Annotated in this window: 40 protein-coding genes and 1 pseudogene (1 of these 41 cut by a window edge); 32 read left to right on the plus strand and 9 right to left on the minus strand. The window is 71.3% G+C overall.

From position 1 onward, the window contains the following. The 4 genes from ABT170_RS27445 to ABT170_RS27460 form a co-directional block, all read right to left on the minus strand. Positions 1–468 carry the beginning of an NAD-dependent epimerase/dehydratase family protein gene (locus ABT170_RS27445; RefSeq protein WP_351871730.1) on the minus strand. It extends 480 nt beyond the left edge of the window, so 468 of the gene's 948 nt are visible here — the first part of the coding sequence; it begins with the start codon at positions 466–468; the stop codon falls past the left edge of the window. After that, positions 465–1583, minus strand: a complete 1119-nt coding sequence (locus ABT170_RS27450) for a PLP-dependent aminotransferase family protein (RefSeq protein ID WP_329947145.1) — start codon at positions 1581–1583, stop codon at positions 465–467. Before ABT170_RS27450 ends, ABT170_RS27445 begins: the two co-directional genes overlap by 4 nt. Before the next feature lie 102 nt (positions 1584–1685). Then, positions 1686–2837 (minus strand): hypothetical protein, encoded by a 1152-nt coding sequence (locus ABT170_RS27455; RefSeq protein WP_351871733.1) that lies wholly within the window; start codon positions 2835–2837, stop codon positions 1686–1688. A gap of 674 nt (positions 2838–3511) precedes the next feature. Beyond that, complete coding sequence (locus ABT170_RS27460) at positions 3512–4396, minus strand: aminoglycoside phosphotransferase family protein (RefSeq protein WP_351871736.1); 885 nt, start codon at positions 4394–4396, stop codon at positions 3512–3514. Positions 4397–4929: 533 nt separating this feature from the next. On the opposite strand from ABT170_RS27460, the gene ABT170_RS27465 reads away from it, so the two are divergent. The 23 genes from ABT170_RS27465 to ABT170_RS27575 all read left to right on the plus strand — a co-directional run bounded on the left by ABT170_RS27465 (position 4930) and on the right by ABT170_RS27575 (position 30319). Further along, entirely contained in the window at positions 4930–5193 is a 264-nt protein-coding gene (locus ABT170_RS27465; protein WP_329947142.1) for a nucleoside triphosphate pyrophosphohydrolase family protein, read from the plus strand. A gap of 46 nt (positions 5194–5239) precedes the next feature. Beyond that, on the plus strand, positions 5240–6028 hold the full coding sequence (locus tag ABT170_RS27470) for a class I SAM-dependent methyltransferase (RefSeq protein ID WP_329947141.1): 789 nt from the start codon (positions 5240–5242) through the stop codon (positions 6026–6028). Further along, on the plus strand, positions 6025–8346 hold the full coding sequence (locus ABT170_RS27475; RefSeq protein WP_351871740.1) for a xanthine dehydrogenase family protein molybdopterin-binding subunit: 2322 nt from the start codon (positions 6025–6027) through the stop codon (positions 8344–8346). The genes ABT170_RS27470 and ABT170_RS27475 overlap by 4 nt, the downstream gene beginning before the upstream one ends. 98 nt (positions 8347–8444) lie before the next feature. After that, positions 8445–8948, plus strand: a complete 504-nt coding sequence (locus ABT170_RS27480) for a (2Fe-2S)-binding protein (protein WP_329947139.1) — start codon at positions 8445–8447, stop codon at positions 8946–8948. Between the two features lie 94 nt (positions 8949–9042). Then, positions 9043–9918, plus strand: coding sequence for an FAD binding domain-containing protein (locus tag ABT170_RS27485; protein WP_351871743.1), 876 nt, complete (start codon positions 9043–9045; stop codon positions 9916–9918). Between the two features lie 69 nt (positions 9919–9987). Continuing rightward, positions 9988–10911, plus strand: a complete 924-nt coding sequence (locus ABT170_RS27490; RefSeq protein ID WP_329947137.1) for an ABC transporter permease — start codon at positions 9988–9990, stop codon at positions 10909–10911. A 104-nt stretch (positions 10912–11015) separates the two neighbouring features. Next, entirely contained in the window at positions 11016–11786 is a 771-nt protein-coding gene (locus tag ABT170_RS27495) for an ABC transporter permease (protein WP_329947136.1), read from the plus strand. Positions 11787–11908: 122 nt separating this feature from the next. Further along, positions 11909–13279, plus strand: a complete 1371-nt coding sequence (locus ABT170_RS27500) for a condensation domain-containing protein (RefSeq protein ID WP_351871747.1) — start codon at positions 11909–11911, stop codon at positions 13277–13279. A gap of 152 nt (positions 13280–13431) precedes the next feature. Beyond that, complete coding sequence (locus ABT170_RS27505; RefSeq protein ID WP_329947134.1) at positions 13432–14148, plus strand: FkbM family methyltransferase; 717 nt, start codon at positions 13432–13434, stop codon at positions 14146–14148. 126 nt (positions 14149–14274) lie between these two features. Continuing rightward, positions 14275–14940, plus strand: a complete 666-nt coding sequence (locus ABT170_RS27510) for a class I SAM-dependent methyltransferase (protein ID WP_351871750.1) — start codon at positions 14275–14277, stop codon at positions 14938–14940. Positions 14941–15858: 918 nt separating this feature from the next. Further along, positions 15859–16689, plus strand: a complete 831-nt coding sequence (locus ABT170_RS27515; protein WP_351871753.1) for a TauD/TfdA family dioxygenase — start codon at positions 15859–15861, stop codon at positions 16687–16689. A gap of 174 nt (positions 16690–16863) precedes the next feature. Continuing rightward, positions 16864–18102, plus strand: coding sequence for a PLP-dependent aminotransferase family protein (locus ABT170_RS27520; protein ID WP_351871756.1), 1239 nt, complete (start codon positions 16864–16866; stop codon positions 18100–18102). Between the two features lie 96 nt (positions 18103–18198). Continuing rightward, the gene (gene cs1 / locus ABT170_RS27525) at positions 18199–19191 is read left to right on the plus strand and encodes a clavaminate synthase Cs1 (RefSeq protein ID WP_329947130.1); all 993 of its coding nucleotides are present in this window, start codon (positions 18199–18201) and stop codon (positions 19189–19191) included. A 195-nt stretch (positions 19192–19386) separates the two neighbouring features. Then, on the plus strand, positions 19387–20580 hold the full coding sequence (locus tag ABT170_RS27530) for a serine hydrolase domain-containing protein (RefSeq protein ID WP_351871759.1): 1194 nt from the start codon (positions 19387–19389) through the stop codon (positions 20578–20580). Positions 20581–20711: 131 nt separating this feature from the next. Beyond that, positions 20712–21605 carry a glucose-1-phosphate thymidylyltransferase RfbA gene (gene rfbA, locus ABT170_RS27535; protein ID WP_329947128.1) on the plus strand — a complete coding sequence of 298 codons (894 nt, stop codon included), beginning with the start codon at positions 20712–20714 and terminating at the stop codon, positions 21603–21605. A gap of 159 nt (positions 21606–21764) precedes the next feature. Continuing rightward, a complete protein-coding gene (locus tag ABT170_RS27540) occupies positions 21765–23021 on the plus strand; it encodes an MFS transporter (protein WP_329947127.1) in 1257 nt (418 codons plus the stop codon). Positions 23022–23028: 7 nt separating this feature from the next. Then, positions 23029–24204 carry a radical SAM protein gene (locus ABT170_RS27545; protein ID WP_329947126.1) on the plus strand — a complete coding sequence of 392 codons (1176 nt, stop codon included), beginning with the start codon at positions 23029–23031 and terminating at the stop codon, positions 24202–24204. Positions 24205–24207: 3 nt separating this feature from the next. Next, positions 24208–24504 carry an acyl carrier protein gene (locus ABT170_RS27550; RefSeq protein WP_329947125.1) on the plus strand — a complete coding sequence of 99 codons (297 nt, stop codon included), beginning with the start codon at positions 24208–24210 and terminating at the stop codon, positions 24502–24504. Continuing rightward, on the plus strand, positions 24501–25823 hold the full coding sequence (locus ABT170_RS27555; RefSeq protein ID WP_329947124.1) for an ATP-grasp domain-containing protein: 1323 nt from the start codon (positions 24501–24503) through the stop codon (positions 25821–25823). The genes ABT170_RS27550 and ABT170_RS27555 overlap by 4 nt, the downstream gene beginning before the upstream one ends. Further along, a complete protein-coding gene (locus ABT170_RS27560; RefSeq protein WP_351871766.1) occupies positions 25820–26830 on the plus strand; it encodes a Gfo/Idh/MocA family protein in 1011 nt (336 codons plus the stop codon). Before ABT170_RS27555 ends, ABT170_RS27560 begins: the two co-directional genes overlap by 4 nt. Next, positions 26827–27849, plus strand: a complete 1023-nt coding sequence (locus ABT170_RS27565) for a phosphotransferase family protein (RefSeq protein WP_502970575.1) — start codon at positions 26827–26829, stop codon at positions 27847–27849. The genes ABT170_RS27560 and ABT170_RS27565 overlap by 4 nt, the downstream gene beginning before the upstream one ends. After that, entirely contained in the window at positions 27846–28934 is a 1089-nt protein-coding gene (locus ABT170_RS27570; RefSeq protein WP_351871769.1) for a glycosyltransferase family protein, read from the plus strand. Before ABT170_RS27565 ends, ABT170_RS27570 begins: the two co-directional genes overlap by 4 nt. Then, complete coding sequence (locus ABT170_RS27575) at positions 28931–30319, plus strand: condensation domain-containing protein (protein WP_351871772.1); 1389 nt, start codon at positions 28931–28933, stop codon at positions 30317–30319. Before ABT170_RS27570 ends, ABT170_RS27575 begins: the two co-directional genes overlap by 4 nt. A 167-nt stretch (positions 30320–30486) precedes the next feature. Here ABT170_RS27575 and ABT170_RS27580 read toward each other — a convergent pair whose 3' ends face one another. Continuing rightward, positions 30487–31467: a helix-turn-helix transcriptional regulator gene (locus ABT170_RS27580; protein ID WP_329947120.1), complete on the minus strand. Its 981-nt coding sequence runs from the start codon at positions 31465–31467 to the stop codon at positions 30487–30489. A 279-nt stretch (positions 31468–31746) separates the two neighbouring features. Between ABT170_RS27580 and ABT170_RS27585 the strand changes: the two genes are divergently transcribed. From ABT170_RS27585 to ABT170_RS27610, 6 genes are all read left to right on the plus strand, one after another. Next, the gene (locus ABT170_RS27585; protein ID WP_351871776.1) at positions 31747–34755 is read left to right on the plus strand and encodes a S8 family serine peptidase; all 3009 of its coding nucleotides are present in this window, start codon (positions 31747–31749) and stop codon (positions 34753–34755) included. Positions 34756–35258: 503 nt separating this feature from the next. After that, positions 35259–36119, plus strand: a complete 861-nt coding sequence (locus ABT170_RS27590) for a DUF4132 domain-containing protein (RefSeq protein WP_329947118.1) — start codon at positions 35259–35261, stop codon at positions 36117–36119. Continuing rightward, on the plus strand, positions 36116–41299 hold the full coding sequence (locus ABT170_RS27595; RefSeq protein WP_351871780.1) for a hypothetical protein: 5184 nt from the start codon (positions 36116–36118) through the stop codon (positions 41297–41299). The genes ABT170_RS27590 and ABT170_RS27595 overlap by 4 nt, the downstream gene beginning before the upstream one ends. Next, on the plus strand, positions 41296–42519 hold the full coding sequence (locus tag ABT170_RS27600) for an ATP-binding protein (RefSeq protein ID WP_329947116.1): 1224 nt from the start codon (positions 41296–41298) through the stop codon (positions 42517–42519). The genes ABT170_RS27595 and ABT170_RS27600 overlap by 4 nt, the downstream gene beginning before the upstream one ends. A gap of 3 nt (positions 42520–42522) precedes the next feature. After that, positions 42523–46260 carry a vWA domain-containing protein gene (locus ABT170_RS27605; protein WP_351871783.1) on the plus strand — a complete coding sequence of 1246 codons (3738 nt, stop codon included), beginning with the start codon at positions 42523–42525 and terminating at the stop codon, positions 46258–46260. Then, positions 46257–48098, plus strand: a complete 1842-nt coding sequence (locus tag ABT170_RS27610; protein ID WP_351871785.1) for a hypothetical protein — start codon at positions 46257–46259, stop codon at positions 48096–48098. The genes ABT170_RS27605 and ABT170_RS27610 overlap by 4 nt, the downstream gene beginning before the upstream one ends. Positions 48099–48478: 380 nt before the next feature. Here the strand turns inward: ABT170_RS27610 and ABT170_RS27615 are convergent, their stop codons facing one another. The 3 genes from ABT170_RS27615 to ABT170_RS27625 are packed head-to-tail and all read right to left on the minus strand — an operon-like array spanning position 48479 to position 51587. Continuing rightward, complete coding sequence (locus tag ABT170_RS27615; protein ID WP_329947113.1) at positions 48479–49540, minus strand: FecCD family ABC transporter permease; 1062 nt, start codon at positions 49538–49540, stop codon at positions 48479–48481. Next, positions 49537–50559 (minus strand): FecCD family ABC transporter permease, encoded by a 1023-nt coding sequence (locus ABT170_RS27620; RefSeq protein WP_329947112.1) that lies wholly within the window; start codon positions 50557–50559, stop codon positions 49537–49539. Before ABT170_RS27620 ends, ABT170_RS27615 begins: the two co-directional genes overlap by 4 nt. Further along, positions 50556–51587, minus strand: a complete 1032-nt coding sequence (locus ABT170_RS27625; RefSeq protein ID WP_351871788.1) for an ABC transporter substrate-binding protein — start codon at positions 51585–51587, stop codon at positions 50556–50558. The genes ABT170_RS27620 and ABT170_RS27625 overlap by 4 nt, the downstream gene beginning before the upstream one ends. Positions 51588–51770: 183 nt before the next feature. On the opposite strand from ABT170_RS27625, the gene ABT170_RS27630 reads away from it, so the two are divergent. The 3 genes from ABT170_RS27630 to ABT170_RS27640 all read left to right on the plus strand — a co-directional run bounded on the left by ABT170_RS27630 (position 51771) and on the right by ABT170_RS27640 (position 56862). Beyond that, positions 51771–53390 (plus strand): ATP-binding cassette domain-containing protein, encoded by a 1620-nt coding sequence (locus ABT170_RS27630; protein ID WP_351871791.1) that lies wholly within the window; start codon positions 51771–51773, stop codon positions 53388–53390. Then, positions 53387–54964, plus strand: a complete 1578-nt coding sequence (locus ABT170_RS27635; protein WP_351871793.1) for an ATP-binding cassette domain-containing protein — start codon at positions 53387–53389, stop codon at positions 54962–54964. Before ABT170_RS27630 ends, ABT170_RS27635 begins: the two co-directional genes overlap by 4 nt. A 626-nt stretch (positions 54965–55590) precedes the next feature. Further along, positions 55591–56862 carry an MFS transporter gene (locus ABT170_RS27640; protein WP_329947107.1) on the plus strand — a complete coding sequence of 424 codons (1272 nt, stop codon included), beginning with the start codon at positions 55591–55593 and terminating at the stop codon, positions 56860–56862. A gap of 139 nt (positions 56863–57001) precedes the next feature. On the opposite strand, the pseudogene ABT170_RS27645 reads toward ABT170_RS27640, so the two are convergent. After that, a pseudogene (locus ABT170_RS27645) lies at positions 57002–57133 on the minus strand (winged helix-turn-helix domain-containing protein); the annotation flags it as partial. Positions 57134–57671 lie beyond the last annotated feature (538 nt).

The raw sequence follows: 57671 nt of genomic DNA on the forward strand, positions 1-57671 counted from the left end.
CTGCTCGGCGGTCAGCCGTGACATCCCGTACGGCGACGTGGGCTCGGCGGTCTCCGACTCCCGCTTGCGTTCCGTCCCCACGGCGTAGACGCCGCCGGCGGACGAGAGGAGCACCACCGCCGTCCCGGGGCTCTCGGCGCGGACCAGCTCGCAGACGGGGATGACGAGCGAAAGGGTTCCGATCACATCCTCGGCCGGCTCGCTGCCGGAGGGCACCGGGAAACGACCGCCGGCGGCGATGACGACCACATCCACGCCGGAGCGGAGCACCTCCGGGAGTCGCTCCGCCCCGTAACCGGGCACGAACACGGCACCGGAGGGGGAAGCGCTGTCCCCGAGCCCATAGGGATCGGAGCGGCCGATCACCGTGACCGCGAGATCACGACGAGGCGCCCCGCGCGCCAGGGCGCTGCCCAGGAATCCGGCGCCGATGACCGCGATACGCGGCGCCGCCGCACCCGCGTTCATCCGGCGTCGCCCGTCAGCAGACCGGTCAGGCGGGCCACCACCGTCTCCTCGCCGTCCTCGTCGAGTGCGCGCGGATCCACTTCGAGCCGGCCCTGGTGCATCTTGAAGTCACGGAGATGGACGGCGGGGGTGCCCTGCGCCGCTTCCCCTGCGAGGGTCCGGGCATCCCGTCCGGCCCCGGCCGGGTCGACGGTCAGCAGCACCCGGTGGATGGCCCGCCCCGATTCGTCCGCGATGACCGTCGCGGAGAGGCCCGGAAGCCCGTCCAGCCGGGCGGCGACCCTGCTCATCCTGGCGTACTGCGCCGCGGCCCGCTCCTGCGGCGTCGTCGCCGTGAACTCCTTCACCGCCTGGAGCAACCCCATGAGGTTCTCCTTCCCCACCTTCATCGGCCGGGCGATGCCCGCGTACTGCGCCCGGCAGGCCTCGATCAGATCGGCCCGCCCGCACACGAACCCGGAGGTCGGAGCGCCCAGCGCCTTGGGACCGCTGTAGATCACCAGGTCGGCGCCGCTGGCCGGCCAGCGGCTGATGTCCTCCTCACCCGCGGCGTCCACGATCACCGGCACGCCGTGCTCCCGGCCGATCGCGACCAGGTCGGCGAGCGGCACCTGCCGGCGATGGACGGCGTGCGTGTGCGAAGTCACGTACACCAGAGCCGCGGTCCGCGGGCCCACGGCTCCGGCGACGTGGGCGGGAAGGGTCTCGTTGACGGACCCCACCTCGACCGTCCGGCCGCCGCCGAGCGCGATCATCTGGCTGATCGGAGCCCCGCCGTAGCTGATGGAATGGCCCTTCTGCAGCACGACGTCGGCCGGCTGCCCGCCGGCGTCCGGCAGCCGCTGGATACGTGGCAGGTCGGTGCCGGCCACGCAGGCTGCCACACACACCGCCATACCGGCGGCGGCCCCGAGAACCGGCCAGGCGTCCTCGCTGCCGGTGGCCTTCGCCAGGTACTCACCGGCGGCCCGCGCCAGTCTGTCCATGTCGACGTGATGCCTGGCCGCGTCGCTCATCGCCGCGATCACACCGGGGCTGAGGGTGCATCCGCCCAGCGGTGTCGAGTTCGCCTGGGCGCTCACTATGGGAGAGACGCCGAGATCCCCGTACTCCATGCTCTGGCTCCTAGTCGCAGTGATTCATCAGGTCGGGCGGGCGAGGTGCCCCGGGATCCGGATCCCGCGCCGCGTGCCGCCGCGCCGCGGATCCGCCGTCCGTCATCCCGAGGCCAGTTCGGCGTCGAGCCAGGACACGAAGCCGCTCAGTGTGGTGTCGTACAGACGCTCCAGCCGCCGGCCCGGAGCGGGGACTTCGCCGCAGGCCACCTGTTGCAGCGCGTCGGCCAGGGACACGGCGTCCGGCCGGTGCAGCGCGATGCCGAGCCCTTCGCGGGCGACCACCTCGCCCGATGTGCCGAAGGCGTCCACGATGCTCGGAATGCCGTGCAGCCAGGTGTCACGCAGGCGAAGGCGCGTGGCGGTCTCGTTCTCCGCACCGGGCTTGGTGATGCAGACGTAGGCCTTCGCCGCCTTGACGTACTGGTCCCGCTCGGAGAGGGCCGGCGGCTCCGCGTTCAACAGCACACTGCCGCTGAGACCCAGTTCGTCGATGGCGTTCCGGACGCGCTCGATGGTGGTTCGAGTGTCCTCGATCGGCCTGGCGTACAGGAACGCCGCGGTCGCGTCCACGCCTCGCTCGCGCAGCAGACGCATGGCCCGCACAAGCGTCAGCGGATCGTAGAACGCCCACATCCCGCCCGTCCAGAGGAAGTCCGCCATGGGGCGCGCCCCGGCCGCGTCGGCCAGCCGCATGCTGCCGCTGCTGAATCCGACCGGCACGGTGCTGACCAGATGGTCCAGCCTCCGCGAGCGGATGATGTCGGCCGGCCTGAGCCTTCCGAAGGCACACAGCACCGTGAGCAGCGCGGTGCGCTCGGACGGAGATCTGCAGAGGAAGTGGTGGCTGACCTGTATCTGCCGCTGGTACGTGGCCAGATAGCGCTGGTACTCGCCGGTCGGGTCGCTGTGCGCGAGGAGTGAGGGGAAGTCCATCTGCTCGATCGGCGCACGGCACTCGCCGACGATCAGTTTGCGCCGGGCGACGGCCAGTTCGAGCCGGTCCCGGTCGGCCGTGTCGAAGAACAGGACGGCCTTCGCCGCCGCGACGGCCCGGTCCGCGTCCGGGCCGGTCCCGACGAGCTCGGCCTCACCCAGATCCACGGGATCCGCCGCGGGCGGAGCGATGACGAACACGCGGAAGTGCCGGCTGAGGACCTGGGTGATCTCGGCCAGGCGCTGTCCCGCGCCGGCGATGGACCTGTCCGACAGAGAGTACGAACCGGCGTCCACGACGATGGTGTGCTCGGGCACGGGGCCTCCAGATTCCTCGGGGGTCGCAGGCGACCCGCATGGCGGGACAGGTCATCGGTGAAACAGCGGCGGACGGGACCGCTCCCTGCGGGTCCGCCGGCCCCGGCGTCCGGCGCGCCTGGGCGCCGCGCCGGTGAACTCCTGGGCGAGCGAACCGGCTTCCTCCCGTGCCGCCGTGGGAGCGGGCCGGCCGGCCCGGCTCCGTGCCGAGCCGCGGCGTGGGCCGGCACCCGGCCCGGCCGGGCCCGGAGGTTCAGCCGGATGCCCTCGGCCGTGGGGCGCACGGGCCCGGTCCGCACCCTTGGAGTGCCCCCTGGCCCCTGACGACGGGGGATCCCGCGGTGGCCGGGGATCCGCACGCGTGCTCCGCGCCGACGAGCCGGGCCCGTACGCCTCCAAGAAGCGGGCGGACTCCGCGGCCCTGGTGCCCCGGGCGCGATTCCCGGCGACAGGCGACTCATCTCGGCGGCGCCGCGGGTGCGGGCCTGCGGGAGCATCCGGCCATCGTGTGCGGAGGCGGGTGCGGCCGGCCGTCTCCGCGCGAACGCCGGAGGCCGCCGCCCGCTCGTCGTGCGCCACGACGCACCGCTCACGGGTGGTGCGGTGTACGGCGTGCGCCGGGAATCCGGTCGGCCCCGGACCGTTCCCGGTGCGCAGCCGCCGTCAGCCCGCCGTCAGTCCGCCGCCAGGACCCGTTCGAGCGTCGCGTAGCCCGCCGGCTCCCAGGTCGGCTTGCCCCCCGGCAGACCGAGCCTGCCGTTGCGTCCGATCGCGATCAGGTTGAGGGCGCGCAGGACGGCCCAGCCCCGGGCACGGGCGACCGTGGCTTCGTCGGCGCTCTCGTAGGCGTCGAAGAACCGGCCCGCCGCACCGGCGGGCAACAGGATCCAGGCGGCCGACAGATCGGTCGCCGGATCGCCCGCGCACAGCTCGCCGAAGTCGATCACTCCGGCGAGTGTTCCGTCCTGGACGACCACGTTCGCCGGATGCAGGTCACCGTGCAGCCAGAGCGGCGCACCCTGCCAGGCGGGTGCCGCCACGGCCTTCTCCCATACCGCCCGCGCGGCGTCGGCGTCCTCGTGGCCCGAGATGACCTCGAACACGTCGTCGATGGGAGGCAGTCCGGCCAGGGGGATGCCGCGTGACGGGTTGGCCGGCGCGTCGGCCGGAGCCTGCTGATGCAGCGTCCGCAGGAAACCCGCGAGGACCTCCGCGGCCTCGATGCGGGTGATCGGCGTGTAGTCGGCCGGCTCGCCGTGGACCCAGCGCGCGACGGTCCAGGTGTGCTCGAAGAGGGGAGAGGGTTCGCCGACGCGCACCGGGACGGGCGTCGGCAGCGGAAGGCGCTCGGCCAGCGCCGGAAGCCATGTCTGTTCCATGCGCAGCAGAGCCGGTGCCCGCTCGGTGCGCGGCATGCGCACCGCCAGATCCTCCCCGAGACGGAACTGCTGATTGTCCCAGCCCCCGTTGACGTCACGCAGTTCAAGGTCCGCGATATCCGGGTGCTGATCCCGCAGCAGCGCGCGCACCAGATCCTGCTCGAATTTCAACTCTTCCATCGAGGAGCTTCCCATCATTTCATCGGCATGCATCGAAAAGCCGGCAGCGGTCGGAGAGCGAGAGTCGGCGAGGGCGGTCGGCGCTATTCGCCGCGTTCCCCGGAGGTGCGCGGCGCCGGAGCCCGGACAAGGGCCGCCGCCCGCCGGCCGGCCATGGTCCGCGCCTCCGGCTGCCGTGCACAGGCCCCGACGCCGTCCGCCGCACGGACGCGGCACCCGGGTCCCCGGTGCCCCGTCGAGCGGCGGGATTCCTTCCCTCCCATCGGCCACTTCCTCTGCGACCAGGGGGGTTCCGCCCCGAAGTCACCGTATCAACAAGCTCGTTGGCATCTCGCACACGAGTACTGACCGGCACCGCGCCCGCATCGAATGCGGGACGGGGCCGGTGATCAGACACTACCCATTCACCGTCGTCGGGGTGACGTGGCCGATGCTCCATGGTCGATGGGCCACTAGACACGGTGACTGCTCGGCAGGAGTATCGCTTCGTATTCCAACCAGCACGAGCAGGTCCGCTCTCCGGGAGAAATACCTTGGACATCAATTCTCTGCAGCGAATCGCATGGGACAACAAGGTGCTGAAGGGTTACAACACCACCGACCTGCCCCTGGAGTTCTGCATGCTCCAGGAAAAGGTGGCAGCGGCCTTCACCTCATGGCGGAAGGGGACGGATCTTTTCGGGGAGGAACTCGCCGACGTCGTCCTCTACGCGACGAGCATCGCCGAGATGGCCGGCCTCGATCTGCAGGAGGCCGTCCGGACGAAGGTCGGCAAGAACGCGGCACGTCCGGATTGAGAGACGCGGTACGTCCGGATCGAGAGACAGGGGAGCTGAGAACGTCATGGGCAATGCCGACAGCGGAACGCGAGCACTGTCCTTCGGTGAGATCGTCGATCGTTACGACCGGTACCGGCCCAGCGTGCCGCCGGAGGCCCTGGACTGGCTCCTTCCGGACGGATGCGCGACGGTGGTCGATCTCGCCGCCGGCACCGGCGCGCTGACCCGGCGGCTGGTGGGCCGCGTACAGGACGTCGTCGCCGTCGAGCCCGACCCGCGGATGCGCGAGACCCTCGCCGGCAACTGTCCGCAGGTGCGGATCCTGCCGGGGACCGCCGAGCGGATGCCGCTGCCCGACGGCCGGGCGGACGCGTTGCTGATAGCCATGGCCTGGCACTGGATGGACCCGCAGCGCGCCGTGCCGGAGATCGCGCGTGTGCTCCGCGGCGGCGGTACGTTCGGCGTCCTGTGGAACCACCGCGACGTCTCCGTCCCCTGGGTCGCCGAACTCGACCGGTTCACCCGCGCGCTGCGGGCCCGTGAGAGCGGTGGGGATGCCGCGGCGCAGGCGCCGGGACGCAACGTCCCGGACCCGCCGACCGGGACACTGTTCAGCCCTCTCGTGGAGATGCGCATGACCTGGTCGATGCCCGTCACCGCCGAGGAGATCGTCGGGCTCCTGGGCACCGACGCCGGCGCGATCGCGTTGTCGGCGCAAGCCCGGCAGGCCGTGGACGAACAGGTGGCCCGGTACGCGCGCGACGAACTGGGTCTGTCGGGGGACCGGAAGATCGAACTGCCGGTGGCGTGCCGTGCTCTGCGCACCACCAGGAACCCCGTCACCGCACCATGAGCGCCTTCGGCACCCGCGTGAACCGGGTGGAGGACCGGCGTCTGCTCACCTCGGGCGGCGTCTACGTGGACGATCTGCGGGTACCCGCGCTCCGCGGAGCGGCGTACGTGACCTTCGTACGCTCCCCGGTCGCGCATGCGGTGATCACCCGTATCGACACCTCCCGGGCGCGGGCCCGTCCCGGGGTGGTGGCCGTCTACACGGCCGCGGACCTGACCGGCCTGCCCGCACCCCAGCCGTTCGGGCGTCCGGCGCACAGCGGCGGGTTCTTCGCCGAGCCCCTGCTCGCCGGGGAGAAGGTCCGGTTCGTGGGGGAGCCCGTCGCGGTCGTGCTCACCGACGCGCGGTACGACGGCCAGGACGCCGCGGAGCTCGTCGACGTGGAGTACCGGCGGCTCCCGGCGGTCGTGGGCCCTGCCCAGGCGCTCCGCGACGGCACCCTCCTGTTCGAGGAGGCCGGATCCAACCTCGCCGACCAACGGGACCGCGACACCTATGACGACACCGTCTTCGACGGAGCGGACGTGGTCGTCGAGCGGGAGATCGTCAACCACCGCGTGGCCTGCGTCCCCATGGAGGGCCGTGCCACCGCGGCCGTCTTCGACGGCACGAGGCTCACCGTGTGGCACAGCAGCCAGAACGCCCAGCGCTGCCGGAGCACCCTGGCCGAGTCCCTGGGCATCCCGGCCGAAGCGATCCGGGTGATCGTCCCCGATGTCGGCGGCGGGTTCGGCGCGAAGATCGGCATCGACCGGGACGCGATCGTCGTCGCCTGGGCCGCGTGGAGGTCGGGCACCGCCGTTCGGTGGGCGGAGAGCCGCGCCGAGAACCTCGTCGCCATGACCCAGGGCCGCGCCCAGCTCAACCGGGTCAGGATCGGCGGCCGACGCGACGGCACGATCACGGCGTACCGCCTCGACGTAGTCCAGGACGCCGGCGCCTACCCGCGCACCAGCACGCTCGCACCCGTGACCTGCACGATGGCCCCCGGTGTGTACGACATCCCGCAGGTGCAGAGCGGCTATCGGGTCGTCGTCACGAACGGGACCCCCGTCAACAAGTACCGCGGCGCGGGCCGCCCGGAGGCGACGGCCGCCATCGAGCGGGCGGTGGACCTGTTCGCCGCCGAGATCGGCATGGATCCGGCCGAGGTCCGCCGCCGCAATGTCATCGCCGCGGACGCGTTCCCCTTCCGGACCGGAACCGGGGCCCTGTACGACTCCGGTGAGTACGGGGCGGCCCTCGACAGGCTCCTCGGCGCCGCGGCGTACCCCCGGCTCAGGGCCGAGCAGGCCGCGCGCAGGGACAAGGGGTGCGTGAACGCGCTCGGCATCGGCATCTCCGTCTACGTGGAGATGACCGGCGGCGGTGGTGAGACCGCCAGGGTGACCGTGGACGGCCGGGGACACGCGAGGGTCCTGACCGGCAGCTCGACGCAGGGCCAGGGACACCGCACCGCCTGGTCGATGCTGGTCGAGGCCGAGCTCGGGATTCCGGTGGACCGCATCACCGTCGTGCACGGGGACACCGACCTGATCCCGAAGGCCGTCGGCACCTACTCCAGCCGGTCCCTGCAACTCGGCGGCTCCGCGGTCCACCAGGCCGCCGCCGACGTCCGGAACCAGGCCCGGCGGCATGCCGCCGGCCTGCTCGCGGTCCGCGAGAGCGACGTCACCCTCGACGTGGCTTCCGGCACGTGGCACGTGGCAGGAGACCCCGGCCGGTCCCTGACCTGGGAGCAGGTCGTCGGGCACACCGGAGCGGGAAGCATCCGCGCCGATGCCGAGTTCGCCTCGGACCGGCCGACGTTCCCGTTCGGCGCGCATCTCTCGGTCGTCGAGGTCGACACCGAGACGGGGATGGTCACGGTGCTCCGGCACATGACCGTGGACGACGCCGGGCCGGTCCTCAACCCGGTGCTCGCGGAGGGCCAGCGCCACGGAGGCATCGCGCAGGGGATCGCCCAGGTGCTGTTCGAGGAGGTGCGCTACGACGCGGACGGCAATCCACTCCACGCGACGCTCGCCGACTACGGGGCCGTCGCCGCCGCCGATCTGCCCGACTTCGAGCTGGAAGCCGGCGAGACCCCCACCGACGTCAATCCCCTCGGTGTCAAAGGGATCGGCGAAGCGGGCACGATCGGTTCCATTCCCGCGGTGCAGAACGCCGTCATCGACGCGGTCGCCCATCTCGGTGTCCGGCACATCGACATGCCGATGACACCGGACCGTGTCTGGGCGGCGATCGGGGAAGCGGGCGCCGAGCGCCGGTCCCGACGTCGAACGGCGAACGGATCCCCGGCCGACGGGTCCGTGTGACCGCGGAACCGGTCCTCACCATCCCCGTCGGCCCCACACGACGACCGGTGCCCGTCACGCGCCCACCGGCGACGCCCGCCCGTTCTCAAAAGGAAGACATGAATCGCATCTCGGTGAACGTGGACGGCACGACGTACGAGGACGAGGTGGAACCCAGGCTCCTCCTCGTCCACTACCTGCGGGACCGGCTGTCCCTGACCACCGCCCAGAGCGGCTGTGACACGGGGAACTGCGGGGCGTGCACCGTCGACCTGGACGGGGCGAGCGTCAAGAGCTGCTCCGTCCTGGCGGTCCAGGCGGACGGCGCTGAGGTGACGACCCTCCAGGGGCTCGCCCGGGACGGCGAGTGGCATCCGCTCCAGCGGTCGTTCCACGAGCGGCACGCCCTGCAGTGCGGCTACTGCACCCCGGGGATGATCATGGCGGCCCGCGATCTGCTCCGGCAGAACCCCGACCCGAGTCCCCAGGAGGTCCGGAACTCGCTGAGGGGCAACCTCTGCCGATGCACCGGCTACCAGAACATCGTCGGGGCGGTGCTCGCCGCGGCCGCCGCCCGGGAGTCCGAGCCGGCACCGGCGGCGGGCGGTGAGCGGACGTGGTGATGAGCACGGCGGAGTCCGCCGCCGGGGCCGGCCCGGGGCGCGGTCCCGCCGTCCCGGACAGCACGCGGGACTCGCGGTCTCCAGGAGGTGCGGCGTGATTCCCGCGGCGTTCGACTACGCGTGCCCGACGAGCGTCGACGAGGCCGTCCGTCTGCTGGCCGAGTGCGGCGAGGAGGCGAAGGTGCTGGCAGGCGGCCAGAGCCTGCTGCCGATGCTGAGACGGCGAGCCGCCTCACCGCGGTGGGTCATCGACGTCAACCGGGTGCCGCGGCTTCGCGGTGTACGACAGGAGGCGGACTCGCTCGTCATCGGCGCCATGACCACCCACCACGACGTCATCCACGACGAGCTGGTCCGCCGCCACGCCCCGCTGCTGGCCATGGCCACGGAGACGGTCGGCGACCCGGCCGTCCGGCACCGGGGAACCATCGGCGGGTCCGCAGCCCATGCCGATCCGGCCGGGGATCTGCCCCCGGTGATGCTGGCGCTGAACGCCGTGATGGTTTCGCGGGGCCCGCGAGGACGGCGCACCGTCCCGGCCGCCGACTTCTTCGTCGACCGCCTGGTCAACGCGCTGGAGGCCGACGAACTGCTCGTCGGGATACGGGTGCCCGCGCTGGGGGAGGGCTGGGGCTTCCACTACGAGAAGTTCCAGTTCTCGGCGCAGGCCACCACATGGGTCGGCGTGGCCGCGGCGGTGCGACGCGAGAGCGGGAGCATCGTCGAGGCGCGTATCGGGCTGGCCAATATGGGCGCCACCCCGCTGCGGGCGTCCGCGGCCGAGGCGGCACTTGCCGGTGCGGATGCCACGGAGGATGCCGTGGCGCGGGCCGTCGGGACCGCGGCGCGGGGCGCCTCGCCGATGTCCCGCCCGAGCGCTCCGTCCGAGTACCGGGCCCACCTGGCACGGGTGCTGACGCGTCGCGCCGTCCTCGCGGCAGCGGGGATCACCGGAAGAAACGCTGTCTGAGGTCCACACATCGATCTGAGGGTGCCCGTGGACGGCGCAGTCCTCCCCCTCGAATCAGGAACGGGTCGCATGAACAACCCACGCGTCGATTTTCCTTCCCCGGTACCGCGACCGGGCAACCGGTCCGCTCGCGAGCAGGACAGCGTGAACGGCCAGGCCCCGCCTCCCCTGACCCGGCGTCAGGAAGGCATCGCCTACGCCGGGATAATAAAGGTTCAGATCCGCACACAGCTGATCTACCGTGCGGACTTCCTGTTCGGTCTCATCGGGATTCTCACACAGATCTACCTGCTCAAGCTGGTATGGACGGCGGTCTTCCCGGAATCGGGATCCGCTGCCGGATCCGACGGAAGCCGGATCACTCTTTCCACCCAGATCGCCTATGCGACACTCGCCATGCTCCAATACTGGCTGTTCAATCCGTCGAGACTCTCGCTCATTCCCGATCGTATTCGACAGGGCAATGTCGTCATCGATCTGGTGCGTCCGGTCAGCTTCACCGCGCAGATGTTCTTCTCCCAAGTCGGAACCACTTTCGCCATGGTGCCGTTCGCGGTGACAGCCCTGCCGTTCGCGATACTGATCGGCGGAATGCAGCCGCCGGCCTCGGCGGGCGCGGCATGTGCGTATGCGCTCAGTCTGGTCCCTGCCTATCTGATCACCGTCCTGTTGTCCGAGACCGTGAGCATGGTGGCGTTCTGGACGATGGAGATCGGTGGAATCTTCTTCATCTATCGCATGGTTTCCCAGCTGCTCTCCGGGACTCTGGTGCCGCTGTGGTTCATGCCGGACCCGATTGCGGCGCTGGTGCAATGGATGCCGTTCCACGCCACCATCTACACCCCGCTGTCCCTCTACCTCGGCCAACTCGGCGGTCCGGGCGAGACGTTGACCGCGCTGGGCGTCCAGTGGGCCTGGGTCGCCGTGCTGTGGCTGGTGCTGCGTTTCGTATGGCTCCGGGCCATGCGGCAAGTCGTCGTCCAGGGAGGGTGAGCATGGGAGTCGCCGGAATGGACGGGACTTCGCCCGCATGTCATCGATCGCGGCCCGTCGCCCCGAATCTGCCTGTCCCGTGGTGGCGGGCCTACGCGCTGTTGATGGGTGCCGCCGTCCGGGCCCAGTTGCAGTACCGCAGCAATCTCCTCCTCACCTTCGCCGGCGGAGCCGCTTTCCAGAGCGTCGGACTGGTCTTCGTGTGGCTGGTCGTCGAGCGGTTCGGTGCGATCGGCGGCTGGTCGATGGCCGAGATCGCCTTTCTGTACGGCATGCGGCTGGTGTCCCACGGGCTGTGGCTGGTGCCGTGCAGCCAGGTGTACCGCATTGATACGGCCTTGCGTACGGGGGTCTTCGACCGCTATCTGATCCGTCCCGGCGGGCCACTGGTGCACCTGCTCACCCAGCGGTTCCAGCTGGAACATCTCGGTGATCTCGCGACCGGGGTCGTGGTCCTCTGCGCCGCCGCATCGCGGCTCCACATGGGCTGGTCGATTCCCGGCGTGGTCTATCTGCTGCTGGCCGTGGCCGGCGGCGCCATGATCGAAGGAGCACTGCAGCTCGCCATTGCCTCGCTGTCATTTCGTGCCCTGTCCACCCAGTCCCTGCGCATGCTCATTGACAGTGTCTTCAACAACTTCGGCGGCTACCCGATGAGGATCTTTCCCACGGCGACGCAGTTCGCCCTCACCTTCATCGTGCCGCTGGCCTTCGTCGCCTATCTGCCCGCCGGAGTGCTGCTGGGACATTCCGGTGGACTGCACGTCAGTCCCTGGATCGCCTTCGGGGCGCCCGTGGTGGGACCGGTTCTTCTCCTCCTCGCCCACGGACTGTGGCGGAGTCAGATAAAGCACTATGCGAGCAGCGGCCATTGAGCTGCTCCTCCGGGTGCTGCTGAGGCGAGGGGAGCCACACGTCCACCGAATTCGACGAACGAGTACTGCGGCAAGGGACCGATCCGTTCCGGCGCGACAAGAGCGAGCATGGAGAGAAGGCCTTGGAAGTTCCTCTGACCTCCGAACAAGCCTGGTTCCTGGATGTCATCCATCCGGAGCTGTGGAATCCGAACCTCTGGACGCTGACGCGACTCTACAAAATGCCTCAGGAGGTCGACTGCCCAACGCTGGAGGGCGCCATTCACGATATCTGGAACGCACATTCCTCTCTGCGCGCACAGTTCGAACGCCGCCATGACGGGTGGCATCAACGGATTGCGGACCGATCGGATTCGGTACCGCTGCGCTCTTTCGATGCGAGTACGATTCCTCGTGATCAGCTGCGCACCGTGGCGACGCAGATTGCGGCAGAGGTCGGCCGTATGGTCGATGTGGACTCCGGAACGCTTGCCCGATTCGCCATGGTCGATCCCGGAGGGGACGAGTCCCCATACCTTGTGGTAGCCGCTCACCACCTCGTGGCGGACGGGATCTCGCTGTCACTGCTGGAGCGCGATGTTGAGGCGGCGTGCAAACTGCGTTCCGCCGGGAAGCGTTTCAAGGCCAACGCGGTTCCCTTTGAAGAATACGCGAACAGGATTCAAGAATTTTCGAGGTCCGATGAACTCGAAGGCGAACTCGACCATTGGGTCAATCTGCCGTGGGAAGATCTCACGCGGATACCGACAAGGTTCCCGAGCTACCACACGGACTCCGTCCGCCAGGTGTGCAGTCAAGACATCGACATTGCGGCGGGAACGGCGACACGCCTTGCCTACGAGATACCAAAGATCTTGGAAGTCACCGAACAGGAGTTGCTCCTCGCTGCTGTCGCGGAATCTGTCACATCCCTGACCGGGCGAGATCTGTGCATAAAAATCGTCCACAACGGCAGAGCGATAACGTATGGTTCAGCGAGCGGGGACAGTGACGGCGAAACGGCCGTCAGACGTCATCTCATGCCGCCCAGAGTCTTCAACACGGTGGGCTGGCTGGCCACCTGCGGTGTGGTGGTACTGCCCCGCAGAGGCGAATGCGACGCTGCGACGTACATACAGCAGGTACGCGATGCCATTCGCTGTATCCCCAACAGCGGCATAAGCTTCGGCCTTCTCCGATGGATCGGGCACCCGGACCGCATGCGCCGGCACATCGACGAAAAAGGCTGGGGCCCACAGGTCCACTTCAACTATTTCGGACAGGCCTCGCAGAAGCGGAACAACCGAACGCTCCAACGCCTTCAACTGCCCTCCGCGGAAGCGTACTCGACGCATACCGGGGCCCCTGAGCTGAACGTGAGAGCTCAATTCCGCGACGAGGGTCTGAGGGTGAGCTGGCTCTATGACCGCCATCTGCACGAGAAATCCCTGGTCGACACCTTCATGTCCCGTTGCCGAGATGCCCTGTCGGAATACTCGGCGATCGGCGGATGACCCCCCCCGCGAAGAGGTACCCCTCCCGGGGAGCCGGCCGTCAGGAGCAGAAGCAGCGAGAGCTCCGGGCGCCGCCCGTTCCACGGCGGCACGCACCCATCCATCCTCATGCTGATTGCGAGGCTTTCATGGAACGTCCGACACCACAGGCTGTGAAGGATCTCCCGCCGTACAGCAGGAATCTGATGACCTCGGAGGAACGGCGACGCCTCCTGCTCCGCGACATCGATGTGGTCATCGACGGCGGTGCGAACTGCGGTCAGTACGCGAAGTGGATGCGGCAGTGCGGTTTCCGCGGGAGCATGATCTCCTTCGAGCCCGCGTCGGCGACCTTCGAGGTGCTGGCCGAGGCCGCCCGGTCGGACGACGACTGGCACTGCTACAACGCGGCGCTCGGGCCGGAGGACGGCCAGGCCCTGTTGCACCTGACGCGTACGTCGCTCGGCTCATCGGTCTTCCGGCGGACCGACCTCCACCGCCGTGTCTGGCCCGGCGACATCGAGACCGGCACGGAACTGGTCCCGATGCGCTCGTTGCGCTCGCTGTGGCACGAGTTGGGCTGCGACGGGCAACGGGTGTACCTGAAGCTGGACGTGGAGGGCGCCGAACTGTCCGTGCTCAAGGGTGCGGGTCCGCTCCTGGACCGTGTGGCGCTGCTCGAACTCGAACTGTCGCTGGTCGATATGCACCGGGGCGCACCACCGTTCGACGAGGTGCTGAACTTCCTGACCGGACGGGGCTTCTCGGTGGTCGCCCTGGAGCAGAACCACAGCGGTGACGACGCGACCGGTCAGATGCTGATGATCGACGGCATCTTCCGGTCGTCGAGCGCTGGACCCCGCGATGCCGGGCAGGCCGCGGCGGAATGACGGCGATGACCGTGCGGCCGGCCGGGGACAGCGATCACCCGGTGCGGCTCGGCCCTCGGCGGTGAGTCTGTGCATTCCCGCGCAGAGCACGAGCCGGTCCCTTGAAAAACCTGGAGGAGATGACTGATGAAGTCGGAACTGGAAACTGCGGCAAGCAACATCGTGCGGTCGATGCATTCCCGTTTGCAGTCGAACGGGATTCGGATACACGAGGGATCATCGTCCGTTCACCAGATCGCTGACCTCATGCACATCGCCGAGGACGAGAGCATCGAGCGGATCGCCGAAGTGGGTTTCCACGCGGGTCTGTCCAGCTTCGCTTTCCTCGGGGCGAACAAGAGGGCTACCGTGACATCCTTCGATATCGGGTTCCACGAATGCGTTCCGCACGCCAAGCAATTTGTGGACGAAGAGTTTCCTGGGCGTCATGAACTCGTCATCGGGGATTCGGGAAGGACGCTGCCGGCCTATCGGGAATTCCATCCGGACGCTGCCTTCGATTTGGTTTTCGTGGACGGCGGGCACAGCCTGGACGAGGCCCGATCCGACATCGAAAACCTCGTCCGCATGTGCCGAAAGGGTGCGAAGATCATCATGGATGACATCGTGCCGGAGTGGCCCTGGGGAGTCGGTCCGACCGAGGCGTGGGAGAAGGTGACGGCGTCCGGCAGGGTGCGGGAGATCGCGCGGCACTTCGCCGAACCGAGCACGGACGTCTTCCTGAATCTGCTCGCTCCAGGACCTGAGACGAGGCCGGTCTCCCATTGCTGGGCCATCGGGGTGGTCCAGTGAATCCAGTGGATCCGGTGTGCGCCTGCGCGCCTGTCGTACGCACGGGGCCACGCGGCGGACCGCGGCCCTGACCTCTTCCTTCCCGGGGTCGGCCGGCGCCCTGTCCGGTCCGGGACAGGGCGCCGCGGTCGGGCCGGTGCGGGGGCGTGATCATGGCAGCGGTCGGCGCGAGGGGCCAAGGGGCCGCGCCATGCGCGGCGGGGCGCACGGACTCGTGGTGCGGCGATGAGCCCGAGCGTCGCCGTCGGAGCGAAGACCGCCCCGACGGTTCCGAAGTCCCTTTATGCGCAGGCATGTTGACGTGACGCACGGGAGTGGCGAGCGCAGCGGAGCCGCGTCACCGCTGAATGCGGGACAAGGTTGTCGATCGGGCGCCACCTCATTCACCGTCGCCGGGAGACGTGGCTGATGCTCCATGGTCGATGGGCCACTAGACACGGTGGCGGCTCGGCCGGGAGTATCGCTTTGTATTCCAGCGAGCACGAGTGGGACCGCATCCGGGAGAAATGATCGGACATCAATTCTCCGCAGCGAATCACCTGGGAGAACGAGGTGCTGAGGAGTCGTCAAACCGCCTACTCGTACGTGGAGTTCTTCGCGTTCCGGGAAGAGTTCGCCGCGCGGGCGGTAGTCCGGGCGCGAGCAGCGGCAGGGAGGGGAGTGCCTTCCGCCGTACGGGGACCATGCCCCGCGCAGAGCTGAGGAAGAGTGCGACGGACTGGTGTTTCAGCGGCCCGTGACAGGCGGGACGGATGCTCGGCAATCGCTCAGGCCGGCCCCGCGTCCGGTGGCCGCGGCACATGGTGATCTGCCACCCGTTCCCGGCCGTTCGAGGCAGCGCCGTGAGGCAGGAAGCGGCAGGTCGCGTGGTGTCCATCGCCGCCGCTTTGGAACCCTATTTCCGGAAGGTGAGATCCGTTGAAGCAGGCCCAAGCAGACTACCGCAGCCAGAATATCGGGCGCAGGATCGAGTTCTCTGCTCCCGGCGCGGTCATATCGCTGGTGAACGATCTGGAGTGCAATGGATTTGCCGTCGCCGTCATGGGGGATTTTGCGGACGGTCCCGAAATCTCTCTGAAGAGACTTTCCGCCTCGCTCGGACTGGGCGATCCAGTGATTCCCGCTCTGTACCGTCGCGAGAATGCCGAACAGTACGCGAATCTCTATCACGAGGTGCAGCGAAATCCAGCGGATCAGCATCCCGGTTTCAGTACGACCGATGGCCAGGCGTTGCACGTGGACGGTCTGGCCGACGAGATCGGAAAGCTCAGGACCTCGATCCTCTACTGTGTACGCGCCGCCCACGCGGGCGGGGACACGGTGATCTTCAATGCCGTGGCGGCGTTCGAGGCATTGCGCGAATCCGACGCCGAAGCGGCTTCCGCGCTCCTGGATCCCCGTGCGCTGGAGCGGCGGGCCACGATTCCCGGCGTCGAGGCCAGCGCCATGGGACCCGCTTTCGCCATGGAGCCCGACGGCACCGTCGTCACGCGGTTCACGGACAACGACACATGTACGTGGAATCAGTCCGTCGGCCGGGCCGGCAGCCTCGGGCGCGGTCTTGAGTTCCTTCGGCAGGCGGCCGGGGATCCCCGGTACCGCACCGCGGTGAGGCTGGCTCGCGGGGAAGCCCTGATATTCCGCAACGACCGGGTCTCGCACGGCCGTACCTCGTACCAGGACAGTCCGCGACACCGGCGCCTCCTGGTCAGGGCGGTGTACAGCCGCCCACCCCTGCCGGAGAGCTGAGCCAGGGGCGGAACGCCGAGGGAGCCGTCCCGTAAGCCTCGGCGGGCGCGCGAGGGCGGACAGGGCACGAGGTCCTACGGGAAACGGTTCAGGCCGATCGGTCACCCGCTCTTCTCCATGGAGGGGCGGACGGCGGTGTCAGTAGAAGACTGCAAGGAAGAATGGGAACCCAAGATGGCGGATATCTCGGAACTTCGCAACGCGATACGCGAATTTCGCTGCCACGAGAAGAGTGCTGAATCCGCTGTCAATCTCGTGCCGAGCGAGAACAAGATGTCACCGCTGGCGAGCATGCCTCTCAGCAGTGACTACTACAACCGCTACTTCTTCAACGACGAGCTGGACCCGGACTTCTGGCAGTTCCGCGGCGGCCAGGCGGCCGCCGAGCTTGAGACGGAACTGGCCGTTCGCAGCCTGTCCCGGCTGGGCCGGGCCCCGTACGTCAATGTGCGGCCCATTTCCGGGATGTCGGCCATGACGATCGCCATGGCCGGCCTGGGCGGTGAGCCCGGCGGAACGGTTGTCTCCGTCGACGCCGCGTCCGGCGGCCACTACGCCACCGCGGATCTGGCGCTGCGGCTCGGCTTCGCCTCGGCCACGGTGCCTGTCGCGCAAGGCCGGGTCGACGAGGTCCGGCTGGAGCGGATCCTGCGCGAAGTCGAACCGGAACTGGTCTATCTGGACCTTCAGAACAGCCGTCATGAGTTGCAGGTGTCCCGCGTCGCCGATCTCATCGCCGCGCACTCCCCGCGAACACTCCTGCATGTCGACTGCAGTCACACGCTGGGGCTCGTCCTCGGGGGAGCCCTGGAGAACCCGCTCGATGCCGGCGCCGACACGATGGGAGGGTCCACCCACAAATCCTTCCCGGGTCCCCACAAGGGAGTCCTGTTCACGCGGTCGGACGACATGCGCCGCAGACTGCGGGACGCGCAGTTCAAGATGCTCAGCAGTCACCACTTCGCCGAGACCCTCGCGTTGGGTCTCGCCGCCTCGGAGTTTCTGCACTTCGGCCAGGCGTATGCGGAGCAGTTGATCAGCAATGCGCGGCTCTTCAGCAAACTGCTGGGAGCGGACGGCTTCGACGTGGTCATGGACGACGACGGCCATGCCACCAGCACACACCAGGTATGGGTGAAGATCGGGAACGCCGAACGGACCGACGGTTTCTCACGGTCGCTCTACGACCAGGGTATCCGGGTGAACGTCCAGGTGGATCTCCCCGGTGTGCCCGGCCCACTCCTGCGTCTCGGGGTCAGCGAACTCACGTTCCTGGGAGGACGTGAGGCCGCGGTGCACGCCCTGGTCAAGGAGTTCGCCAACGCACGGTCCGCCACCCACCGGGACGGCAAGGGGAGTCTGCGGGTCCGCGAACAGTACGGGCCCCCGCACTACTTCACAGACCTTCCCTGATCCCCGGCGAGAGGGCCAGGGTCCACGCGAACGCGCTGCCCCGGCCCCGTCAGGACGCCCGCGCACATTCCATTTCATGCAAGGGAGATACGTATCATGTCCTCTCCGATCCTTGACTGCGCTCCGTTCAGCGAGCGGCTGCTCGGTATCGCCTCGGCGCTCCCGAAGGTTCCGCGCACGGATCTGTACGCCTTTCTGGAGACCGCGAGGCAGCTGTCGGGGAACCTGCCGGAGGAACTGTCCAAGGGGCTGGACCGGTTCAATGCCCAGGGCAACCAGGACGGCTATCTGCTTCTGACGGGCCTGCCCGTCGAACCGGAGGCGGAGCTGCCCCCCACTCCCACGTCCACCCCCACGCCGGAGGACCGCCGGCTGCTGAACATGGAGGCGATGCTCGCCCTCGTCGGGGGCCGGCTGGGGCTGCTCACCGGTTACGACCAGGGATACGGGAACCGTCGTTCCCGCTCGGTCCTCCATGAGCTGTACCCGACGCCCGATGCCCATCCCCTGTCAGGAGGGACCACCGAGACCCAGCTGGAGTTCCACTCGGACCTGAACCATCACGCCCTCCAGCCGAACTACATCATCCTCTCCTGCTCGCGCTCCGACCACGAGCGCAGGGCGGCGACCGTCGTCAGCTCGATCCGCAGAGCCCTGCCGCGGCTCAGTGACGCGGTGAAGAACCGGCTGTTCGACCGTGAGCTGCCCCGTCCGGTCGGAGTGACCTTCCGCGACCATGTCGAGGACCCGGAACTCACCGCCGTCGTCAGGCCGTTGCACGGGGACGTGAACGATCCGTACCTCGGCTACGACCGGTCGATCCTCACGGCTGAGGAGCCGGCCGACAAGGAAGCCCTCGCCGCCCTGTCGCAGGCTCTGGACGATGTGGCCGAAGAGGTGCAGCTCGTCCCGGGCGCGCTGCTGATCATCGACAACTTCCGCACCGCGCACGCGCGCAGGCCGTTCACCGCACGCTGGGACGGCAAGGACCGGTGGCTGCACCGGGCCTACATCCGCACCGACCGGGACGGTCAGCTGTCGGGTGGCGAACGCGCGGGAGACGTCGTCGACTTCGTACCCCGCCGGTAGCCGGCCACCTCCGTTCCCGGGAGGGACGGGAGGACCCCCCGCGCCCGGTACGCGGGTCGGGGCGCGGAGCCCCCGAACCGGAGGGCACCGGCCGCGCAGCCATCGCATTCCGCTCGAAACCCGGGAACCACCGCGTCCGCCGTGCGGACCCCGCACCGGACAGCGTGCGGACACAGAGAGAACGAGGTGGAGACAGTGACCGCAGGCGGCTTCTCGCGGAGAGGGCTGGCCCGAGTCCGAGAGGTGCTCGAACGCCATGTCGAGGTCGGCCACGGCCCGGGGGCTGTCGCGGTGCTCGCCCGCCACGGTGAGGTCCACATCGAGGCAGCGGGCACGCTCGCCTTCGAGGGCGCGGGGTCGCGGACACCGATGGCGGCCGACACGCTCTTCCGCATCGCGTCGATGACGAAGCCGGTCATCGCCGCCTGCGCGATGTCGCTCGTCGAGGAGCGCGTGCTGCGCCTCGACGACCCGGTCGACCCGCTCCTCCCGGAACTGGCCGGCATGGCCGTGCTCGCCGATCCGAACGGGCCGCTCGACGACACCGTCCCTGCGGAACGCCCGATCACCCTGAGGGATCTGCTCACCTGCCGCCTCGGCACCGGCACGATCGTCGCCGAGCCGGGAACGGTGCCCATCGCCGACGCGCTGGACGCGCTCGGACGAGGGCAGGGCGCGGGCGATCCCGGTCCGTCGCCGGACGAGTGGATCCGTCGGCTCGGCGCGCTGCCGCTCGTCTGTCAGCCGGGTGAGCGCTTCATCTACAACATCGGCCCCATCGTCACCGGTGTGCTCATGGCCCGCGCCACCGGCACGTCGCTTGAGGACGTCGTGCGCGAACGGATCTGCGAGCCGCTCGGGATGAAGGACACCGGCTTCCGTGTGGGCCGAGAGAACGCCGGAAGGCTGGCGACCGCGTACGAACTCGACGCGGCCACCGGCGAGCTCGTGGTCGAGGACGGCCCCGACGGACGCTGGCGGCGACCGCCGACGTTCAAGGCGCCTGCCGGCGGGCTGGTCTCGACCCCCGAGGAATTCCTCACCTTCGCCTCGGAACTGCTCCACGGCGAGCGGATCCTCTCAAGGGCGTCGGTGGCGCTCATGACGAGTGATCACCTCACACCGGAGCAGAAGGCGGTCTCCAGCTTCACGCCGGATTGGTTCTTCAAGGAGTACGGCTGGGGTTTCGGGATGTCGGTCCGCACCCGGCGCGCACGCTTCGGACCGTCCGCCGGGAGCTACGGATGGTATGGGAAATACGGCAGTTACTGGATCAACGATCCTGCCGAGGACATGGTGTCGGTGCTCATTCTCCAGAGGACGGAGTGGGAGCGTCTGCCGGTCTACCTCGGATTTCTGACGGCTGCCTACAAGGCGATGGCCGACTGACCGCGGTGCCGGAACGCCGGGCCGCTGTCCCGGATTTCTCCGCGTCGCAGACCGAATGCCGGGTGCCCATGACGGAAAGGGAAAAATCCTGTGTCCGAGTACGTTGAGCATGTCCTGGTCTTTGTCCTGTAATGCGCGGCATCATCTTGGCGGGAGGCACCGGATCTCGGCTGTGGCCGGTCACCCATTCTGTCTCCAAGCAACTTCTTCCGGTATTCGACAAACCCATGGTCTACTATCCGCTGACCACGCTCATCATGGCTGGGATGAGGGAGATCCTGCTTGTCGCCACTCCTTGCGATCTACCCGGATTCCAGCGGCTGCTCGGTGACGGATCCCATCTCGGCATACAGCTGAACTATATGGTGCAGGAAGAGCCGAAAGGAATCGCTCAGGGTCTTCTGCTCGGTGCTGATTTCCTAGAGGACGAACCGGTCGCACTCATCCTCGGCGACAACATATTTCATGGTGGAAGCCTGGAGAGCGGACTGTGCGAGCACACCGATCCGGAGGGCGGCCGGATCTTTGCCTACCCCGTCGCCGACCCGACGGCATACGGGGTCGTTGAATTCGACGAGAAAGGAATGGCGGTCTCGATCGAGGAGAAACCGCTCGTTCCGAAATCCAGATACGCGGTGCCCGGACTCTATTTCTACGACCACAAGGCGGTGAGGTTCGCTCGCGACCTCGTACCGAGCGATCGCGGTGAGCTCGAGATCAGTGCCATCAACAGCGCCTACCTGCGCGAGGGCGAACTGACGGTGACCGTCCTGGACCGGGGTACGGCGTGGCTGGACACCGGGACGTTCTCCGCCCTGGTGCAGGCGTCGGAATACGTGCGGGTGATCGAGGAACGCCAGGGACTGAAGATCGGCTGTGTGGAGGAGGCGGCCTGGCGCCGCGGCCTCATCGGGGACGGGGAACTGCGCGAGCTGAGCCGTCCGCTGCTGCACAGCGGATACGGCCGCTACCTGCTCGGCCTGCTCGACGATCCGTCCGGGGAGGAGGAGTGCGGTGTGAGGTGACTCGTCGGTGACCAGGCAGGTTCCGGCACCACGAGCTGCGTCCGGTGGGGGCCGTGGGGCTCTCCCGCGACCGCGGCCGGCAGGGACGCCGGCCGTGCGTCCGCCGATGCGTCGGTCCGTCCCGGCCCCGGGTGGGCAGAGTGAGGAAGGAGTCGGTACATGGTGAGGCCGTTGTTACTGAGGGACCCGAACCTGAGGCGGTTCATCCTCGCGCGGTCGTTCTCCCGGGCCGGTGACGCGGTGTTCCCCATCGGACTCACCGCGGTCATGGTCGAGCAGGACTTCAGCACCTCGGCCGTGGGCCTGGTGCTCGGCGCCTCCATGGTCCCGGTCGTGGCGCTGATGCTCGTCGGCGGAGTGCTGCTCGATCACTTCCAGCCGCGAACTCCCATGGTGATCGCGGACTTGACGAGATTCGCCCTCCAGGCCGTCCTCGCCCTGCTCTTCCTCTCCGGGAGACCGGCACTGTGGCAGATCCTGGTGATCGTCCTGTGCACGGGAGTGGCCCAGGCGCTCTTTCAGCCCGGAGCGGGAAGTCTGCTGAAACAGGTGGTTCGGGGGGACACCCAGCCGGCCAACGCCGCCCTGCGGGCGGCGGAGTCCGTCGTCTCCCTGGCGGCTCCCGCGGGTGCCGGATTCGTCATCATGGCAGCGTCGGCCTCCGCGGTGATCGCGCTCGACGCACTCTCGTTCGCGGCGAGCGCCGTGCTCCTGTGGCGCATTCGCCTGGCGGCCGTCCGGAGAGCGGTGGGACGGCCCGACGTCCGACGCGAACTGAAGACCGGCTGGCACGAGTTCGCGGGGCGTCCGTGGCTGTGGTCGACCGTGGGTGTATTCGCGCTGTTCGGCCTGCTGGTATTCGGTCCGTTCGACGTGCTCAAAGCAGTTCTGCTGATTGAGAGATTCGGGGCCACCACTTATGGTTTGCTGATCTCGACCTTCAGTCTCGGGGCCATGGCGGGCGGAGTGATCGCCTGGTGGGCCAAGCCGGCCAGACCGCTGAAGGTCGGTGTACTGAGCCTGATGGCTTTCGCACCACTGCCCGCGGGAATCGCCTTCGGTGCGCCCCTGTCCCTGCTGGCCCTCTGCTTCTTCATGGGCGGTACGGCGAACGCCTTCTGGGCCGTGATGTGGACGACCACCGTCCAGTCCCACTCCCCGCCGCATGTGCTCAGCCGTATCCACTCCTACGAGGTGCTCGGCTCGATGGGCCTGGTGCCGGCGGGGCGTGCCCTGGCCGGTCCCGTCGCGACGGGAATCGGCGCCTCGGCCGTACTGCTGACCTCAACCGCTGTCCTCCTGCTGGGAGGCCTGGCGCTACTGCTCGTACCCGCCGTTGTCCACCTGCGTCGGCTCGCTCCCGCCGAACCGGTCACCAGCGGCACAGAACCGTCCGTTGATTCCCACCGACTCTAGGGGTTCCGTGTATCCGCAGACACGTCGCACGCTCACCGACAAGGAATTCGCCGACATCAAGCACACCGTGTCGATCCGGTCCAAGTCGCGGGCCCGGATGCGTACCGATCTCTCCTACGCCTCGGAGGTGCCGCGCGAGGTCAGCCTCCAGCTCACCTACCGCTGCAACCTGCGGTGCACCCACTGCTACCAGTGGAACGACCAGGGCTTCTTCCGTGACTGGGACGTCGCCAAGCAGCGGACGGAGCTGGACACGAGCGTCGTCGAGGATGTGCTCTCGGCAACGGCGAAGGTCCGGGGAAAGCTGTTCCTGTGGGGCGGTGAACCGCTGATGCACAGCCGGTTCGACGAGGTGTCCCGGCTCGTCGAGCGCTACCCGCGAACGGTCAACATGTGCACCAACGGCCTGCTCTTCGAGCGCAAGATGGACGACCTGCTGAGGATCGGCCGCCATCTGAACCTCCTGGTCAGCCTGGACGGGCTGGGAGCCGACCATGAAACGCTGCGGGGCAAGGGCACGTTCGGGCGGACCGTGCGCAACATCCAGGCGATGCTCGACCTGAAGCGCAAGGGCGAGTTCCAGGGCGAGGTGTCCGTCTCCTGCATGGTGTCCGAGGCCACCGTGGACCGCATGTACGAGTTCATGGAGTGGGCCGAGGAGGTCGGAGTCAACACCGTCTACTTCCAGTTCCCCTGGTACATCAGCCCGGACGTGGCGCACTCCATGGACGAGGTGTACGCCGAGCACTTCGCCTGGCTGGAGCCCGACACCGGAACCGCGCAGCCGACCTGGCACTCGTACACCTATCGGCTGCCCGAAGAACTGCTCCCGGTGCTGCGGGACTCGATGGCGCGGCTCGCGGACAGGGTGTGGGGGCCACGTGTCCGCTACCAGCCGCAGCTGGAGGAGAGCGAGGTCGAGTCGTTCATCCGGGGTACCTCGCAGCCGGCTCAGCAGCGCAAGCGCTGCCTGGCCGTCACCAACCGCATGGAGGTCCATGCCGACGGAAACGTCAGCTCCTGCAAGTTCTTTCCGGAGTTCGTGGTCGGGAATCTGTATGACACCCCCGTGATCGACCTCTGGCAGAGCGAAAAATTCCGGCGGGTCCGTTCGATCCTCGCCGAGACCGGCATGATGCCAGTGTGCTCGAAGTGCATTCTCCTCTATCTGAACGGGGTGTGAACCATGGTGCCGGAAACCGACGTCGAAACGCGTGTCAAGAAGGTCCTCGTCGATATCTTCAAGGGAAAGTTCGAGGCCCATGAGATATCCGTCGAAGCGGACATCGTCCAGGACCTGGGGCTCGACTCCCTGCAGGCCATCGAATTCCTGCTGAGGGTCGAGGAGGAGTTCGACATCGAGTTGGAGTACGAGAGTCTCAGTCTCCAGACACTTCGCTCGGTCCGTCAGTTCAGCGCCGAGACCGTCCAGCCGCTGGCCGGTGGCGAAGAGGGAGCCGAGGCCCGGGAAGCGCGGACGTGACCACCGCTGTCCACTTCGGCACGTTCGGGGCCGAGGGCCACTGGCGCCCGCACGACCTGGCGGAGCTCCCCAGGCTGGCGTCCCCGGGGGCTGACCCCGTGATCGGCAGCATGGACGAGATGCTCTTCGGCTTCACCGCGCCCGGCGACCTTCTGATCACCCGGAGAGCGATCACCGCACCCCACCGGGAGGCGATCGCGAGGGCGGGCTTCGACTTCGAGCACCGCTGCCCGCACCCCCCGGTGGCGGACGGTGCCGGGACGGCCGTCGCGGAGGAGCCCGCCGTCGAGGAGCTGATCGCGAGTGACCGGGAGCTGGCGGGGGCCATGACCGGGCATGAGCGTGCCCGCCCCTTCGCGGTGCTGCCCGCCACGCGGCAACTGCTGACCGGGGCAGGGCGGCCGTCCGCCGTGCCGCCCGCGGAGACGGTGGCCCGGGTCAACGGCAAGGCGTGGTCGACGGCGCTGGCCCGGCGCCTCGGGCTCCCCGGGGCGGGCCGAACCGTGCGCTCCGCGCAGGAACTGGAGGCCGAACTCACCCGCACACTGGCCGGCGGAGAGCGCGTAGCCCTGGTCAAGGACGCCTACGGCGTCGCCGGCCAGGGCACCGTGGAGGTCATGACGCCCCGGGCGGGTGCCCGACTGGTCAGACACATCCGGCGTCAGGAGGAGCGCGGGTTGCGGGTCACGTTCGTGGTACAGCCCCGCCATGCCCGGCGCGCGGACTTCTCCGGCCACCTGGAGATCGGACGCGACGGCACCTGGGAGCACGTCGGTCTGCGGAGCATGACCAACGACGGCTACCGCCACCACGCCTCGGGGCCGCCGACGCCCGAGGTCACGCGCCGCGCCCGGCGCGGGGACTACACTGCGGTTCTGGACGAAGTGGCCCGTGCCCTGGTGGCGGAGGGCTACTTCGGCCCCGTCGGAGTCGACTCGATGCTGGTGGAGGGCGACACCTGGGTCCCGCTCCTGGAAGTCAACGCCCGCAGCTCGCTGGGCCTGCTCAGTCTGCACCTCGACCGGCGGGCGGCACGCCACGGACTGAGCGGCCACCTGTGGCAGAGCGATGTCGCCGTGGAGCCGGGAGCGGGCATCGACGGACTGCTGCGCGCGCTCGCGCAGGACGGGCTGCTCTACACGCGAGGACCGCGGCCAGGTGTGCTGCCGCTCGTCGGCGGATCGCTCCGCACCTCGTCCGGGCGCCTGTTCTGCGCCGCCTTCTGCGCCCCGGAGGAGTTCCCGCGGTTGAGGGAACGTACCCGGACCAGTGCCGGGCGCGCGGGGATCCGGGTGAAGCGAGGAGGTGTCCCGGCATGAGCCTGGCCATCGGGCTGATCGGGGCGACCGGGATAGCCGAGCGCACCATGATCCGCCCCAGTCAGGAGTACGACGACGTAGGCGTACGGGCGGTGGCCGCCTCTGCTCCCGACCGCGCCGAGGAGTACGCCCGCCGTCACGCGATCCCGCGCGTCCACGCGTGCTACGAGGACCTGATCGAGGATCCCGCGGTCGATCTGGTCTACATCTCCCTGCACACCGCGGGACACGCGCGATGGGCGGAGCGTGCGGCGCGGGCGGGCAAGCACGTGGTCGTCGAGAAGCCCCTGTGCCTGACCCGGCGGGAGCTCTCGGCGATCACCGCCGCGCAGCGGCACGGGGGCGGCCACGTGCTGGAGGCGTTGCCCACGCTCGGCCACCCCTGGCACCGGACGGTGCGCGAATGGCTGCGGTCGGGCACGTTCGGCGAACTCGTCGAAGTGCGCAGCCGGTTCGACTTCGCGGTGCAGCCGGGCCCGGGCTACCGCTGGAGGCCCGACCTCGGCGGTGGGTGCTTCTACGACTCCGCGGGGTACTGGCTTCAGGCACTCCAGGACACGGTGGGCATCACCGGCGCCCGGGGGACGGGCCGCTCCGACTTCGACGGCTTCGGGGGAGTGGACCGCCGCTTCTCCGCGGCCCTGGTGCTGCCCACCGGCCGCCGCGCCACGCTGGAGTGCTCCTTCGGCACGAGCCGCACCACCGAGCACATCTATGTGTTCCGTGAGGGTACCGTCCGGATCCGGGGAGTCCTGCTGCCCGTCGCCGGGGCCGTCTCCCTGAACATCACGGTGGTGGCCCGTGACGGCGGCAGAACAGTGACCAGAACCCCCGCGGTGTCCTACTACACGCAGCAGTTCGCACGCATTCGGGCGCTGCTGCGGCAGGAGGGAAGCCACTGGGGCGCCGAACTCGGTGCCGCCGAACCGCGTATCGCGCTCATGGACCGGATCCATGAGACAGCACGACGACAGATGTCCGGGTCCGTCACGGAGGAGCGAAAGTGAACACGTCCCACGAGGAGTCCGTCGAGGCAGCCGCCGCCGTCCTGGGAGAACTCGGCGTGCGCGGGAGGGAATCGGCCCGGTACACGCCGCTGACGGGCGGAACGTACAACACGGTCCTGCGAGTCACCCTGGACCGGGGCCGCGACTGGGTGCTGAAACTCCCACCGCGGTCGACGGCGGGTCTGGCCTACGAGCGCGGGCTGCTGACCGGTGAGATCACCTTCTACGAGTCCGCCGCGACCGTGGACAGCGACGGCATCGTGCCCCGGGTGGTCCACAGCGATACCGCCGCCACCACGGGAACCGGCCCCTACCTGATCATGACGGCCTGCCCCGGTACTCCCTGGCACGAGGTCGCCGGCTCCCTGGAGGAGAGCGAACAGGCCGGGCTGCGGGAGGAGCTGGGGCGGCTGGTGGCCCGCCTGCACACCGTCACGGGGCCCGGATTCGGATACCCCGCGCAGCCGCTGGGGCCCTTGGCGCCCACCTGGCGGGAGGCGTTCACCGCGATGACCGGTGCCGTGCTGGACGACGCCGAGCGTTACGCCGCGCGGCTTCCGCGTTCCACCGCGGCGATCCGGGAGGTGTTCGCCGCCGCGTCCGGCGTACTGGACGACGTCACCCGGCCCGCGTTGGTCCATTTCGACCTGTGGCAGGGAAACCGGCTGCTCTCCGGGCCGCCCGGCGCCGTGCGGCTGAGCGGGCTGATCGACGGCGAGCGGATGTTCTGGGGCGACCCGGTGGCCGACTTCGTCTCGCTGGCGCTCTTCGCCGACATCGAACAGGACAAGGAGTTCCTCACCGGCTACGCCGGCGCCGGCGGGGACGGCGTCTTCGACGATTCGGTACGCCTGCGTCTCGCGCTCTACCGGGCGTACCTCTACTTGATCATGCTGGTGGAGGTGGAACCCCGGGACGCCGCGCCCGCCGACCGGGAGTGGGCGTGGAGCCATGTGGCCCCCCAGCTCGTATCGGCCCTGGAGTACGTGGAATCGGGGCCGCGCGGCGGTCGCCGGTGATCGCCGTACTCACTTCGGGAGTCGCCCTGGGCGTGCACGTACCGGGGCTGCTGCTCGCGTCCCGGCTGAGGGAGCGTGGCGTACCGGCCGCGGTCGAGGTGCTGGAGCGGCTGCTTCCCCCCGACCGGCTCGCGGCCGTGACCGCCTCGCGCGAGGTGTTCCACCGTGATTTCCGTGTGGCGCGGGCGGGGCAGCGCATCGCCTCCGACCCGGTGGCGGCGATCGATGCCGAAGCACGTGAGGAGCTGTTCCGCCGCTGGGAGGCGAGCGGAGTGCGCACCATGGTCGTCTTCTCCGGATTCTGGCTGGACCTCGTCCGGCACTTCACGGAACGGACCGGCCGACCGCTGCGCGTGATCCTCTGCCATGTCGACTCGGTCGCCTCGCCGTCCTTCCGGAAGGCGGGAGCCCCCCTCCCGGGTACCGAGGAGGTCTGGCTGGCCTCGCGGGCGGACACCGCGCTGCCCTGGACGATCCCGGTCACCGCGGAGCCGCCGCTCGACTGGGGCCGGCGCGAACCCCGCCTCCTGGTGCACGGGGGCGGGTGGGGCATGGGAACCTACCGTGACCGGGCCGCCGAACTCGCCTCCGCAGGGCACGACATCGACCTGGTCGTGCACGCCGCAGAAGAGGCGGATCCCCTCCGCGGACGGACCCGTCACTTCGCCCTGAACCCCACGTGGCACCCCTGGCTGGACGATGGATACCCTCCGCTCGGCCGCCTGCTGCCGGGCCGGTCGACATCGGACATCACGTACACGCGGGGCAGCGCGCATCACTCCTCCTTCGATCTGTCGCGTACGGCACACGCCATGGTCAGCAAGCCGGGCGGAGGCACACTCCTGGACTCGCTGTGGGCGGCCACCCCCCTCGTGCTGCTGGAACCCTCGGGCGAACACGAGTCCCACAACGCCCAGTTGTGGTGCGACCTGGGTTTCGGGGTGCGCTACGAGGACTGGCGCGCCGACGGGTTCTCCCTCCGCCCGCTGGAGAAGATGCACCGCGCCCTGCTCAGCGCCGCCCGAGGTCCGCGCGACCTCGCGGCGGCTCTCTCCGGCAGTGAGGTCTCCCTGTGTTCAGAATGAAGCTGTACGAAGCCGACCGCGGACAGACCCAGAGGGCGTCGTTCACACAGGAGGAACGCCTGGTGCACGGCCGCAGGGTGAGTCAGCAGAGCAATGTGCTGGTCTTCGGCTGCTCCGTCGAGGGGGAACTCGACACCCGCCGGCTGGAAGCGGCCCTGGCCGAGCTGCAGTCGCGCCACGAGAGCGTGCGGATCGTCTTCCCCGAGGGCGCCTGCGACATCGCTCTGCGCCCGGCGGACGAACTGGACTTCGCGGTCCTCTCCGCCGAGGGGGACACTCCGGAGGAGTCGTGGGAGGCCGCCCGAGTGCTCGTCGCCGAGACCGCCGCGGTCCCCTTCGACCTGGCGAGCGGTCCTCTCCTGCGCGTGCGGTGCATCCGCGTGGCACCCGCGCACCACCTCGTGGGATTCGTCCTGGACCACGTCATCGCGGACGGTGAGTCGTGCCGGATTCTCGCCGAGGACCTCTTCGCCCTCTACGCGGCCGGCGGACGTGGGGGAGCAGGCATCGAACTGCCCCCTCTCCCCTTCCAGTTCCTGGACTTCGCGTACTCGGAACGCCGTTTCCTGGCCGGTGGGGAACGCGAGAAGCTGCTGAGCTACTGGCGCCGGAAACTGGACGGGGTCGCCGCCGTCCCCCTTTCGAGGCTTCGTGACCCCGCGATCCAGGTCGGCGCGGAACGCCGGCTGCGGGTGGACCGGATCACCGTGGACCAGCCCTTGCACGCAGGGCTGATGCACACCGTTCGCCGACAGCGTGTGACGCTGACCGCGGTGTGTGCGGCTGCCCTCAAAGTCACCGTACGGCACCACCGGCTCGCGCTCGGCGAGAGCGACGGGACGGCGTCCGATGTCGCGATCATGGGTTCGCTGGCCAATCGGTCCCAGAGCGAAGTTCGGCGCTCCGTGGGCTACTTCGCCACGCCGTGCGTGCTGCGCACCACCTTCTCCGGTGAGCAGTCGCTCGCGGAGGTGGCGCAGAGCGAGAGCCGCACGATCTTCGGAGCCCTGCGGCACCAGGAGCTGCCCCACGCCCTGATCGCCAAGGAACTCCATCCGGCCGACTACGGGATCCGCTACCTTTCCGCGACCGGGCACGGACCGAGGTATGTGAACTTCGACCTCACCTCGGGAGGCTCCTCCTGGAGGCTCCGGACCGACGGGCTGACGGTGACCACCGTGCGCATCGCTCGCGACGAGGTGCCCCGGGGCGGGATGCGGGTGCACATCCGTGACAGCGGGGAGAGCGCGCTGGTCGAACTGCGGACCGACACCGGGGAGTACCGCGCGCAGTGGGCGCGGGAGTTCCTGGCGGACTACATGAGTGTCCTGCGCCGCTTCGCCGCCGACGCGGACACCGCGGTGGCCGGGGCAGTGAGCCGCTGACCGCAGGAACGGGCGCGGCGGCCACCGGCCGCCCGCTTCCTGCGCTCAAGGCAGTGGCCGGCCCGCCGTACGACCCGAGCGTCGTGCTGTGCCGAAGGACTTCCGGCCTCCCGTTCGGGACGTCGCGGCGCCACCAGGGCGTGGCGTGGCAAGGTCCCTGGGGAACTTCACACCCAGCCCCGCTCCCGTGCCCTCACCCCGGCCTGAAACCGCGTTCCCGCATCCAGTCTCCGCATCAACGCCCCCACCCGACGCGTCGCCGTGCGCACACTCACCCCCAGCTGCCGGGCGATCGCCTTGTCCTTGCACCCGGCGTGCAGCAACCGCAGCAGCATCAGTTCCTCCTGGCTGGGGCCCTCCATCGAATCCGGCCTCTCGGAGAGCAGTGGCTCGGCCTGCTCCCAGTAGGCCTCGAACAGCTCCATCAGCCCGTCCAGCAGACCTGACGGATGCACCAGCACGATGGAGTCCTGGCTTCCCCCCGTCAACAGCACCACCGCGACCCGCCGGTCCACGATCCGGGCCTTGAACGGAAGATGCGGCAGCAACCGCGACCGCTCCCCGAGCGCCGCCAGCTCCAGAAGGGTCTCCAGCCGTCCGGGCGGCTCGATCGACTCCAGGCAGTACACGCCCCGGATGTCCACCCCACGCTCCGCCCACTCCCGCGTCGTCGCCGTCTCCCGCTCATGGAAATGCGGCTGCCCCACCGGCTCCAGATACGGCGGTTTGTCCAGCGTCCACAGATGCGTGGTGACGGACCGGTTCAGCTCCTCGATCTTCCGTGCCGTCACCTCCCGGCCCGTCAGCACCTCCACCAAGGCCCCCGGATCCGAATGCAGTTGCCCCGCCCGGTGCAGGCGATGCAGATCGGCGAACTCGGTCTCCACCCCCGCGAACACCGTCTCCGCCTCGGACCGGCGCCGATTCAGCAACGCTGACAACGCGGACTGCGGACTGACCGCCTCCCACTGGCCCCTGCCCACCCGCCGCACCAGCCCCAGACCGGCGAGACGCCTCAACGCCTGTCCTGTCCGCGCCACTCCGGCCCCGGCGTTCTCCGCGAGATCACGCACCGCACTCCGCGGTCCTGACAACACCGCCCGGTACACGTCCTCGTCGAACGCGCTCACGCCCACCGCTTCCAGCACACTCAGCCTCCCTGTCACATGTGCGGGCCGTCCCCGGACAGGTACGAGCAGTCACGCCCCCGCCGGCGCCCCTTCACAGGTGGCGCGTTTGGTCACCGGACCAAAAACGCCAACAGATTATCTGGACAGCACGTGATCACACAGCGTTCACTTCTCCCGAATCGCCTATCAACCCCCATGTGAAAGGCGGTTCATCCATCCCAGCCGTCGGCCCGCACACCGCCGGGCGAGCACTTCTGCCCGCCCACCCGGCGTGTCCGGACACCTGTGAGGAAACCTGTGACACCTCAGCCACGAAGAGCGTCCCGCACCCGACGCGGCGCCATCAGCGCCCTGCTCACCACTGCCCTCGCCGCCCTCAGCCTTCCCCTTGCCGCCCCCGCCGCCGCCGAAGGCCGTACCGCGCCCCCGGCCGCCGGCACCTACCTGATCACCCTCGCCGATCAGCCCCTCGTCACCTACGACGGCAGCATCGACAGCCTCCCCGCCACCAAGCCCACCGCGGGCAGGAAGCTCGACGTCACCACCACCGACGCCAAGCGCTACCGCACCCACCTGGTCGCCGAACAGAAACACGTGGCCAAGAAGGTCGGCGCCACCGTCCGCCAGCACTACGCCGTCACCACCAACACCTTCAGCGCCCAGCTCACCGGCCGTCAGCTCGTCCAACTGGCCGCCACCAAGGGCGTCACCGGTATCGCCCCCGACCGATTCCACCACGCCACCGACGACAAGAACTCCACCGACTACCTCGGCCTCTCCGGCCGAAAGGGTCTGTGGGCCGCCCTCGGCGGCACGGCCAAGGCCGGCAAGGGCGTCGTCATCGGTGTCATCGACACCGGGATCTGGCCCGAGAGCGCCTCCTTCCGCGCCCCCGCACTCACGGCCGGAAAGCCCACCGGCACACCCGCCAGGAAGCCCGCCAAGGGCGACCCCTACCGGCCCTACCGCAACGGCACCACCACCGTCATGCACAAGGCCGACGGCACCACCTTCACCGGCACCTGCCAGACCGGCGAGAGCTTCACGGCCGCCGACTGCAACCAGAAGCTCATCAGCGCCCGCTATTTCGGGGATGCCTGGCTCCAACGCGTCCCCGCGTCCAACCGGGCCGGCTACCTCTCTCCCCGCGACAGCGAAGGCCACGGCACCCACACCGCGTCGACCGCGGCCGGCAACGCGGGCGTCCACGCCACCGCTGACGGCAAGGACTTCGGTACCGTCTCCGGTGTCGCCCCCGCCGCCGGCGTCGCCGTCTACAAGGCTCTCTGGCAGAGCAAGGACGGTACCCAGGACGGCGGCCTGACCAGCGATCTCGTGGCCGCCATCGACCAGGCCGTCGCCGACGGCGTGGACGTCATCAACTACTCCCTCGGCAGCGAGCGCGAAAGCGCGTACGACGACCCGTCCCAGACCGCGCTCCGCAACGCCGCCGCCGCCGGCATCTTCGTCGCCACCGCCGGGGGCAACGCCGGCCCCGGGGCCTCCAGCCTCGACAACACCGCACCGTGGACCACCACCGTCGCCGCCGGAACCATCGCCTCCCACACCGGCACCGTCACCCTCGGCAACGGCAAGAGCTACACCGGCATCAGCACCAGCGTGCAGAGCACCGTCGGCGCCGCACCTCTCGTCCGCGCCGCCGCCGTCAAGACCGCCGACGCCGACACCACCGAAGCCAACCTCTGCTTCACCGGCACCCTCGACCCCGCACGGACCACGGGAAAGACTGTCGTCTGCGATCGAGGCACCAACGGCCGCGTCGACAAATCCGCCGAAGTCAAGCGAGCCGGCGGCGTCGGCATGGTCCTGGTGAACACCCGCGACGAGAGCACCGACGGCGACCTGCACTCCATACCCACCGTCCACCTGAACGCCCCCGACGCCACCGCCGTACGCGACTACGCCGCCACGGACAACGCCACCGCCACCCTCACCCGGGGCGGCGACGGCGCCGCCTATCCACAGGTCGCCGGCTTCTCCTCCCGCGGTCCCTCCCTCATCAGCAACGGGGACCTTCTCAAGCCCGACATCACCGCGCCCGGCGCCACCATCCTGGCCGCCGTATCGCCGCCCGGTAACGAGGGCCGCGACTTCGACTTCTACTCCGGCACCTCCATGGCCGCCCCGCACATCGCCGGCCTCGCCGCCCTCTACTTCTCCGAGCACCCCGCGTGGTCGCCCATGAGCGTCAAGTCGGCCATGATGACCACCGCCACCTCCACCAGGACCGCCGACGGCAAGAGCAGCGACGACGTCTTCGCCCAGGGCGCCGGCGAGGTCGACGCCCGGGCCATGCTCCGGCCGGGACTCGTCTACGACTCCACCGAGCGGGACTGGCTCGCCTATCTCGAAGGCGTCGGCATCAACACCCGGAGCGGAACCAGGGCCATCGACCCCAGCGACCTCAACTACCCCTCCATCGCTATCGGTGAACTCTTCGGCAGCCAGACCGTCACCCGCACCGTCACCGCCACCTCGGCCGGCACCTACCGGGCCAAGGTCGACCTTCCCGGCATCAAGGCCACCGTCTCCCCGTCCGTCCTGCACTTCAGCCACCCCGGACAGAAGCGCACCTTCACCGTCAAGCTCGACGTGACCACCGCACCCTCGGGAATCCTCGACACCGGTTCCCTCACCTGGACCTCCGGCCGGACCACCGTCCGCAGCCCGATAGCCGTCACCCCGCAGAGCGTCCACGCCCCTGCCGAGATCAAGGGCACCGGCACCGACGGCGAGATCACCTACTCCGTCACCCCGGCCACCACGACCCTCACGGCCACCGCCAACGGCCCGGTCTCCTCGCCCCTCACCAAGGGCACCCTGACCGGAACCGCGGAGATCTACCACGAGGCGACCATCCCGGCCGGAACCAAGGCTTCCCAGATCTCGATCCACTTCGACGTGGCCGCAGGAAACATCGCCGGCGTCGTCTGGGGACCCCTGGTCGACGGTGCCCCGCAGGAACTCCAGTTCGCCGACCCCGACAGCAACGGAACATCCACCATCTCCCTGCGGCAGCCCAAGGCGGGGAAGCTCTTCGTGGCCGTGGTGGCCGTCGACGAGACCAGCGGCGACAGCGTCACGCCGTACACCTACCAGGTGAACAACATCACCGAGGACAGCCCGGTCAGCGGCACGGTCACCGTCACGCCCGGACATGGCCGTGTCACCCCCGGTACCCCGACCGACCTGACGGCCGCCTGGTCCGGCATCCCGGCGGACGCGCGGTCCACCACCTGGATCGAATACGCCAACGGCGCGGGCTCCTTCCTGACCCTCAACTGACCCCGGTACACGGATGCGGTGGCGGCGAGCTGGTGCCGCCACCGCACAGCCATGCCCTCCGGGAATCCGGATGCCCGTGGAAACGGCATGCCCGCCACGGTCACTGACACCCGCCGCTGCGGAAGGGCGACCGCCCGGGTACCCCGCTCCCCTCGGCGGAGAGCACGCACTCGCTTCCGTACGGCGGCGAGCACGCACTCGCCTCCACCACGCGCTCGCCGGGACCCGTGGCCCGGCGAGCGGTCGCCTGCGCCCTCTCGCTCCTGGCGTTTCGTCGGTCGCGCCCCCGGGTTCCACGGCGTCAGGCGCCTGGGCGGGACGGTGGGCCGGGGCGGGCGGTCCTTCCGGGACCCGGGCCCGTGCGACGAAGCGGAGGGGGTCCGGACCCATTGTCACTGGTGGCGCCTAGAGTCTCTCCCACTCGTCACGGTGCGTTGCCGTCGGCGGGTTTCATCAGCGTGCCGCCGGTCCGGCGGCCGTCCGGAACAACGGGAGAACAGCGCATGGGGTGGGTTCCGGCGGGCGACTACGAAGTCGCTCTGGAGGCGGGCAAGGTGGTCTGCCGCAACGGGAAGGGCCGACGGCTGAAGTCCGTTCCGGCCAGATTGAAGGACGACCCGGCGGTCGTCGGACTCCGGCAGTTGACGGAGTGGCTTGAGCGGCACGAACGCCAGTGCCTGAGCGACGTCGAGCAGTGGATGGTGCGTTCGTTGCCCGTGCCCACGGCCGTGCTCGCCGAGGTCTGGCCCGACCCGGCGTGGCAGGCGGCCCTGCGGGACGTGGTGGTCACCGGCGTGGACGGTGGGGTCGCCGGTTTCCTGCGCGATGTCGACCCCGACCGCGGTCTCGGCCTCGTCGACCTGGACGGCGACACGGTCCGGCTCACCCCGGACATCGTCAGCGTGCCCCACCCCGTCCTCCTCGACGACCTCGACGAACTGCGTGAGTTCGCGGTCGAGCTGGGGGTTCGCCAGAACGTGGAGCAGCTGTTCCGCGAGGTGTGGCGCCGCCCGCCGGACCTGGCCCCGGACACCACCTCCGTCGACACCTACGCCGGCGGCGTGTTCAAGGAAGTGCGCTTCCTGCACGGCCGCGTCACCCAGCTCGGGTACCGCTCGCGCGGCGGATACGCCATCTGCCCGGTCATCGAGGACGGCGTCACCGCCGAGGCGCGCATCTGGATCGGCGAGCACGACGGCTACGACGAGTACGGCACCGAGACGGGCTCCCTGGGCTGGAGCGAACCCGCGGGGCGCGCGCTGACGGCCGCCGAGGTCGGCCCCGTCGCGTGGTCCGAGGGCATGCGCATGGCGGCGGCGCTCTACGCCGGCCGCGACGTGGAGGACGAGGAGCGGGCGGCATGAGTACCACGACGACGAACACCGACGAGAACACGACGGCAGCGGGCGCGGAGTCCCTCCCCGCCCAGGCCCGGGGCGGGAGCACCGCCACCCCCATGGCCGAGGCCCGCGCGGCGGCCCTGCTGGACGCGGGCACGATTCTCCCGGCCGGTACCACCGACCGGGACGACGCCGACGCGCTGACCGCCCGCACCTACACGCACACCGCCCTCGGCGACCGCCCCGTGGTCCGGCTCGTGCCCGGCACTCTCGGCGAAGCCGAGGACCTGGCCCTGGAGTTCCTCGGGCTGGCCCGGACCGCCGAGGCCCCCGTCGTGGGCCAGGTGCGCCGAGAGACGCTGGGCTTCCCTGCCTGGGCACTGGTCAACGACCCGGCCAACGGGCACCACGCCCTGGCCCTGGTCAAGGACATCGAGCGGCTGGGCCGGCAGGCCAGGACCCGCGCCGGAGCCGCCAAGGAGGGCTTCGACGCACTCGGCACCCGGCTCGGCCGGGCCGTCCCCCACTTCCTGCCCACCTACTACGAGCAGGTGGCCCGCCTCTTCCTCCAGGCCGAGAACACCACCTACGCCGCCTCCTTCTTCGGCAAGGCCCGCGAGGCCGAGCGGGTGCACGGGCTGGTCGTGGACGAGGACCGGCAGCGGGCGGTCTTCCTGGAGTTCGCCTTCGCCGGCGCACTGACCGTCAAGGCGCTGCGGCAGTACGTGCGGGACCTGGTGGCCCGGCTCGCACCGGAAGACGCCTGGGCGCAGTTCCGCCGTCTGCTGGTCGAGCGCTGCGCGGCAGGCATGCCGCCGTACGCGGCTCTGCCGCAGGACGTGCGCGCGCTGGTCAAAGCCGCCGGGCTGGACCGCGAGGCCGCCGAGCGCGACCTGGTGGCCGATCTGATCGGTTCCCCGGGAGTCGTCCGCGCCCCCGCCTCGTTCTGGGCGGCCTACCGCTCCGCGCTCATCGCCCTCGCCCGACGGGACACGGCCGTGTGCGCCCGGCTCCTCGGCTTCTTCCCGGAGACCCTCAGCGAGAGCGGCCAGGACACGGACGACGAGTCCGGCTGGCTCGCGCTGCTGGCCGAGGCCGGCGCCGAGGACCTGCTGACCGCCCTCCCGGACGCCTCCGGCAGCGCTCCCTCCGACGCCGCCGCCCGGTCAGTCTCCCCGGCGGACTGGCTCGCCCGCTGGGAGGGATACCGCCGGAGCAACCGGGCCACCTCGGGCCGCAGCCCGCAGACCCTCGACCTGGCCGCCCGGATGGCGGACCGGCTGCGCGCCGACGGGCGCCCCGTCGAGCTGTTCCAGGGCCGCTGGCAGCGCACCGCCGATCTGGACCTTCTCGATCTCTGCCTGGCCTCCGGCGTCCCCGTCGCCGAGCCGGACGACCAGGACACGGGCACCTCGCGGTCGCCCGGTGTCATGTTCGGCCCGTGGCTCACCGACACCGCGCCCGGCGCGCGGGACCTCACCGCCGTCGCCGAACAGCCGGTCTTCCGCGCCCTTCTGCGCCGCAACATCGGCAGCCTCGGTGACGGACACGGCCAGCGGCTGAGCGACGCCGCGATGGCGAAGCTGGCGGCGCACCCGGTGCTCTCCGGCATCCTGCGGGAGTGGCTGGACGCCCGCGCCGCGGAGTACACGGCCGCGCGAGGGCTCCCCGGGCTGCAGCTTGCTCTCAACAGGTTCTCGCTGTTCCGCGCCGTGGTCGCGGACGTCGCCCCGGAGGCCGTGCGAATCCTCAAGGACCACGATGTCCTGCCGCTGCTCGCCTCCACCCTGCGTTCCGGTGTCCTCGACGAACTGGGCTGGCCCGCGCTCGACGAGACCTACGCCGAACTGGCCGCCGAGGCCGCCGCACGTCAGCAGCGCCACCGGCGGGAGAGCGTCGGTGTCACCGGCGCCTGGCCCGCGCTGATCCTGAACACTCTCGAACGGGCCGTCGTCGTCGGACCGGAGGGCGTTCTGCTGCGGCACACCCTGCGGCTGCCCGCCACCGTCGACCACTGGCGGACGCTCGCCCTCCGTTACGTCGACGGCGAGTTGCTGGTCATCTGGTGGGAGGACGGCAAGCAGCGCGGCTACTGGTCGCACCGCCCCGCCGAGGTGTTCACCGTCGGCGGCGAGCAGATCGCCCGCTGGGGCGGCTCCGGCCCCTCGGACGAGGTCTGCCTGCCGCTGCCCGGCGGAGGCCGCGCCACCGGCGGCAAGACCCTGCACGCGGGCGACACCTCCCTCCCGCCGCAGCGTGCCGTCATCTCCGACGGCACCGGCCACTGGCGGGATGGCCACCAGGGCACACAGCGGGTGTGGCTGGAATACGACCCGGTCAGCGGCACGCACGGCCGCGCCTCCCTCCCCGCCTTCCTCCGCTCCGGGGTGCGGGACGGCACCCGTCTGTTCACCGAGCACTGCCAGGTGCTGCCCCTCCAGCCCGGTCTGGAGACCACGCCGTTCGGCACGGACGGCACGGTCCTCGGCCGCTGGGTCCGCCGCACGGTCACCGAGCCCGGCACGGCCGCCCCCGCCGACGGGCACCGGATCGTCGCCGGCACCCCCGACGGCCGCACGGTCGCCCTGCCGTACCCGCTGCCCGGAGGCGACTGCCCGGTGCCGCTCGGCGCCCTCACGCTGCCCGGCGGGTCACGGCCGGTCGTGGCCCTGCACCACCGCTCCGTCGAAGCACACCCCTCGGACACGGACGGCACCGGTGGCAGCCTGTGGTCCGTCACCCCCGACTCCTCCGGTGGGAGCGACGCGTCAGGCACCCCCTACGTGCCGCCCGTCGCCTACTGGCACGCCCTGCGGCCGAGGGACGTGCGGGGCTCCACCGCTCTGCGGAACCTGACGGACTCCCGGGCGGCGGAGCTGTTCGAGGAGGTCGCCGCAGCGGTCGCCCGGCACCTGGAGGCGTCCCGGGCCGTCAAGGAGTACACCGGGCCCTCGTGGCGGGAGTTGAGCCAGGAGGCCGTCGCCCGTGTGCTGCCCGAGGTGTCCGACGTACGGCTCCTCGCCGGCGTCACCGGACTCGTCCGCAATGCCGTGGACCGGGCTGTCGCGGTCGCCCGGTACCTGGAACCGCCCAAGCCCGTACAGCCGGCCACCCCCCGGAACACCGCGCGCACCCAGGGCATGTTCTTCGAACACGAGCCCGAGCACGGCGATGACACGACCCTGCGGAACGCCTCCGCCTGGGGCTACGAGCGGATGCACGGCAACTGGTGGGGAAGCGGACGCCGGTGGACGGTGATCCGGAAGCTCCTCGCCGTCAACCATGTCCTCGGCGGCGAGCCGGCGTTCGGCCCACCCATACCGTCCAAGGTCCCGTTCACCTCCGCGGACGGTTGGCAGCGGGACGAGTACACCGTGCCCGGCGACTCTCTGACCTGGACCTTCCTCCTCGACAAGCTGCCCGAACTGGCCTACCGGGCCGCCTCGGCGACCACCTCCCCCGAGCACCGCGCCGGGCTCCTCGTGCTGCTGGAAACCCTCGCCGCGGGCCCGCTGGCCGACCCGGCGGGCACGGTCCGGCAGGTGGAGCTCATCGAGCCGTTCGCAGGAGCGCCAACCGGGTCGGGACGCCCTGAGGCCGTGCACCGCCTCGGCCAGGTGCTGCGCAAGGGCGCCCGCACCGTCGTGGTCCTCGCCGACCGCGGCCGGAACTCGCCGAACGACGCGGCACGCTGGCTCGCCCTGGACCACGACCCGACCGGCGCCTTCGGCCCCGTCCCCGGTTTCACCCTGGACCGCGAGCACGTCCACCGGCAGGGCATCGCCCGCGACCGGCTCACCCGGATCGTCGCCCTGGTACGGGAGCAGGGCCCGGCCCCCTGGCGTCCGGAGGCCGCCGAGGCGTTCCACACGGCCACCGGAATCGGCCCCCTCCAGTCGGCCGCCCTGCTGTCGGCAGCCGTCGAGGAGCCCGGCGCCGAGGCGCTCGCGCTGCTCGGGGCGAAGACACGCGCCTTCGAGGCGGCCCAGGCCGGTCTGGACGCCCTGCCGCAGGACGACCGGCATGCCCTGCTCCGGGCACTGCTGCCCGCGGACCCGGCCGAGCTGTGGTCCACGGGCCCCGACGTCCGGGCCGCCGCCGAGGTCTGGCAGGAGCGCCTGGCCTCCCTCGTCCGCGTCCCCGAGGAACTGGACCTCGACCTGTCGGGCACCACCTCGGGCGCCGTCGACCTGGTCCTCAACGCGGGCTCCCGGGCCTGGCTCGCCCACGGCACCGATGTCCAGGACGGCACCGGACGCCCGGTCCTGCGCCGGGTGGGCGCACGCGGTGCGGTCTCCTCGGCCCTGACCGCCCTGCGCACCCTCGCCTACACGCTGCCCTACGGGCACCCCCTGCGGGCGCACCTGCCCACGGGGCTCGCGGCCCTGCGTGGCCGCCTCGCCGACCCGGACCTGGTGCTGGACCTCGGTCTGGAGTGGACCGAGGCGGGGGGTTCGATCGGCCCCGTGGTCCGCGCCGCCCACGGGCTCCCCGAGTCCGGCGGGGCCGGCGCCGACGGCCTGGTCCGGGCCGGCGCGGCGCTGCTCCTCGCCCCCGGCTACGGCAGCAACGAGAAGCTGCTGATTCGCCCGGCCTGCCTGACGGGCCCCGACGACCCGGCGTTCGGCCTCGTCGAGGGCACCGTCGGCCGTCACAGCACCGGAGATCTGCTCGCCCTGCGCGCACTGATGGGAGAGGAGACCGACACGTTGGTCTCGGCGGGCGCCCCCGACGGCTCCCCGCACCACCCGGCCCAGGACCCGGCCCGTGCGGTGCCGGACCTGGTGGCCGAGGCGGTCGACGCCCTCGGCCTGAGCGCGGACGCCGCCGCCCTCTACCTGATGCTGCTCGCCCTGCCCGACCCGACGGACCGCAACTGCGTCCGCTGGACCGAGTGGAAGCCGGCACGCGTCAAGAAGGCCCGCGCGGAACTCGCCGCCACCGACCTCGTCGTGGAGGCGAAGCGCTCCCGCGCCGGCCGGACCCTGTTCCTCCCCTGCGGCTGGCTCGAACGCGGTGCCCCCGGACTGCCGCTGGAGACCTGGAAGGAAGGCCTGTACCCGGTGGCCGGGTCCACCCGGACCCTGCCCCTCCTCCCCGTGCCCGCGCTGTTCGCAGCCGCCTGGGCACGGGTCCGCGGCGGCGACGCCCCCGCCTTCGAAGAACTGGACACCCGCGCACCCCGGAAGGGCCGCCGCCGATGACGAACGACACCACGACCACCATGGACGGCACCACCACGGGCGGCGTCCCGGACCGGGCGACGGCGCCCGGCCGGGAGCACCGCCAGGTCACACCGCCCGAGGACCGGTACGCCACCGAGCTGGCCTTCCTCGCCGCCCACGACTCCGGGCCCCGCCCACCGGGCTGGCTGCTCACCCCGCGCGCCGTCGTCACCTTCGTGATGGGCAGCGCGGGCGAGCCGCTGAGCCTGCCGAAGGGCGCCCGGACCACAGCCGGGGTGCCGCGCCGCCTGATGATCGAGCAGAAGTTCGTCGGCGAGCGCGCCCTGGTCGAACGGTGCGTGGTCACCCTGGCCGGAGAGCGCGGACTCCTCCTCGTGGGCGAACCCGGCACCGCCAAGTCCATGCTCTCCGAGCTCCTGTCGGCGGCCGTCTGCGGGACCAGCTCGCTCACCGTGCAGGGCACCGCGGGCACCACCGAGGACCAGCTCAAGTACGGCTGGAACTACGCGCTGCTGCTCGCCCAGGGGCCCACCGAGCAGGCCCTGGTTCCCTCCCCGGTACTCGCCGCCATGACCCGGGGTGCCGTCGCCCGCGTCGAGGAGGTCACCCGCTGCCTGCCGGAGGTCCAGGACGCCCTCGTCTCACTGCTCTCCGAGCGGCGGATCGCGGTGCCCGAACTCGCGGGCGGCGAGGGCGCCCAGGTGCACGCGGCCCCCGGGTTCACCCTCATCGCCACCGCCAACCTGCGGGACAAGGGCGTCTCGGAGATGTCCGCCGCGCTGAAGCGGCGCTTCAACTTCGAGACCGTGGGCCCCATCGGGGACGTGGACGCCGAGACCGCGCTCGTCCGGCGTCAGTCGCGGGCAGCCGTCGAACGCGTGGGCGCCCCCTACCAGGTGGACGACGCGGTCCTCGAAGCCCTCGTCACCGCCTTCCGGGACCTGCGCGAAGGCCGCTCCGCGGAGGGCTGGGAGGTCGAGCGCCCCTCCACGGTGATGAGCACGGCGGAGGCGGTCTCCGTCGCGGGAGCCCTGGGCCTGTCCGCCGCCTACTTCCCCGGTGACCGGGACGTGCTCTCCCTCCTGCCCGGCCACCTGCTCGGCGTCGTCCGCAAGGACGACCCCGCCGACGCGGCACGGCTGCTGGGGTACTGGGACGGGCCGGTGCGCCGGCGCGCGGAGCAGGGGTCGGCCACCTGGCGTGCCCTGTGGGACCTGCGCTCGGTGCTGGAGAGCTGACGGATGAGTGAGTCGACCACCCCCGGGACGCGGTCCACCGCCGAGGTGCCGCCCACCGGCCCCGCGCCGGCCGCTTCCCCGGCGCAGGACCCGGCGACAGGGCCGGCCACTCCGGAATCCGCGGTGGCCGCCCTCGCGGCGGACGGACCCGGGGCGCCGTTCCTGATCGGGGTGCGCCACCACGCGCCCTCGCTGGCGGCGGCCCTCCCGGCACTGCTGGACGCGGCGGCCCCCGACGTCCTCCTCGTGGAACTCCCCGCCGAGTTCCAGCCCTGGCTGGGCTGGCTCGCCCACGAGGAGACGGAGGCCCCGGTGGCGCTGGCCGCCGTTACCGCCGACGGGCCCGGGCCCGACTCGCCGGGCGAACGGGGGCCTGCCTTCTACCCGTTCGCGGACTTCTCACCCGAACTGGTCGCTCTGCGCTGGGCGGCGGCGAACGGGGTCCCGGCGGTGGCCTGCGACCTGCCGCTGGCCGACCGGGCGTGGGCGGGGGGCGGTCCGGACACCCCCGCCCCCGTCCCGGGCGCCGACTCGGCACCCGTACCGGGGGAGGGGCACGGGCTGTCCGCCGCGCTCCGGTCCCGGCTCACCGGCCGGGACGGCGAGGACCTGTGGGACCGGCTGGTGGAGGCCCTCGCGCCCGGTTCGACACCCGAGGCACTGCGCCGCGCCGCCCTGCTCACCGGCTGGGCACTGCGCCACGAGGCCGAGGCGCGGGGCGGGGTGCACGGCACGGACCTGGCGCGCGAGGCTTGTATGCGCGGACATGTCGCCGAGGCCCTGGCGAGCGGGCGGCGGCCCGCCGTGGTGGTGGGAGCCTTCCACACCCCGGCGCTGCTGCCGCCCGCCGCCGGGGCCGCCGGTGACGGCGCACCGGACACGGACGGCCAGGTGAACGGCGCGGCCGGGCCGGAGGCCTGCACGGTCTCCCTGGTCCCGTACACGTACCCGCTGCTCGACTCGCGGTCCGGCTACCCGGCCGGGATCCGGGACCCGGAGTGGCAGCACACCGTCCTGGACGCCGCCGGGGACCCGGCCGCGCTGCACGAGGCACTGGTCCGCACCGCGGTCCGCGTCTGCGCCGCCCTGCGGGAACAGGGCCACCCCTACGGCCCGGCGGACGGCCGTGAGGTCGTCCGGGTGGCCGGTGACCTGGCCCGTCTGCGCGACCTGCCCGCCCCCGGCCGCGGTGAACTCCTGGAGGCCGTGCAGACGGTGCTCGGGCGCGGCGAGACCTACGGCACGGGCCGCGCCGTCGCCCGGGCCCTCGAACGCGTACTCGTCGGAGCCCGCACCGGACGCCCCGCCCCCGCCGCCCCGCGCGGCGGACTGGGCCCCGCCGTCGAGGCCGAGGCAGCGGCGCTCTCCCTCCCCGGCCCGCAGGACACGCACGAGAAGGAACCGCGCGACCTCCGGCTCGACCCCGCGCGCTCCACCCTGGACCGGCGCCGCGAACTGCTGCTGCGCAGGCTGACGGTGTGCGGCATCCCCTACGCGCAGGAGCGGGAGGTGACCGGCGCGGCGGGCACGGAAGGACTCACGACGCGCTGGCAGGTGCGGTGGACCCCGGCGACGGCCGCGATGCTCACCGCGGCCGGGGTCCGCGGCGTCACCCCGGCCCAGGCGGCCGAGGGCGTACTGCGCCAGCGGCACGCGGCCGAGCGCGCGGAGGACGGACCGACGGCCGCCCAGGTCGTCCGCGGCCTCACGGAGGCCGCCGAGTGCGGGCTCCCGGCCCCGGCCGACGAACGGCTGACGGAACTGGCCGCCGTACTCCCCGCGAGCGGCACCCTTCCCGAACTCCTCGCAGGGCTCGACCTGCTGGATCGCCTCGACGCCGGTCACCTGCCGGGCCTGACCACGCCCGACGACGCCTCGGCCCCGGACGCCACCGCATCCGCCCGAGCCGCCCGCACCGCGAGCGCGGCCGAACTCCTGACCTCGGCAGCGGTGCGCCAGGTCGACGGCCTGACCGGCTCCGAGGAGCCCGAGGACGCCCGCGCGCTGCTCGAACTGGCCCAGCGGGCCGACCGGGTCGGCGGAATCCGGCTCACCGACGCGCTCGCCCGGCTGGCCGCCGACGGCACCCCGTTGATCGCCGCGGCCGCCGGAGCGGTCAGGGTGCTCACGGGCCACGAGGAGGCCGAGGCCTTCGGGGGGCGCGTCGCCTCCTGGGTGGACGGAGCCGTGGACAGCACCTCCCGGGCCGCGCTCACCGCCCGCCTCACCGGCGTCCTGACAGTGGCGGGCCCGCTCCTGACCGTCGGCGCCGGCGCCCTGGACCCGTTGCTGCACCGGGTCGTCGAGATGGACGACACCGCGTTCCTGGCCCGGCTGCCGGCCCTGCGCGGGGGCTTCGACACCCTGAGCCCGGCCGCCCGGGACCGGCTGCTGGACACCGTCGAGGAGCGGCTCGGCGAACGGGTGGACACCCTCGACGCTGACGATCCGGCCGAGCTGGCCCGCCGGACGGCCGCCGACCTCGCGGCCCGTGAGCTCCTGACCGGCCTCGGCCTGCCCGTCCCGCCACCCGCGCACGACGACCGGTTCCCACCGCTGTCCGGCCACCCCGGCGCAGCGCGCCCCACCGTCGCACCGGCCACCGCACCCTCCACCGGGGCCACGCCCGAGCGGACCCTCGCGCCCGCCGACCGGTGGCGGCTCGTGCTCGGCCGGCGCCCCGACCGGCTGCCGTCGGGCGCCACCCGCCTGGCGACCGCTCTGGACGAGCTCTACGGCGCGGGACACGGCGAGGGATCCCGCGGCGGCCTGCCCGGCTCCGGAGCGCGCGGCGGCCGGGAGCCGTCGTTCCCCGGTGTCCGCGAGTGGTCCGAGGAACTGGCCGCACTGTTCGGCCCCGGCGTCCGCGAGGAGGTCCTCGCCGCCGCGGCCGTGACAGGGCGGCAGGACGTCCTCGCCGAGCTCGACCCGTCGGCCGTCACCCCCTCCGTGGAACTGCTCCGGACCGTCCTCCGGTACGCCGGCGGCCTCCCCGAAGCCCGCCTCGCGGCGCTCCGGCCCCTGGTCCGCCACCTGGTCGAGGAACTGACCCGGCAGCTCGCCACCCGGCTGCGCCCCGCCCTCACCGGCACGATGCTGGCCCGGCCCACCCGCCGCCCCGGCAGCCGGCTGGACCTGCCACGCACGCTGCGCGCCAACCTGGCCACCGCCCGCCGGACGGCCGACGGAACGGTCCGGGTGATCCCCGAGAAGCCGGTGTTCCGCAGTCGCGGCCGCCGGTCGGCCGACTGGCGCCTGATCCTGGTCACCGATGTCTCCGGATCGATGGAGGCGTCCACGATCTGGTCCGCGCTGACCGCCTCCGTGCTCGCCGGGGTGCCGACGCTGAGCACCCATTTCCTGGCGTTCTCCACGGAGGTCGTCGACCTCACCGGCCATGTGCACGACCCGCTTTCCCTCCTGCTGGAGGTGAGCGTGGGCGGGGGCACGCACATCGCCGCCGGGCTGCGGCACGCCCGCAGCCTGATCGCGGTGCCCACCCGCACCCTCGTCGTCGTCATCAGCGACTTCGAGGAGGGCGCGCCGCTCGGCGGACTGCTGGCCGAGGTGCGGGCCCTGGTGAACACCGGCTGCCACGTCCTCGGGTGCGCGAGTCTCGACGACGCCGGCCGGCCCCGCTACTCGACGGGCGTCGCCGGGCAGCTCGTGGCCGCAGGCATGCCCGTGGCGGCTCTCAGCCCACTCGAACTGGCCCGCTGGATAGGGGAGAAGACCGCATGAACGCCGCCGAGCTGCCACCCGTCGCGCCGGAGGTCACGGCCACGCTCGTGGAGGACCTCTCGCCCCGGCTGCGCAAGCGGCTGGACGCGACAGTCACCAAACTGGCCGCCCGCCCGAGGCACCGCGACGGGGACACGGTGACGATCGCGGTCGACGACGAGACCGAGTTGCGCCTGTACGCCCCGGGCGGTGTGGTGGCGACGGCGGACGCCATCACCTGCGGTTGCCTCCTCGCCCCGGCATGCGCCCATCGCGCGGCCGCCGCCTGCGCCGCCCCCGCGGCGGACCCGGTGCCGGAGCCCGCCGGTGGGCCCACCCCGGCGGTTCCCGATCCCGCCTCCGCAACGGCCCCCGACCCCGAACCCGAACCCTCGCCCGAGGGGGCGAGCCCAGCCCAGCGTGCCGCGGCCGACGCCCTGTGGTCGGCGGGCGCCGCCGTGCTGGAGGCCGGCGTCGACGGGGCCGGCGCCGTCACCCAGTCGGCGCTCCTCCGCGCCGCGCACACCGCGCGGCTCCGGCACCTGCCGCGCGCCGCGGGCGCCGCGCTGTCCGTCGTCACGCTGCTGCGCGCGGCCCGCACCGGAGACCCGTCCTACCGCACCGCCGGTCTCGTCACTGCCCTGGCCGAACTCCTGGGCACCGCACACCGAGTGGGGAGGGCGTCCGGGGCGGAGCTGGCCGCCGTCAGGGGCCGCGAGCGCCGCCCGTACAGCCCGGACGGCTCGCTGCGCCTGTACGGCCTGTTCACCGAACCCGTGGTCACCGACTCGGGGCACGGCGGCGTGCGGACCTGGGTCGTCGGATCGGACGGCCGCCTCTGCACGGTCGGCGACGTGGCGCCCGGCGGCGTCGGGCGCGCCCTGGGGGTGGCCGACCGGGCCGTACGCCTGGGGGACAGCGCGCTCACCCACCGGGAGCTGGGCCGGGCCGGCCTGGCGGTCTCGGGGGCGACGGTCTCGCCGGACGGCAGACTGGGCGCCGGGAAGGGCGTCAAGGCCGTCACCGCCCGGGGCGCGGCATGGACGGAGCCGCCGCTCGCCGCCCTGTGGGAGACGCCGCCGTCCGAACAGGCCGCCCGCGCCCTGCGGTCCACTTCCCGCTACGCGGACCCGGACGGCGGCAGCGACCTGCTCTTCCTCGACGTCGAACTCCTCGGCGCGGTGCGGGAGCCGGGCGGCACCTGCCTGCTCGCGCTGTGCGAGGGAGGCGTCCCCGTCCGGCTCGCCGTCGCCGACGACGATCCCGCGCTGGCCCACCGCGACAACCTGATGCTGCTGGCCACGGCGCCGGGGACACGGCTGAGGATCATCGGCCGCCTGGTGCCCGCCCTCCATCCCCGGCTCACCCTGCTCGCCTGCTCGCACCCCACCGGCGAGGGCACGGTCGACCTCGGCCTCGACCGCCTGCGCCGCGCCGACCTTCCGGATCCGGCCGCCCCCGTGCATCCCGCCCCGCCACAGCCCGGAGGGTCGGGCGCGCACTCGCCCCTGCACCTCCTGGAGCGCCGGGTCGAACAGACGGTCGCGGCGGGCCGCGCCGCCCTCGGCATGCTCGGCGATGTCACCGCCGATACCCACCGCGTCCGCCGCGCGGGCCTCCCCACGGCCGCCGGACTCCTCACCGCCCTGTGCGCCTCGGCGGCCCGACGCGAGCGTGATCTCTTCGGCCGCCTTCTCCCCGCGGACACCGACGGCTTCGCCACCTGCTGGCTGACCGCCGCCCGCTACACGGCCGCCGTGGCCGAGTCCCTGTGCGTGGCAGCCTGGGAACCGACGGGGGAGGGGCCGGACGCGTCGCCGTCCGTCCCGGACCAGGGGCCGGGACGGGCAGTGGCGTGAACCGCTCGGTACCAGTGGTCGCAGGTCCGGTTCCCGTCCGGTCCGCCGTACTCCTCGACACCGGCGCGACAGGCGTTGACCGGTCCGGCCGTCCGCGTGTTCGCCGTCCTGGGACGGCGTGGGCCAGGGATGACTTCCCGTCCCTGATCCCGAGCCCGAAGTGCCACTGGCTGCCGGCCTTCCGGCTCTGCATGTGCCGCGGGGCTGCGCCGGCCCTCCGATCCCTGCCATGGAACTCCCGGCGACCCGCCTGAAGACCAGGGGCAGGGGGGTGCCCGACCTGCGGTGATGGTCCATGGACAGAGTCGCGCGTGCGGGTCCCGGCCGCCCGGCCGGAGGGCTGCCACCGGGCTCCGCCCGCCCGGCCGCGCCCCCGTGGCTCACCTCTTGCGGCCGCCGCGCCGGGGGCCGAGCAGCAGCCAGAGCAGATACGCGCCTCCGGCGCTGAGGGTGACGACGCCGGTCGGGAGCTGGATGGGGGCGAAGGCGTGCGCGGCGACCCAGTCGGCCCCGGCCAGCAGGAGGGCACCGGCCAGGGCTGCACCGGGCAGACTGATGCCCGGGGTGCGGCGGTACAGCAGCCGGGCGATCTGCGGTGCCGCGAGGGCCACGAACGCGAGGGGCCCGGCGACCGAGGTGGCGACGGCCGTGAGCGCCACCCCCACCGTCGCGAGGAGCAGCCGTCCGCGTACGACCCGCGCACCGAGCGCGGTGGCCACGTCGTCGCCGAGTTCGAGGACCCGCAGGGTGCGGACGAGGAACGGGGTGACCAGGGCGAGCGGTGCGAGGGCCATCAGGGCCGGGACGGCGTGTTCCCAGCCGAGCGCGTCGAGACTGCCCGCGGTCCACTGGGCCGCACGGGCGGCCACGGCCGTGTCGGCGCCGTACATCAGCCAGGTGTTGACCGAGGTGAGGATCGCGCTCACGGCGATGCCGGTGACGACGAACCGGGTGCCGGCCGTGGAGCGCCTGCCGCCGAGCGCGTACACCAGGGCAGCCGTGGCGAGCCCGCCGACGAGAGCGCCGAGTGCGGTCCGGGTATGGCCGGCGGCGCCCGTGAGGAGCACGGCCAGGGCACCGGTCGAGGCGCCGGTGCTGAACCCGATCACGTCGGGGCTGCCGAGCGGGTTGCGGGTCAGGGTCTGGAAGATCGCCCCGGACAGTCCCAGGGCTGCCCCGAGGGCCAGCGCGAGGAGGGCCCGCGGCAGGCGCCAGGTGAGGACCACCGTGCTGGTCAGCGGATCCCCCTGCCCGGCGAGGGCGCGGAGGACATCGGGTACGGGGACGGGTATGTCGCCCGCTGCCAGCGAGGCGATGAGCACGGCCACGCCCAGCAGCGTCAGTGTCGGCGTGGTGGCGGGAGCCCGGTGCCGGGGCCTGCCCCGGGAGCGGCGGACGCCGGGGACAGCGGTCGTCCGTGCGGTGGTCGGGGGGCCGGTCACCGGATACGCCCTTTCCGGGAGTGGAGCAGCAGGAGGAGCAGCGGTGCTCCGAGGAAGGCGGTGACGACGCCGACGGGGAGTTCGCCCGGCCGGGTGACGAGCCGAGCGGCCACATCGGCGGTCAGCAGCAGGACGGGGCCGGCGATCAGTGAACCCAGCAGCAGGCGCCGGGTGCCGGGGCCGATCAGAGGCCGCAGCAGGTGGGGGACCATCAGTCCGAGGAACGACAGGGGTCCGGCCAGTGCGGTCGCCGAGCCCGCGAGCAGGGTGATCGCGGCGATGGCGACGGCCCGGGTGAGATGGGTGCGGGTGCCGAGGCCCTGCGCCAGTTCCTCGCCCATCGCCGCCATGTCCAGACCCCTGGCGACGGTCAGGGCGGCGATCAGCCCCACGGCGACGAAGAACGTGAGGAACGCGGTCGTGCCGGGCGCGATCCCGGTCAGGGTGCCGGCGCTCCAGGCGCGCATGGTGTCCAGAGTGCGGGGGTTGAGCAGGGTCAGGGCGGCCTGGATTCCCGAGAGGACCGCGCCGATCGCGACCCCGACGAGGACCAGCTGCCCGGGGTGACGGTTGTCGGTGGCCGCGGCGACGAGGACGATCAGCACGGTTACGGCGGCGGCCCCCGCGAAGGCGGACCAGACGGTGGCGGTGACGCCGGTGGACCCGGTGAGCGCGACGGTGAGGGTGACGGCGAAGCCGGAACCGCTGCTGACACCGAGCAGCCCGGGATCACCGAGCGGGTTGCGGGTCACGGCCTGGATCAGGATGCCCGCGGCGCCGAGCGCGGCCCCGGCGACGAGCCCCGCCGCCGTACGCGGCACCCGGACCTCCCGGACCAGCGTGATGACGTCCGCCGGGCCGGTGTGGGCGAGCCCCTGGACGAGCTGATGGACTCCGACGGTCCGTGAGCCGAGCGCCACACTGGCGGCGGCGACGAGCAGCAGGATGCCGCACCCGGCCCCGGCGAACGCGAGGACGCGGGAGCGGGGCCGGGGCGCGGGCGGGGTGGAAGCGGTCATCGGGCGGAGGCGGCGGTGGCGAGGGTGGCACGGAGTTCACCGATGAGCCAGGGCACGGCGGCGGCGTTCGGGGACTGGAGCGCGGTCGCCGCCTCGATTCCGAGCGGCAGATACCGGTCGGACTTGACGATCCGGAGCCCGGACACGACGGGGTCGGACTCGAACTTCTCCTGGAGCGCGCCGCTCTGGTAGGTCATGAAGAGGACATCGGCGCGGTCGTACAGGGCAGCCCGTTCGTAGCTGACGTCGACGGCGCCCGGTACGGAGCCCTTCCCCTCCAGGTTCGCGACGGCGGGCAGCGGGGTCAGGCCGAGCCGGTTCATGAACCGGGCGGTGGCGTTGGTCTCCTCGGTGATCATCACGGCGAACCCGTCACGGGCCTGGCCGTACAGATACGTCTTTCCCGCCAGGCCGGGCAGGTCGGCCTTGAGCTTCTCCACTGCTCGGTCGGCGGTGTCGAGGACCTTCCGCGCCCCCTGCTCGTCGCCGAGGGCACGCCCGATCCGCAGGGCCTCCTCGGTGGCGTCCGCCCCGTAGAGCTGCTTCTCGTAGGTGACGACGGGCGCCACGGTGGACAGGCGCTTGTAGGTGGGCTCGTCGAGGGTGAACGCGGTACTCGCCAGGATGAGGTCCGGCCTGAGTCCCGCTATCAGCTCGGTGTTGATGTTCATCGGGTCGAGCCAGGTCACGGAGTCGTCGAGCGGCTCGGTGTAGGGGAGGTTCTCGTTCCTCGTCTCCCCGCTGAGGCTGCCGTAGCTCTTGACCGCGCCGACGATGCGCGCGCCCAGGGCGCCCGCGACGGCGGTGTCCGCGTAGCCGAGGGTGACCACGCGCCGGGGCGCGGCCGGGACGGTGGCCGTGCCCCAGGCGTTGACGAAGGTGGCGGGGAATCCCTTGCTCGTCCTGCTCGCGGCGTCCGGGGCGGCGGAACTCTCCGTGCTCCTGGTGGCGGAGCAGCCGCTCAGGGCGATGGTGGCGGCGAGCAGAGCTCCGAACAGCGGTGTCCACGGGCGGAAGGGGCGGGGCATGGTTCTCTCTTTCGCAAAGGGTCGTGTCCGCGTCAAAGGCAGGTGTGTGCAGCAGGCGCGGCGGTACGGGGTGTCGGCGGCGATGATGCGCCGATGCCGTCACGTGTCACCGCTCGTGACCAGCCCCGGCGTCACGTGAGCCTAGCCTTACCTCGCAGATATTTATACATGTACGGTAAGGTAATGCTTACTTCTTCGGGATCCGGCATCGGACGCGCACTGCACGGCTCGGTCGCACGTCTCGTCACAGGGATCGGCTGCGCGGCGCTCGCCGCCGGGGCGGGAGTCGCACTCCTGGCCGCGGTCGTCGAGTTCGTCCGCGCCCCGGACCTCCGATGGGTGTGGTGGGGCGCCCTGGCCCTCGTCGCGGCGGGGGCCCTGAACTCCCTGTCGTCCTGGCTGGCGCACGGCGCGGAGGCGGAGTTCGAACACCGGCTCCGACGCATCCTGGCGGCCCATGTCTCCCGGCTGCCCACACCCGCACTGGCCCGGCTCGGCGCCCAGGGCCTGCGCACCCGGCTCGACGGCGACGTCTCGGCGCTGCACCACGCGGTGGCCCATCTGCCCGGCGAGATCGCGACCGTGCTGATCGCCCCGCTCGCCGCGCTCGCCCTGCTGGCCGGATACGCCGGTCCGACCGGGCTCCTCGCGCTCGTGCCCGCCGCCCTGGCCGCCGTGTTCCGCCTGGTGGTCATCCCGCGGCGGTCACGGCGCTTCGCGGCGGACCAGGGACGGACCGTCGGCCGCATCGTCACCGCCGTCGACGACATGGTCCGCGGCGCGGTGATCACCCAGGTCCACGGCGATGAATCCGGTGCCTCGGCCCGCTACGCCACCGCGACCCGGGAGTTCGGGCACGGGTTCCGGACCTGGGTCGGGCGGGTCGCCACCCCGGCGGCGGTGGCCACCGCGCTGCTCCAGCCGAGCGTGACCCTGGTCGCGGCGTTCTGCGTCGGCCACCGGATGCCGGTCTGGCAGCTCACCGCCGTCTGCGTCTTCGCCCTCGCCGCCCTCGCGCCGGTCCTGCGCCTCGGCCACGGCCTGGACTATCTCGGCGCCGCCCGGGACGCGGCCCGGCGCATCGGCGCCCTGCTCACCGAACCCCTGCTGCATCCCGGTCCCGCGGAGGACGGGCCGGCACCACAGGACGAAGCCGCCGGTGCCACCCACGCGGCCGGGGACCCGAAGCCGGCACCCGTCCTCGCGGCGGTCAACGTACGGGAGGGCGGACGGCGGCTCGTCGGCCCGCTGAACCTGACCATCACACCGCACGCGGTCACCGCGGTGACCGGTCCCAGCGGTTCCGGCAAGACCACCCTGCTGCGCCTGCTCGGCCGGGGCACCGACCCCGACGACGGCACGATCGGCCTGGGGGACACGTCCTACCGGGACCTGCCGCTGGAATCGATGGCACGACGCGTCGCCACCGTTCCCCAGTCGCCCGGCGTCCTTCCCCGGAGCGTCCGCGAGAACCTGTTGCTCGCCCGCCCCCACGCCACCGATCCGGAACTACGAGCGGCACTGGCGGCCACGGCCCTGGACGTCCCGCTCGACGCCCCGGCCGGACCGCTGTCCGGCGGGGAGCGCCAACGCCTCGCCCTCGCCCGCGCGCTGCTCACCCGGGCTCCGGTGCTCGTGCTCGACGAACCCACCAGCGCCCTCGACCCCGACACGGCGGAGGCCGTCATGAACACCCTGCTCGCCCTCCCCGGCCGCACCGTCGTGCTGGCCACCCACGACCACGCCCTCGCGGCACGGGCCGACCACCGCATCGTCCTGGAGCACGGGGAGGTGGTCGCGTGAGGACCGCGCTCGGTGCCACGGCCGTACGGCGCGTACGCGTCGTGGCGCTCGCCTGGACCTGTGTCACCGCCCTCGAAGCCACGGCCGTCGCGCTGCTCGCGGCCACCCTCGTACGCGGAACACCCCTGGGCTGGGCGGTGGGCACCGTCATCCTCGTGCTCGGCGCCACGGTGCTGGTCTCCCGGGGCGGCTACCTCGCCGGGGCCGCCCTCGCCACCGACCTGTACCGTCGGCTCGGCCGCGCCCTGGTCCGGCTGCCGCTGGGCTGGTTCACCCATGACCACCGGGCGCTCGCCAACCGGATCGCGGGCGAGGGCGTGCCCCGGCTGATGGGAATCCCCGCGCACCTCGTGGAACTCCTCGTCCGCGGCGTACTGACCCCGCCGCTCGTCGTCCTCGGCCTCGGCATCGTCGTCGGCCGGACCCACGCCGCCGCGCTGCTCGGCCTCCTCGCGGTCTCGGGCACGGCGCAGGCGGTCGCCCAACGGGCCCTCGCCCGCACGGACGCGCACCGCCGGAACGCCCGCGCGGACTCGACCGAGGCACTGCTGGAATTCTCCGAGCACCAGGAGCTCTACCGCAGCGTGACCGGAACCGCCGGAGCGGTCCGCCGGCTCACGGACGCCTGGGACCGCGAGTACGCCGCACTGCGACGGCTCAACGCCGTCAGCGCCCCGGTGACCTTCGTATCGGCACTGGCCACGGCCCTGCCCACGGTCGGGATGCTCGCCCTCTGCGTCGCGCTCGACGCCCCCGCTCCCACGGCGTTCGCCGTGCTCCTGCTGACCCTGCGCGCCGCGGCCCCGGTCGATGAACTCGCCCTCCTCGGGGTGACCCTCGGCGACACCCGCGCCGGGATCGACCGGTACGCCTCGCTCGTGACCGTGCCCCCGCTGCCCGAACCGCCGCACCCGCGCCCGCTGCCGGACGACACCGGCCTCGGCATCGACCGCGTCGCGTTCGCCCCGGCGCTGCGCGAGGTGTCCCTGACCATGCCCGCGGGATCGACCACCGTGATCACCGGCCCGACCGGCAGCGGCAAGTCCACCCTGCTGCAACTCCTGCTGCGGGGCGACGACCCGGACAGCGGACACGTCACCCTGGGCGGCACCGATCTGCGGCACCTCTCCACGGCGGACCGGCTGCGCCGCTTCGCCGTCCTTCCCCAGGAACCCACGCTCTTCGACGGGACGGTCGCCGACAACATCCGCGTCGGCGACCCGGAAGCCGACCCCGCCGCGCTGCGCGACGCGGCACTGCGCGCGGGGCTCGGCCCTCTGCTCGACACCCATCCGGACGGCCTGGACCTCCAGGTCGGAGCCCGCGGAACCGCGCTCTCCGGCGGCGAACGCCAGCGCGTCGCACTCGCCCGCGCCCTGCTCAGGAACGCTCCCGTCCTGCTCCTCGACGAACCTACCGCCGCGCTCGACCCCGCCACCAGCGCCCATGTGACGGCCACGGTCAACGCTCTCGACTGCACCCGCGTCGTGGTCACCCACCACGACCCCGAACGCTGGTGCCCCGACCGGACCGTCCGTCTCGTCGACGGCCGCATCACCGACCCGGACAGCTGATCTCACGGCCACGCGGTCGTACGGGCGGCGCCGATCCCGGCCGGGGGAAGCCGCCGGCCGGGCACCGCGGCCACCGGCCGGCGTGCTCCAGCGGTACGTGGCCGTCGCCCGTGAGCCGGCCGACCACCGGCCCTGGACCGACGCCCGCCACCGGCGCCGACACGGTCGAAGAGACCGCCGACCCGCTGATGGCCAAGGACCTCGGGCCGGCCGCCGAAGCAGCCCGAGCCGGTGGCGTGCACGCGGAACCCGGCCCGAGGGCAGCGGAGCTGTACGCCGCCCACGGGCTTTCACGCCTCCCGACGATCGGGGCCCACCTGCCCCGCCCGCCCCACCTGCCCCGGACCGAGCGGTTCACAGGCCTCGCGAAGATCACTTGCCGGTGACGAGGTCCGGGACTGCGCCGATGTCACGTCCACGCCAGCTCCACGAAGTACGCAACGGTCTCCAGAAGATGCACGCTACTGTCTCCAGCATTTGACACCACCGCCGAAGATCCCCGAGGCGCCGGCAATGGTTCCCGGACGGGCCGGCCCGGCATCCTGCGCGACGTAGGGCCCGGAGGTTCCGGTCGACGGCGGAGGCCCCACACTCATGATCACCGGAGTCACCAGGGAGCCCGCAGCATGACCGGCATCACGGAGGCCCTCAGCGGTTCGGCTGCAGTCGACGGCGCGGCACGAAGTGTCACGCGCCCGTTCTACGTATACGCCGTGCTCGCCAACTCGCTGTTCCAGCGCGGCGTATTCGTCATCTTCCTCTATCAGCGCGGATTCTCCGTCGGGCAGGTGGCCCTGCTGCAGACACTGCTCTACCTGGTCAGCGGGCTCGCGGAGTTGCCTACGGGAGTCATCGCCGACCGAATCGGCAGGCGTGCCGGCATCGTGATCGGCCAGACGCTGATAGCGGGATGCCTGCTCGGTCAGGTGGCGTTCTCCGACTACTGGGTGTTCCTGACGCTGTTCATCGGGCAGGGTGTGGGCATGGCATGTGTGTCCGGTTCGGACACCGCCCTGCTGTACGACCTGCTCGTGCGTCGTGGTGCGACGGCCGGCTACCTCAGGATCAGATCCCGGTTCACCATGCTCGGGACGGTCACCTCGGGAGCCGCCATCGTCCTCGGCGGCCAACTGCAGCAGATTTCCTGGGGAGTCGTCTACGGCGGTTCGGCGGTGTGCCTCGTCCTGGCCGTGGTGGTGCTGATGTCACGAGTGCCCGAGATCCGCGGCGCGGACGCGGTGGACGAGCAGGACGGAGCCGAGGAGAAGCACACCGACGCCACAGCATGGCGGGCGATGCTTCGGGTCGCCACGCCAGCGCTCGTGACGCTTGTCGTGGTGTCCGGACTGATGCATGCGACATTGACGCCGTACATCATCCTCACGCAGAAGACCCTCTCCGATCAAGGAGCGGGCACCGCATTGGTCAGCGTGGTCATATCGGCGGGATTCATCGTCGGCGGGCTCACTCCGCTGCTGTCGGACCGCGCGGACCGGCGCATCGGGTATCGGGTCATCGTCCCGCTGTCTCTCCTGACGCTCGCCGCGGCACTCGGCCTGAGCGGCCTCGGCCTTGCCTGGGTCACCATCGCCGCGTTCCTGACCCTGGCCGGGATACCCGAGATCACCGCCGTGATCGTGGACAACGTGTTCAACGAGGCCGTGCCGTCGCGCCATCGGGCGAGCCTGCTGTCGATGATCGCATTCGTGGAGTCGGCGCTCATCGGCATCGGCTATCTCGTCCTCGGCGTGCTCATGGACGCCATGGGCTCCGCTGCGGGCATGGCCACCTACGCCGCGGTCCCCCTGCTGGCATGTCTCCTGTGGCTCCCGGTGCTCTTCCGAGGGGCACGGGTGACCACCGAGACCGAGAAGCCCGCCGACCGGAAGGCATCCTGAGACAGACCGTCTCGCGCGACTGCCCGCCCGATGGCGGGGCGCTGCTCGTCGACATGCCGCTCCCGGTCAGCGACGGAGCCGTCATCGCGACGATCGGCGCCGAACGGATGGCAACAATCGCATCACTGAGGTTCGCCCCGATCGCCCGTCGGGCGGGCCGCTGACACGACCAGCCCTTCCGTCGCAGCGACCGCCATGTGCCCAACACCGTGCAGGGGACGTGGAACAACCGGCCGATCAGCGTCTTCACCCGGGCCAGGGCCGACCGCTCCCCGCTCCGGAAGCAAGCCACGGCTTGGAGCCGGAGCGGCTGTGGAACGTACTGGACTTGATCGGGTGGTGTCGGGCCGTACCTCGGACAGCGAGCAGGCGGCTTCTGTCCGCGCAAAGGGAATCACCTGTTCCTCCGCCATCGGCCTTGGCCTCCCGGGGGGAATCTCCCCCGGTCAGACATGAAACGTCCGATATGCCATCGGGCTTGCCCCCGGAAAACCGTTGACGCATCCATCGATCGATGATTGTCTTCCATCTGATCTTGCTTCGAGAGCACGTGTCAGCAAGAGGAACCCGGGGGGGAGAAATGATACTGACTCGCACAGATGGGTGGAGGGTTGAGCCCTTCGCCGACTTGTCTGCGGCATTCGTCTTCTTCGTGAGCCCAGTGCGAATTACGGTTCTCGATCGACTTACTTGGTACGTGCTGGAACTCTGCGAAAACCGCACGGAAGCCGACATCATCGCAAAGGTCGCGGCTCTTGGTGCCGCCAATACACCTGACCGAGCCCGGCAGATAGTGAAAGATCGGTTGC

This window comes from Streptomyces sp. NPDC001787, from assembly GCF_040297465.1.
In the GTDB taxonomy this organism is placed as follows: domain Bacteria; phylum Actinomycetota; class Actinomycetes; order Streptomycetales; family Streptomycetaceae; genus Streptomyces.

Excerpts from the sequence above, each read along its gene's own strand:
- ABT170_RS27520 (WP_351871756.1), top strand. The coding sequence starts at position 16,864 with ATGGCGGATATCTCGGAACTTCGCAACGCGATACGCGAATTTCGCTGC.
- ABT170_RS27560 (WP_351871766.1), top strand. The coding sequence starts at position 25,820 with ATGAGCCTGGCCATCGGGCTGATCGGGGCGACCGGGATAGCCGAGCGC.
- ABT170_RS27600 (WP_329947116.1), top strand. The coding sequence starts at position 41,296 with ATGACGAACGACACCACGACCACCATGGACGGCACCACCACGGGCGGC.
- ABT170_RS27575 (WP_351871772.1), top strand. The coding sequence starts at position 28,931 with ATGAAGCTGTACGAAGCCGACCGCGGACAGACCCAGAGGGCGTCGTTC.
- ABT170_RS27590 (WP_329947118.1), top strand. The coding sequence starts at position 35,259 with ATGGGGTGGGTTCCGGCGGGCGACTACGAAGTCGCTCTGGAGGCGGGC.
- ABT170_RS27490 (WP_329947137.1), top strand. The coding sequence starts at position 9,988 with ATGAACAACCCACGCGTCGATTTTCCTTCCCCGGTACCGCGACCGGGC.
- ABT170_RS27610 (WP_351871785.1), top strand. The coding sequence starts at position 46,257 with ATGAACGCCGCCGAGCTGCCACCCGTCGCGCCGGAGGTCACGGCCACG.
- ABT170_RS27460 (WP_351871736.1), bottom strand. The coding sequence starts at position 4,396 with ATGGAAGAGTTGAAATTCGAGCAGGATCTGGTGCGCGCGCTGCTGCGG.
- ABT170_RS27605 (WP_351871783.1), top strand. The coding sequence starts at position 42,523 with ATGAGTGAGTCGACCACCCCCGGGACGCGGTCCACCGCCGAGGTGCCG.
- ABT170_RS27595 (WP_351871780.1), top strand. The coding sequence starts at position 36,116 with ATGAGTACCACGACGACGAACACCGACGAGAACACGACGGCAGCGGGC.
- ABT170_RS27550 (WP_329947125.1), top strand. The coding sequence starts at position 24,208 with ATGGTGCCGGAAACCGACGTCGAAACGCGTGTCAAGAAGGTCCTCGTC.
- ABT170_RS27620 (WP_329947112.1), bottom strand. The coding sequence starts at position 50,559 with ATGACCGCTTCCACCCCGCCCGCGCCCCGGCCCCGCTCCCGCGTCCTC.
- ABT170_RS27540 (WP_329947127.1), top strand. The coding sequence starts at position 21,765 with ATGGTGAGGCCGTTGTTACTGAGGGACCCGAACCTGAGGCGGTTCATC.
- ABT170_RS27480 (WP_329947139.1), top strand. The coding sequence starts at position 8,445 with ATGAATCGCATCTCGGTGAACGTGGACGGCACGACGTACGAGGACGAG.
- ABT170_RS27510 (WP_351871750.1), top strand. The coding sequence starts at position 14,275 with ATGAAGTCGGAACTGGAAACTGCGGCAAGCAACATCGTGCGGTCGATG.
- ABT170_RS27640 (WP_329947107.1), top strand. The coding sequence starts at position 55,591 with ATGACCGGCATCACGGAGGCCCTCAGCGGTTCGGCTGCAGTCGACGGC.
- ABT170_RS27475 (WP_351871740.1), top strand. The coding sequence starts at position 6,025 with ATGAGCGCCTTCGGCACCCGCGTGAACCGGGTGGAGGACCGGCGTCTG.
- ABT170_RS27495 (WP_329947136.1), top strand. The coding sequence starts at position 11,016 with ATGGGTGCCGCCGTCCGGGCCCAGTTGCAGTACCGCAGCAATCTCCTC.
- ABT170_RS27625 (WP_351871788.1), bottom strand. The coding sequence starts at position 51,587 with ATGCCCCGCCCCTTCCGCCCGTGGACACCGCTGTTCGGAGCTCTGCTC.
- rfbA (WP_329947128.1), top strand. The coding sequence starts at position 20,712 with ATGCGCGGCATCATCTTGGCGGGAGGCACCGGATCTCGGCTGTGGCCG.
- ABT170_RS27450 (WP_329947145.1), bottom strand. The coding sequence starts at position 1,583 with ATGGAGTACGGGGATCTCGGCGTCTCTCCCATAGTGAGCGCCCAGGCG.
- ABT170_RS27630 (WP_351871791.1), top strand. The coding sequence starts at position 51,771 with ATGCTTACTTCTTCGGGATCCGGCATCGGACGCGCACTGCACGGCTCG.
- ABT170_RS27470 (WP_329947141.1), top strand. The coding sequence starts at position 5,240 with ATGGGCAATGCCGACAGCGGAACGCGAGCACTGTCCTTCGGTGAGATC.
- cs1 (WP_329947130.1), top strand. The coding sequence starts at position 18,199 with ATGTCCTCTCCGATCCTTGACTGCGCTCCGTTCAGCGAGCGGCTGCTC.